Origin of the sequence: Kribbella sp. VKM Ac-2566 (assembly GCF_004366005.1) — a bacterium.
GTDB lineage: Bacteria > Actinomycetota > Actinomycetes > Propionibacteriales > Kribbellaceae > Kribbella > Kribbella pratensis.
Map to the genome: position 1 here is coordinate 57,672 of NZ_SODT01000003.1, position 57,671 is coordinate 115,342.

51 protein-coding genes and 3 pseudogenes (1 of these 54 only partly in view) are annotated in these 57,671 nt (G+C 63.7%); 23 read left to right on the plus strand and 31 right to left on the minus strand.

Annotation, left to right across the window (positions count from 1 at the left end; genetic code table 11):
- From EV647_RS02710 to EV647_RS02735, 6 genes are all read right to left on the minus strand, one after another.
- A protein-coding gene (locus EV647_RS02710) for an ABC transporter permease (protein WP_133997888.1) crosses the window boundary here: on the minus strand, nucleotides 1–262 show its start. The gene continues 740 nt to the left of window position 1, outside the view; the window shows 262 of its 1,002 coding nt (coding positions 1–262); its start codon is at nucleotides 260–262; the stop codon falls past the left edge of the window.
- A gap of 9 nt (nucleotides 263–271) precedes the next feature.
- On the minus strand, nucleotides 272–1,552 hold the full coding sequence (locus EV647_RS02715) for a substrate-binding domain-containing protein (protein WP_238177006.1): 1,281 nt from the start codon (nucleotides 1,550–1,552) through the stop codon (nucleotides 272–274).
- A 152-nt stretch (nucleotides 1,553–1,704) separates the two neighbouring features.
- Nucleotides 1,705–2,493, minus strand: coding sequence for an SDR family NAD(P)-dependent oxidoreductase (locus EV647_RS02720; RefSeq protein WP_133997894.1), 789 nt, complete (start codon nucleotides 2,491–2,493; stop codon nucleotides 1,705–1,707).
- A gap of 17 nt (nucleotides 2,494–2,510) precedes the next feature.
- Nucleotides 2,511–3,554 (minus strand): LLM class flavin-dependent oxidoreductase, encoded by a 1,044-nt coding sequence (locus tag EV647_RS02725; protein ID WP_166680200.1) that lies wholly within the window; start codon nucleotides 3,552–3,554, stop codon nucleotides 2,511–2,513.
- Nucleotides 3,555–3,587: 33 nt separating this feature from the next.
- Nucleotides 3,588–4,283 (minus strand): GntR family transcriptional regulator, encoded by a 696-nt coding sequence (locus EV647_RS02730; protein ID WP_133997899.1) that lies wholly within the window; start codon nucleotides 4,281–4,283, stop codon nucleotides 3,588–3,590.
- Nucleotides 4,284–4,368: 85 nt separating this feature from the next.
- On the minus strand, nucleotides 4,369–5,955 hold the full coding sequence (locus EV647_RS02735) for a CdaR family transcriptional regulator (RefSeq protein ID WP_166680201.1): 1,587 nt from the start codon (nucleotides 5,953–5,955) through the stop codon (nucleotides 4,369–4,371).
- 988 nt (nucleotides 5,956–6,943) lie between these two features.
- On the opposite strand from EV647_RS02735, the gene EV647_RS43330 reads away from it, so the two are divergent.
- Entirely contained in the window at nucleotides 6,944–7,177 is a 234-nt protein-coding gene (locus EV647_RS43330) for an epoxide hydrolase N-terminal domain-containing protein (RefSeq protein WP_133997907.1), read from the plus strand.
- Here the strand turns inward: EV647_RS43330 and EV647_RS02745 are convergent.
- On the minus strand, nucleotides 7,174–7,938 hold the full coding sequence (locus EV647_RS02745) for a TetR/AcrR family transcriptional regulator (protein ID WP_238176994.1): 765 nt from the start codon (nucleotides 7,936–7,938) through the stop codon (nucleotides 7,174–7,176). The two genes, EV647_RS43330 and EV647_RS02745, sit on opposite strands and share 4 nt — an antisense overlap.
- 87 nt (nucleotides 7,939–8,025) lie before the next feature.
- Here EV647_RS02745 and EV647_RS02750 point away from each other — a divergent pair, with 87 nt between their 5' ends.
- From EV647_RS02750 to EV647_RS43335, 5 genes are all read left to right on the plus strand, one after another.
- Nucleotides 8,026–9,420, plus strand: a complete 1,395-nt coding sequence (locus EV647_RS02750) for an MFS transporter (RefSeq protein ID WP_238176995.1) — start codon at nucleotides 8,026–8,028, stop codon at nucleotides 9,418–9,420.
- On the plus strand, nucleotides 9,417–9,749 hold the full coding sequence (locus EV647_RS02755) for a nuclear transport factor 2 family protein (RefSeq protein ID WP_166680203.1): 333 nt from the start codon (nucleotides 9,417–9,419) through the stop codon (nucleotides 9,747–9,749). Before EV647_RS02750 ends, EV647_RS02755 begins: the two co-directional genes overlap by 4 nt.
- Before the next feature lie 335 nt (nucleotides 9,750–10,084).
- The gene (locus tag EV647_RS02760) at nucleotides 10,085–10,411 is read left to right on the plus strand and encodes a hypothetical protein (protein WP_133997919.1); all 327 of its coding nucleotides are present in this window, start codon (nucleotides 10,085–10,087) and stop codon (nucleotides 10,409–10,411) included.
- 129 nt (nucleotides 10,412–10,540) lie between these two features.
- A complete protein-coding gene (locus EV647_RS41845; protein WP_166680204.1) occupies nucleotides 10,541–10,759 on the plus strand; it encodes a hypothetical protein in 219 nt (72 codons plus the stop codon).
- A 13-nt stretch (nucleotides 10,760–10,772) separates the two neighbouring features.
- On the plus strand, nucleotides 10,773–10,901 hold the full coding sequence (locus EV647_RS43335; protein ID WP_166680205.1) for a hypothetical protein: 129 nt from the start codon (nucleotides 10,773–10,775) through the stop codon (nucleotides 10,899–10,901).
- A gap of 281 nt (nucleotides 10,902–11,182) precedes the next feature.
- On the opposite strand, the gene EV647_RS02770 is transcribed toward EV647_RS43335, so the two are convergent.
- On the minus strand, nucleotides 11,183–11,704 hold the full coding sequence (locus EV647_RS02770) for an RDD family protein (RefSeq protein WP_166680206.1): 522 nt from the start codon (nucleotides 11,702–11,704) through the stop codon (nucleotides 11,183–11,185).
- Nucleotides 11,705–12,372: 668 nt separating this feature from the next.
- Between EV647_RS02770 and EV647_RS02775 the strand changes: the two genes are divergently transcribed.
- Together EV647_RS02775 and EV647_RS02780 are read left to right on the plus strand one after the other, a co-directional pair.
- The gene (locus EV647_RS02775; RefSeq protein ID WP_133997927.1) at nucleotides 12,373–13,164 is read left to right on the plus strand and encodes an alpha/beta fold hydrolase; all 792 of its coding nucleotides are present in this window, start codon (nucleotides 12,373–12,375) and stop codon (nucleotides 13,162–13,164) included.
- 21 nt (nucleotides 13,165–13,185) lie between these two features.
- Complete coding sequence (locus tag EV647_RS02780; RefSeq protein WP_133997930.1) at nucleotides 13,186–13,773, plus strand: dihydrofolate reductase family protein; 588 nt, start codon at nucleotides 13,186–13,188, stop codon at nucleotides 13,771–13,773.
- A gap of 42 nt (nucleotides 13,774–13,815) precedes the next feature.
- Here the strand turns inward: EV647_RS02780 and EV647_RS43610 are convergent.
- From EV647_RS43610 to EV647_RS02795, 3 genes and pseudogenes are all read right to left on the minus strand, one after another.
- Nucleotides 13,816–14,166: pseudogene (locus tag EV647_RS43610) on the minus strand (aldo/keto reductase); the annotation flags it as partial.
- Between the two features lie 387 nt (nucleotides 14,167–14,553).
- A complete protein-coding gene (locus tag EV647_RS02790; RefSeq protein ID WP_133997933.1) occupies nucleotides 14,554–15,399 on the minus strand; it encodes a LysR family transcriptional regulator in 846 nt (281 codons plus the stop codon).
- A 1,394-nt stretch (nucleotides 15,400–16,793) separates the two neighbouring features.
- The gene (locus EV647_RS02795) at nucleotides 16,794–17,561 is read right to left on the minus strand and encodes a hypothetical protein (RefSeq protein ID WP_133997936.1); all 768 of its coding nucleotides are present in this window, start codon (nucleotides 17,559–17,561) and stop codon (nucleotides 16,794–16,796) included.
- Between the two features lie 855 nt (nucleotides 17,562–18,416).
- Here EV647_RS02795 and EV647_RS02800 point away from each other — a divergent pair.
- Together EV647_RS02800 and EV647_RS02805 are read left to right on the plus strand one after the other, a co-directional pair.
- The gene (locus EV647_RS02800; RefSeq protein WP_133997939.1) at nucleotides 18,417–19,079 is read left to right on the plus strand and encodes a flavin reductase family protein; all 663 of its coding nucleotides are present in this window, start codon (nucleotides 18,417–18,419) and stop codon (nucleotides 19,077–19,079) included.
- The gene (locus EV647_RS02805) at nucleotides 19,076–19,831 is read left to right on the plus strand and encodes a carbon-nitrogen hydrolase family protein (RefSeq protein ID WP_133997942.1); all 756 of its coding nucleotides are present in this window, start codon (nucleotides 19,076–19,078) and stop codon (nucleotides 19,829–19,831) included. Before EV647_RS02800 ends, EV647_RS02805 begins: the two co-directional genes overlap by 4 nt.
- A 487-nt stretch (nucleotides 19,832–20,318) precedes the next feature.
- Here the strand turns inward: EV647_RS02805 and EV647_RS02810 are convergent, their stop codons facing one another.
- Nucleotides 20,319–20,885, minus strand: a complete 567-nt coding sequence (locus EV647_RS02810) for an ABATE domain-containing protein (protein ID WP_133997945.1) — start codon at nucleotides 20,883–20,885, stop codon at nucleotides 20,319–20,321.
- A gap of 310 nt (nucleotides 20,886–21,195) precedes the next feature.
- Nucleotides 21,196–22,638: an MFS transporter gene (locus tag EV647_RS02815; protein WP_133997948.1), complete on the minus strand. Its 1,443-nt coding sequence runs from the start codon at nucleotides 22,636–22,638 to the stop codon at nucleotides 21,196–21,198.
- Between the two features lie 179 nt (nucleotides 22,639–22,817).
- Here EV647_RS02815 and EV647_RS02820 point away from each other — a divergent pair, with 179 nt between their 5' ends.
- A complete protein-coding gene (locus tag EV647_RS02820) occupies nucleotides 22,818–23,375 on the plus strand; it encodes a TetR/AcrR family transcriptional regulator (RefSeq protein WP_166680208.1) in 558 nt (185 codons plus the stop codon).
- 31 nt (nucleotides 23,376–23,406) lie between these two features.
- Here the strand turns inward: EV647_RS02820 and EV647_RS02825 are convergent, their stop codons facing one another.
- Entirely contained in the window at nucleotides 23,407–24,363 is a 957-nt protein-coding gene (locus tag EV647_RS02825) for a DMT family transporter (protein ID WP_166680209.1), read from the minus strand.
- A 1,184-nt stretch (nucleotides 24,364–25,547) separates the two neighbouring features.
- On the opposite strand from EV647_RS02825, the gene EV647_RS02830 reads away from it, so the two are divergent.
- A complete protein-coding gene (locus EV647_RS02830) occupies nucleotides 25,548–26,831 on the plus strand; it encodes an alpha/beta hydrolase (RefSeq protein ID WP_202876023.1) in 1,284 nt (427 codons plus the stop codon).
- Between the two features lie 504 nt (nucleotides 26,832–27,335).
- On the opposite strand, the gene EV647_RS02835 is transcribed toward EV647_RS02830, so the two are convergent.
- The 11 genes and pseudogenes from EV647_RS02835 to EV647_RS02885 all read right to left on the minus strand — a co-directional run.
- Nucleotides 27,336–27,962 (minus strand): MOSC domain-containing protein, encoded by a 627-nt coding sequence (locus EV647_RS02835; protein WP_133997958.1) that lies wholly within the window; start codon nucleotides 27,960–27,962, stop codon nucleotides 27,336–27,338.
- Between the two features lie 430 nt (nucleotides 27,963–28,392).
- The gene (locus EV647_RS02840; protein WP_133997961.1) at nucleotides 28,393–28,611 is read right to left on the minus strand and encodes a hypothetical protein; all 219 of its coding nucleotides are present in this window, start codon (nucleotides 28,609–28,611) and stop codon (nucleotides 28,393–28,395) included.
- Between the two features lie 1,624 nt (nucleotides 28,612–30,235).
- Entirely contained in the window at nucleotides 30,236–30,871 is a 636-nt protein-coding gene (locus EV647_RS02845) for a maleylpyruvate isomerase N-terminal domain-containing protein (RefSeq protein WP_133997964.1), read from the minus strand.
- Between the two features lie 258 nt (nucleotides 30,872–31,129).
- On the minus strand, nucleotides 31,130–31,585 hold the full coding sequence (locus tag EV647_RS02850; RefSeq protein ID WP_133997967.1) for a GNAT family N-acetyltransferase: 456 nt from the start codon (nucleotides 31,583–31,585) through the stop codon (nucleotides 31,130–31,132).
- 412 nt (nucleotides 31,586–31,997) lie between these two features.
- A complete protein-coding gene (locus EV647_RS02855) occupies nucleotides 31,998–32,744 on the minus strand; it encodes a sensor domain-containing protein (RefSeq protein WP_133997970.1) in 747 nt (248 codons plus the stop codon).
- 742 nt (nucleotides 32,745–33,486) lie between these two features.
- Nucleotides 33,487–34,620 carry an amidohydrolase gene (locus tag EV647_RS02860; protein WP_238176996.1) on the minus strand — a complete coding sequence of 378 codons (1,134 nt, stop codon included), beginning with the start codon at nucleotides 34,618–34,620 and terminating at the stop codon, nucleotides 33,487–33,489.
- A gap of 106 nt (nucleotides 34,621–34,726) precedes the next feature.
- A complete protein-coding gene (locus tag EV647_RS02865; protein WP_133997973.1) occupies nucleotides 34,727–35,038 on the minus strand; it encodes an antibiotic biosynthesis monooxygenase in 312 nt (103 codons plus the stop codon).
- A complete protein-coding gene (locus EV647_RS02870; RefSeq protein WP_166680210.1) occupies nucleotides 35,035–36,027 on the minus strand; it encodes an ornithine cyclodeaminase family protein in 993 nt (330 codons plus the stop codon). Before EV647_RS02870 ends, EV647_RS02865 begins: the two co-directional genes overlap by 4 nt.
- Nucleotides 36,024–36,938 (minus strand): PhzF family phenazine biosynthesis protein, encoded by a 915-nt coding sequence (locus tag EV647_RS02875; protein WP_133997980.1) that lies wholly within the window; start codon nucleotides 36,936–36,938, stop codon nucleotides 36,024–36,026. Before EV647_RS02875 ends, EV647_RS02870 begins: the two co-directional genes overlap by 4 nt.
- Before the next feature lie 142 nt (nucleotides 36,939–37,080).
- Nucleotides 37,081–38,064 (minus strand): aldo/keto reductase, encoded by a 984-nt coding sequence (locus EV647_RS02880; protein WP_133997983.1) that lies wholly within the window; start codon nucleotides 38,062–38,064, stop codon nucleotides 37,081–37,083.
- Nucleotides 38,065–38,071: 7 nt separating this feature from the next.
- Nucleotides 38,072–38,374 (minus strand): annotated as a pseudogene (locus tag EV647_RS02885) (transposase); the annotation flags it as partial.
- Between the two features lie 811 nt (nucleotides 38,375–39,185).
- Between EV647_RS02885 and EV647_RS02895 the strand changes: the two are divergent.
- From EV647_RS02895 to EV647_RS02905, 3 genes are all read left to right on the plus strand, one after another.
- Nucleotides 39,186–40,061 carry a LysR family transcriptional regulator gene (locus tag EV647_RS02895; protein WP_133997986.1) on the plus strand — a complete coding sequence of 292 codons (876 nt, stop codon included), beginning with the start codon at nucleotides 39,186–39,188 and terminating at the stop codon, nucleotides 40,059–40,061.
- Between the two features lie 419 nt (nucleotides 40,062–40,480).
- The gene (locus EV647_RS02900) at nucleotides 40,481–40,972 is read left to right on the plus strand and encodes a hypothetical protein (RefSeq protein WP_133997989.1); all 492 of its coding nucleotides are present in this window, start codon (nucleotides 40,481–40,483) and stop codon (nucleotides 40,970–40,972) included.
- Nucleotides 40,973–41,247: 275 nt separating this feature from the next.
- Complete coding sequence (locus EV647_RS02905) at nucleotides 41,248–41,577, plus strand: nuclear transport factor 2 family protein (RefSeq protein WP_166680211.1); 330 nt, start codon at nucleotides 41,248–41,250, stop codon at nucleotides 41,575–41,577.
- A 245-nt stretch (nucleotides 41,578–41,822) separates the two neighbouring features.
- On the opposite strand, the gene EV647_RS02910 is transcribed toward EV647_RS02905, so the two are convergent.
- On the minus strand, nucleotides 41,823–42,422 hold the full coding sequence (locus tag EV647_RS02910) for a cysteine hydrolase family protein (RefSeq protein ID WP_133997995.1): 600 nt from the start codon (nucleotides 42,420–42,422) through the stop codon (nucleotides 41,823–41,825).
- A gap of 547 nt (nucleotides 42,423–42,969) precedes the next feature.
- On the opposite strand from EV647_RS02910, the pseudogene EV647_RS02915 reads away from it, so the two are divergent.
- Both EV647_RS02915 and EV647_RS42455 read left to right on the plus strand, forming a co-directional pair.
- Nucleotides 42,970–44,233: pseudogene (locus EV647_RS02915) on the plus strand (IS3 family transposase).
- Nucleotides 44,234–44,243: 10 nt separating this feature from the next.
- On the plus strand, nucleotides 44,244–44,801 hold the full coding sequence (locus EV647_RS42455; protein ID WP_202876024.1) for a hypothetical protein: 558 nt from the start codon (nucleotides 44,244–44,246) through the stop codon (nucleotides 44,799–44,801).
- Between the two features lie 749 nt (nucleotides 44,802–45,550).
- Here EV647_RS42455 and EV647_RS02925 read toward each other — a convergent pair.
- From EV647_RS02925 to EV647_RS02935, 3 genes are all read right to left on the minus strand, one after another.
- The gene (locus EV647_RS02925) at nucleotides 45,551–46,294 is read right to left on the minus strand and encodes a hypothetical protein (protein WP_133997998.1); all 744 of its coding nucleotides are present in this window, start codon (nucleotides 46,292–46,294) and stop codon (nucleotides 45,551–45,553) included.
- 20 nt (nucleotides 46,295–46,314) lie between these two features.
- Nucleotides 46,315–46,812: a SigE family RNA polymerase sigma factor gene (locus EV647_RS02930; RefSeq protein ID WP_133998001.1), complete on the minus strand. Its 498-nt coding sequence runs from the start codon at nucleotides 46,810–46,812 to the stop codon at nucleotides 46,315–46,317.
- Nucleotides 46,813–47,267: 455 nt separating this feature from the next.
- Entirely contained in the window at nucleotides 47,268–48,251 is a 984-nt protein-coding gene (locus tag EV647_RS02935; protein WP_133998004.1) for an aldo/keto reductase, read from the minus strand.
- 1,159 nt (nucleotides 48,252–49,410) lie between these two features.
- On the opposite strand from EV647_RS02935, the gene EV647_RS02945 reads away from it, so the two are divergent.
- The 3 genes from EV647_RS02945 (at nucleotide 49,411) to EV647_RS43615 (ending at nucleotide 52,185) form a co-directional block, all read left to right on the plus strand.
- Complete coding sequence (locus tag EV647_RS02945; RefSeq protein WP_133998007.1) at nucleotides 49,411–50,247, plus strand: SDR family NAD(P)-dependent oxidoreductase; 837 nt, start codon at nucleotides 49,411–49,413, stop codon at nucleotides 50,245–50,247.
- Between the two features lie 540 nt (nucleotides 50,248–50,787).
- A complete protein-coding gene (locus EV647_RS02950; protein WP_133998010.1) occupies nucleotides 50,788–51,384 on the plus strand; it encodes a GNAT family N-acetyltransferase in 597 nt (198 codons plus the stop codon).
- A gap of 576 nt (nucleotides 51,385–51,960) precedes the next feature.
- The gene (locus EV647_RS43615; RefSeq protein ID WP_370342213.1) at nucleotides 51,961–52,185 is read left to right on the plus strand and encodes a sigma factor; all 225 of its coding nucleotides are present in this window, start codon (nucleotides 51,961–51,963) and stop codon (nucleotides 52,183–52,185) included.
- On the opposite strand, the gene EV647_RS02960 is transcribed toward EV647_RS43615, so the two are convergent.
- Complete coding sequence (locus EV647_RS02960) at nucleotides 52,176–52,949, minus strand: SDR family NAD(P)-dependent oxidoreductase (protein ID WP_133998013.1); 774 nt, start codon at nucleotides 52,947–52,949, stop codon at nucleotides 52,176–52,178. The two genes, EV647_RS43615 and EV647_RS02960, sit on opposite strands and share 10 nt — an antisense overlap.
- Before the next feature lie 596 nt (nucleotides 52,950–53,545).
- Here EV647_RS02960 and EV647_RS42795 point away from each other — a divergent pair.
- The gene (locus tag EV647_RS42795) at nucleotides 53,546–53,971 is read left to right on the plus strand and encodes a hypothetical protein (protein ID WP_238176999.1); all 426 of its coding nucleotides are present in this window, start codon (nucleotides 53,546–53,548) and stop codon (nucleotides 53,969–53,971) included.
- 184 nt (nucleotides 53,972–54,155) lie between these two features.
- Here the strand turns inward: EV647_RS42795 and EV647_RS02970 are convergent, their stop codons facing one another.
- Nucleotides 54,156–54,950, minus strand: coding sequence for an aspartate/glutamate racemase family protein (locus EV647_RS02970; protein ID WP_133998019.1), 795 nt, complete (start codon nucleotides 54,948–54,950; stop codon nucleotides 54,156–54,158).
- Between the two features lie 197 nt (nucleotides 54,951–55,147).
- Here EV647_RS02970 and EV647_RS02975 point away from each other — a divergent pair, with 197 nt between their 5' ends.
- Complete coding sequence (locus tag EV647_RS02975; RefSeq protein ID WP_202876025.1) at nucleotides 55,148–56,077, plus strand: PLP-dependent cysteine synthase family protein; 930 nt, start codon at nucleotides 55,148–55,150, stop codon at nucleotides 56,075–56,077.
- Nucleotides 56,074–56,811, plus strand: a complete 738-nt coding sequence (locus tag EV647_RS02980) for a haloacid dehalogenase type II (RefSeq protein ID WP_133998023.1) — start codon at nucleotides 56,074–56,076, stop codon at nucleotides 56,809–56,811. The genes EV647_RS02975 and EV647_RS02980 overlap by 4 nt, the downstream gene beginning before the upstream one ends.
- Nucleotides 56,812–57,671 lie beyond the last annotated feature (860 nt).

Below are 57,671 nucleotides of genomic sequence, written 5' to 3' on the forward strand. Positions count from 1 at the left end.
CAATCGTCGCCGGCACCGACAGGTCGATTCCGCCCAGCAGGATCACCAGTGTCTGGCCTGCGCTGGCGACACCCAGCAGCGCGGCGAGAACCAGCAACGACCGCAGGCTCGGCCAGGTGGTGAGTCCGTCGATCGTCACGGCTGCGACGAGAAACGTCATGACCAGCATCAGATACGGCAGCGCCCGCCCACGGAGCGCGCGCCATGCCTCGACGAGACCCGACTGCGTGGGCCGAAGCACCTTCATCACCACTGTGCTCATGGCGATCGATCACGGCTGCTCGAAGAGAGGATCGAAATAGGTATCCGGATAGGGCCTGTTATCACCCGGTCGCTCCGCTTGGCAGGTGCTGTTGAGCGTGTACTCCGGCTTGTGCCAGGAATCGAGCGTCGACTGGGTGATCTGAATCGGCGGATACAGGACGAGGTTGCCTTTGAGCTTCTCGCCATTGAGGAGTCGCTGGGTGATGGCGTACAACTCCTCGCCGGCGCCACGACCGCCGAACACCATCGAAAAGCCGCTGCTGAGGTTCTGCTGCCTCCAATAGGACAGGTAGCCGCAGGTCGCACCAACCTCTCCTAGCAGCGGGCGCGGACGACCTGCCTGGTCGAAGGCCTGGGCGACGGCAAGTCCGACGCTGCCACCCTCGATCACAGCATCGATCTTCTGCGGATGCGTTGCCAGGAACTTCAGTACGTTCGACTTGGCGACCGACGGCGTGAAGTCACCACGCACCTCGCCGACGACCTTGATGCCGGGAGCCTGGGAAAAGACCTGCTTCGCCGCACGTAGGCGCTGGTCGGTCACTGCCAGACCCGGCAACCCGGTGACAGCCAGAACGTTGCCCTTACCCCGCAACATGTGCACGAGGTACGTCGCAGGCAACGAGCCCATCTCGGTCTCGGAGACGGACAGGTTGATCGCATCAGGACAGTCGACCGGCGTGACGACCGTAACGATCAGCACGCCGTGCTGACGCGCCTTTTCCATCGCGTTGCAGAGTCCCTTCGGCGCTACGTCGATCACCCAAATCACATGGCAGCCCTGGTCGACCAGCTGGTTGATGTGAGAGGCCTGCAACGGAATATTGAAGTTCGAGTTCGTGATGGTCAAGGCACCGGTGGCCTTGCCGCTGCTTTGCAGCGCAGACACGTTCTCCTGCAGCTTCGCGGAAACGCTTTGTGTGAAGTTGTTCGCAAGGAAGGCCGAACTCAGACAATAGTGCAGCGGAGGCTTCGGCGGAGTCCAGTTCGTCGCGTATGGATTCGGACCCAGATTGGCGTAATGCCAATAGCCTTCATAGGCCAGCTTGATCGACGAATCAGGAACGTACTTTTCCAGAGCCGCGGCCGCGCCCCGTGGCGCGGAGTCGTTGAGTGGCGGAGACGTGACCGTTCCGTCTCCGGCCATCTTGCCTGGCAACGACCCATTGCCAAGCGCGTTGCCGGTCGACGAACTGGAATGCGGGCCGGCGCACGAGACGACTACCAGCGTAGCAACGACCAACCACACGCTGAGCATCGTCCAGCGGCTCCGCACGGTATTCTTCATCGTCACAGCCCGCTCCTCACTGAAATGTTTCCGCCGAACGAGATCACTCAGTATCGACGTTGGCAACAGCTGCAGCGTAGGCGTGGTAGAGGCATACTTCCTTGTTGCTTCCAACAGACTTCAGGGCATTCTATTGGGAACTCCTAACAGGTCTATCGACCGCTCTCTCCACCGTCGACAACGAGTGCGAGACTATTGATCGAGCGCGCCTCGTCCGACGCGAGGAAGACGGCCGCATTGGCGATATCGAGCGACGTCGCGAGCCGGCCGAGCGGCGTTCGTGACCGCCAGTACTTGAGGCTGTCCTCCGGGTTTCCCCATTTGACGGAATCACGGCGCATCCCGGGCGTGTCCGACAGGCCCGGGCAGATCGCATTGACCCGAATGTTGTTCGGCCCCTCGTCGATGGCGAGGCTGCGCATCATGCCGACGATGCCGAACTTGCTGACCGTGTATGGAGATATCTTCGGGATCGCCATCAGTCCGAGCACTGAAGCCGTGAACAGCAACACCGCACCCTCTGCTCGCTCGGCACCGGTACGGCGCAACGCCGGCAGCGCAGCCTCGGACATCCGCCACGGGCCCAGCACGTTGACAGCCATCATATGTTCCAGAGTCGGATCGTCGATCGTCTCCATGCCTCCCGACCATCCCAAGGCAGCATTGTTGTAGACGATATCCAACCGGCCCCACCGTTGGACGACCTCCGCCACCGCAGCCTCATCTTGCGCTCGGTCGCTGACGTCGCAGCGGATGAAGATGGCGGCATCGCCGAGCTCTTTCGCCACCTCGCGTCCTAGCTCCTCGCTCCAGTCGACGACGGCAACCTTCGCGCCTTCCTCGACGAACCGCTCGGCCGTAGTCCGGCCGAAGCCGCTCGCCGCGCCGGTAATCAACGCTACGCGGTCGGCAAGTCGACCTCCATTGGACCGTCCAATCATCACATTCCTCCGATTCGTCACACGCGGTAGACGGCGTCCGCGATGTACCCGCCGAAACGCCCTTCCTCGGCATGGTTGTATTCGATCGTTCCGTTGATGAGGTGATGGGTCGGCGGGATCAGGGTGATGGAATCCGCGTATCGCGCGGCCTCGGCGACCTGCGCCCGGACCTCGGGCGGCGTACCCACGATGCCGAGATCGCGAACCATCGCGTCCGGCAGCAGGTCTAACAGTGCTTGCCCGTTCCCCACGCCCAGCTCGACCGCCGCGTTGGCGACATCACCCCAACCGCGTGCCTTCCAGTACGAACGGAAGTTCGGGTTGGACGCATAGAACGCGACAGTTCCCCGATGTCCGGCGAGCGCGACCTGGGGATCCTCATGAACGGTGGTGTACGAAAAGTAGTGGACGTCGAACTCGGAGCGTGTGCGATCTGCCAGCGGCAACTGAACATCCAGGGCCGGCAGAACCCTCTCCGGCAACGCGCGTGCCGGCCAGATCGGATGTCCGAGAACACCGTCACAGAAGGATGCGGCGAACTTGATCGCTCGGTCTCCCGCCGCGGCCGTCACGATCGGGATGCGCGGTCGCACAGGTGGGTTGATCGTGGCGAACCCGCGCAGGTCCAGGTCGTAATAGTCGCCCTTGAAGATGCCGAGTTCCCCCGTGTGGCCATGTTCGGTGACCATTCGCACGATCTCGATGACCTCCCGCAAGTGAGCGAGAGGGCGTCCATAGCGCACACCGAACCAGCTCTCGTTGCGCGGTCGATCGACCAGCCCGAGCCCGAGTACGGTGCGTCCGCCGCTGAGGATGTCGAGATCGAGCGCCGACAACGCGGTCTCCATCGGGCTGCGCGCGAACGCATACGCGATACCCGTCCCAAGCTGCAGACGTTCCGACGCCGCGGCGGCGACAGAGAGCAAGGGAAAGCCCGGTCCCCATACGACCTGCGTTGCCCAGGTCCCCTGGAATCCGAGCTCATCGAACTCCCGGACAGTGCGAGTCAGTTCGGAAGCAGGAGAGGGAAAAAGGTAACCCCAGTACGGCGTTTTGTGCACCAACGAATCCTTTCTCACACGGAGGACATACGCCTAGATCGTGCCTCCGGCAGCAGCCAGTGCGATCCGCGCGCGCGCCTTAGCATGCTCGCAGTGATCGAGCAACGCCGATCGTGTCTCCTGCATATCGCCGGAGATGATCGCATCGGCAATACGAACGTGATCATCGAGCATCGCGTTCGACGTGCGGTTGGTGGCGCGAAGCGTATGGGCCATGACGGCCCGCACCGCGAGCCTGCGGTATGCGATGAGAAGCGCCTCGTTGTCAGCGAGTCTGACGACCTGCTCGTGAAAGGCGTTGTTAGCGTCTAGATAACGCTCGAAGTCGACGAAGCGGTCCGCCCGGATCAGCGGCAGCATGCCGGTCAGTCGCCGCCGAAGCTCCTCAATCTGCGTGGTTGTCGTTCGTTGCCGCGAGATCTCCACGGCTCCTAGTTCGATTGCGCACCGGGCGTCGAAGGTCGCCTCGGCGGCTATGACGTCAATCGGGACAAGCTCATGTGTGTCGACTCCGACGCGGGATACGAGCGCTTCGCCAGCCAGCTTGGCGAGTGCGTAATAGATGGGGGCCGGCTCGGCCTGCAAATCGCCCGCCACTTCGGCAACACTCAGCGGCCGACCGGGTTGGTATCGGCGATCAAGGATACGCTGGCGTAGCTCTCGGTATATGACCTCGTCGATCCCCGCGTCGAACACGTCGCTGCGCTCGCCTGCACTCTTACGCACCACCTGTCCGACTATCCAAGACGCGTCTGCTGCGTTGTATGGCTGGCTGGCAAAAGTCAGTGCTGCGCCCTTTGTCCATGGTCACAACTCACTTGCCGCTGCCCGAGTCGTCGTCCGTCGGGCGCGCCGCAGCTGCGGCGTCGAGTAGGCGCAGCTGCAGCTCGATGAGGAGACGTTCGTCGGGGTCGTCGAAGCGGAGGCCGGTGATGCTTTCCGCACGGCGGATGCGATACCTCACGGTGTTGGCGTGCACGTCGAGCCTGGCGGCGGCCTCTTGGATGTCTCCGAACGTCGAAAGGTATGCCTGTACGCTCTTGACCATCTCGGAGTGATTCTCCGCGTCGTAGTCGATCAGCGCCTTGAGCTTGCCGGCCAACAGGTAGGGGCGAGAGTTCACGAGCTCGCGCAGCTCGAGCATGAGCATGTCGCTGCGCACATCGTCCATCGTGGCCACGACATTCCCCCCATCACGGTGCATCAGAACCTGCAGCACCTCGTCGGCTTCACGGCGAGAACGCCGGATGTCGCCCAGTGAAGCGACGCTGGAGCCGATTCCGACTCGCGCCGGCGCGCGAAGGGCTGACTTGACATGCCGGAGAACATCTTCGCCGAGCGCGGCGAGCTGCGCCGATGTAGTACGCGTGGTCGCGAGGACCATGTAAACGTGCGTGCCGCTTGTAGTCATAACAGCCTGATGACGAAACGCCGTCGCGTATGCCTCCAGCAGGCCGCTGAGCCGCGCGGCATCGGATCCGTTCTGGAGGTCGAAGGCGAGCACAGCGAATGCCTGCCCGGTTGTCGGACGCAGTACGTCCTTGAGTGTGTCCGCGGTCTCGCGGCCGTCGAGGACAGCGAGCAGGTGGTCCCTCGCTCCGCGTCCGGCGTAGTCATTCGTGACGCGGTCGCGTACGACATGGAGACTCGCAACTGACGCCGCCTGGCGGAGCAGGTCAAGCTCGGTGTCGCCAAGCGGACGGGGACGACTGATACCAATGGTTCCGAGATGCTCGGCTGTTGCGCAGCGGACGATAATCCGGGTCAGGTGATCATCTTGCGGTGCACCGTCGACGATTCCGACACCATTGTCGAAGATCGACGACATCACACCCATGTTCCGAAGACTGTGAATCCATTCCGACGGCCAGCGCCGCTGCAGAATCGCTCGGGCACGTAACTCGTCGGTTCCGGCATCGATGCCTGAGTACGCGACGATGTTGTACGCCGGATCGGTGACCGTCACCGGACCGCCGAGCTTGGCGGCGACCTCGTCGCACAGTGCGAACAAGTCCGCCGACTCAAGACTTTGGGGAAACCGTGCGTCGACCTCGTAGAGGCTTCGGATTGCGGTGTTCAGCAACAGTCCTACGCTGTCCCAACTCGCATCAGGGGCTACCAGCGCGATGGCAACGCCGGCGGTGCGGGCCATCTCCGCCAGCCGTTGGGGCAACTTCGCGTCCTCCGGGTGGCGGAACGCCAGCATGGCCACGCCTGCGGCGGACGCCTCTGAGAACAAGCGCGAAGCGTCCGCGACGTGCAGTGGAGTGCCCACCATGAGAGCAATATCGCCTTCGCTGAACCTCGACGGCCCGAGCGGATCGTGAATCGTCGCGCGCCGCACCACCGGATTGCGGTCATCCGGCAGACTTGCAAGTCGCATCTGCGACGGGCTGATCATGCGCGCAAGGTCACTGAGAGTGGCCACTGGCACTGTGGCTGCATTGTGTTCGTCCACGCAACTCATCCCTTCCGCCGCATACTTGTCGGCGTCACCGCTCCGACACGCACTGTCGTGTCATGCACGGCGCGCTGCGTCATCCCTACGGTCGCGCCCGCTCCTGTCCGACCATCAGAATGGTTACTCAAGGTATAGTCATTAGCAAGATGTTGACCTGCCTGGGCTTTGCAGAGACTGGCAGACTGGCGTGAAAGCCGCACACACCTCGACCCGCAGTGTCTGCGGCACCGCCGCCTATGAGGGTGCTGGTTCACACCACATTCCAAATGCCCTCAGCCGGATGTCCCGACCAAGCTCTTCACGAACGTCGCCCTCGAGGCGCAGGGAAACTCGGGTCACGAACATGAGTGAGGGGCGCACCCGCGACGCTGTCATCGAACTGATCACCGTAGAGGGCTGGACAATCACGACACGTGAGCGACGCGTCGACTTCCAGTACGGCCTGCGAGACGTTGTTTGTCCTTGCCACGGGCAAAATCGCACCATCCCCCGCACACGGTCGACAACTCGAGTCGCGAGTCGATGAACCACTCCAACGTTGCTCCAGCAAGATCCCCCTTGCCCGCGCGCCGGGCGTACCGAGCAACCAGTACCAGGAGGTCACGACAGGTATCCATCGTCTAATGGATTGCTACATCTTGTGCGTTGTATGTCTGTTCGGGGCCGCTGTGGTTCAATCGTCAGAGCTCGAACAGTCGCGTTGAGCAACCAAACACCGGAGCGCCGCCATGGTCCTCGTTCGCGAGCCGCAGCGCTTGCCCGGCAGTTCGCGGTGTTCGATACAGCGTCGACGGCGTAGCCGTTGCCCATGAGAGCCGCTCTGCGCGCATCCGATCACTAAGGATGGGCACAGAGCCCTCGAGATGTGGAGAGACTTCTGTGTCTGTTCGGCCGTGCCGCATCAACATGTTCCGAGCGACCCTGGACGATGTGCGTACTCGTCTGCTCAGCACGCGGTGTACCACAGCCTCCAGCGACGGCTACTGGGCTGGCGGCACGGACCCCGGGCTACCTGCGTGACTTGGTTGGATACTGGGGCGAGCTCACCGACTGGCGCGCGGCGGAGGAGCGACTGAATGCCTATCCGGAGTTCATCGCCGAGGTCGAGGGCCGCGACATACGCTTTGTCCACGTCAAGAGCCGAGCCGCCGGCAACGCCTAGCGTCTCGTCGGCAAATCCGTTGAGCCGGGATTTCTGGCATCGATCTGGTCCACTGCGCGTAGGCCCAGGGATCTTATGAGGTCCCCGATTTCGTCTTGGTAGATGGTGGAGGGATCGGTGGTCAAGGGGCGCAGGTGGCCGTAGATCTCCAGGGCAACGAGGCCGTGCATGCGGCCCCAGGTGCGGAGGGTCACGGCGATGCCGGCCGGCGGGAGGTCCGGGAAGTCGGCACGGACGTGCGCGACCAGGCCGGGATCGAAGTCTGACCAGGCGTAGGGATGGCCGGCAGTCTCGACGGCCTGGGCAGCGGGCCATGCCGCGGCCACCAGTCCGACCAGGCCGGTACAGGCGCGAAGCTCGGCATCCTTGCCGGGGCCGTCGTCGGGTGGGCGGTAGCCGGGAACCGGATCGCCGTAGATCAGGCGGAAGCCGGCGGGGTCGGCGACAGCCCAATCGCGGATGGCTTGCGCCCAAGCCATGATTCGGCCGCCGGGGTTGTCCTCCGGTACGGCGTCCCGGGCAGCCTCGGCCGCGATCACCACCGCCGAGTAGATATCGCCGATCAGCGCTGTGATCAGGTCGTCGCGAGTGGCGAAGTAGCTGTAGATCGCGCCTGCCGTCATGCCCATCTCGCGAGCAATGGCGCGCAACGAAATCGCATCCGGACCGCCGTCGGCCAGGAGCTTCATTGCAGTCACCTTGATCTCGGCGCTGGTCGCCGCGCGAAGCCGGTCGCGGCGGCTGATCGTCTGCTCGCTCACAGTTGACACCATACAGCGTTGGCCTAGTATGCGACGTACAAATATTGAACACCGTGTAGGAATTGCACGGCATGCATAGGTGGGTTCGTGACAAGAGACAGACTTCGCCTCGGGTTGCTGGCATTGACCCAGCTCATCGTGGCTCTCGACTACAACATCGTTTATGTGGCGCTGCCCGACATCGGGGTCGCGCTGGGCTTCGGTCCGCGATCCGTGCAGTGGGTGGTCAGTGCGTACGCCGTCGGACTCGGTGGATTGCTCCTGTTCGGAGGCCGAGCCGTGGATCGGCTCGGACCGCGCAAGTTGTTCATGACCGGGCTGGCGCTGTACGGCGTCGCGTCGCTGGCCGGTGGTCTCGCGTCCAGCGCCGGGCTGCTGATCGCGGCGCGGGCCGTGCAGGGCGCCGGCGGAGCACTTTTGACGCCCGCGACCCTCGCGCTCATCTATCGAGGTTTCGCCGAAGGCCCGGCGCGCAACCGAGCGTTGGGTGCGTGGGGATTGGCCGGCAGTGCGGGGCTGGCCGCCGGATCCCTTCTGGGTGGTCTGCTGACCAACTATCTGGGCTGGGCGTGGGTGTTCTTCGTCAACGTGCCGCTGGCGCTCATGTGTGTGCTCACCGCACCGCGCCTGCTACCCACCGATCCAGGCCGCACACCTGGCGGTTTCGACGTACCAGGCGCCGTGCTTGCCACTGCGAGCTCGGCGCTGCTGGTGCTCGGCCTCGCGGCGGGGCCGGACGCGGGATGGGTGTCGCTGCGCAGCACAGGCGCGTTGGTCGCAGGGATCGCCCTGCTCGCCGTGCTGCTGATCGTGGAGGCACGTACACACGATCCGCTCATCCCGCTGCGGCTCGTGCGCGGCCGCAATCTCGCAACGACGATGATCGTGATCGCGATCTTCCAGGGCACGCTCGGCGGTGGCTACTACGTCCTTACCTCCTACCTGCAGCCGGTTCTCGGCTACAGCTCGTTGGAGGCAGGGTTGACGTTCCTGCCGCTCACCCTTGTCTGCATGTTCGCGGCAGTCAAGGTCACTCCACCGTTGCTCGATCGCTGGGGTGTTCGCACCACTCTCTCGGTCTCGGCGGTCGGGACCGGACTTGGCATCGCCGCGATGGTCGCGGGAACCACGCCGGGCGGAGGGTTCTGGACGCTCCTGCCCGGGAGCATTGTCTGGGGCCTGTTCGGCGGAGTGGCGTTCGTGACGTTGTTCGCCTCCGCCGGCGCGGGTGTCGCGGTTGCTGAGCAGGGCGTCGCGGCCGGAGTGGCCAGCACCGCCAAGGAGGTCGGTGGCGCGCTGGGCCTCGCGGTTTTCGTCGGGATCGTCACCGGCGGGACCGATCTGCTCCATGGCCTGCATGTGGCCGGATGGGCCGCTGCCGCGCTCACTGCCGTCGGCGGCGTGATCGCCCTCGCTCTCGATCCCTCCCGGATCGCATCCGGAAGCCCGCAATCCATCACTCCCGAAGGAGTCAGCAAGTGAGCACGACCGACTTGATCGATGCTTACCTCGACATCTGGAACGAACGAGACGCCACTGCCAGGAAAGAGCTGATGCGGTCCGTTCTGACCGAAGACTCGGTCTATGCAGACCCTGACTACGCCGGGCTCCGCGGGCACGCCGAACTGTCGGAGGCGATCGGCCGCGCCCAGGAATCGTTCGGCGACCTCCAGTTCACGCTGGACACCGTGATCGGCACGCACCACGACCGGGTCTTGTTCAGCTGGCGGCTCGGCACGGCTGCTTCGGGGTATGACGTCGTGGATGTCGCGGGGGAGCGCATCCGCAGTGTCCTGGGATTCTTCGGATGAGCGGCTGGACTGCAGCGTGGACGACCTCGCCGCAGCGGCAGGGCGTCGGCTTTGCCCGAACTGGTCCGACGAGGGGTTCGCCGGCCAGACCATCCGCCAGAGCCTGCGGCTCGGCATCGGAGGTGAAACGCTGCGGGTGCGGCTGTCGAACCGTTACGGTACGACGCCTCTGCGCATCGGACGTCTCACGGTTGCTCCGACTGCCGCCGCATCCGCGGTCAAACCGGAAACTCTGCGCCAGTTGACGATCGACGGGACGTCGTCCTTCACTGCGCCGGCCGGAGCTGACGTGGCTATCGACGCGGCGCACCCTCGCCACGGACCCGCTCAGCGAGATGACCGTCACCCTCTACGTGGCCGAGACGTTCGGCCCCGCGACATACGTCGCCCAAGCCCTGGCGACGACATACCGGAGTGCGGGCGACCACCGCGCGGACACCGACGGCACGGCCTTCGCCGAAACGTCGCAGACCTGGTACTACCTCAGTGGCGTCGACGTGACCGGAGCGCCGACCGGCGGCATCGTGGCGCTCGGTGACTCGCTGACCGACGGAACCGGCAGTACAGCGGACACCGACAACCGGTTCCCCCGATCGGCTCGTCCGGCGGCTGGCGGCCGGCGGCAGTCCGCGCGCAGTCCTGAACCAGGGCATCGGCGGTAACCGCGTCACGCTCAACTCACGGTGGCTCGGAGACCGCATGACCGCTCGGTTCGCACTCGACGTACTGACCCAGCCCGGTGTGAGCACAGTCCTGATCCTCGCCGAATCAACGACACCTGGATCAGCGAGGTGGCGGGCGAGTCCCCGTTCCCGATCCTCGCGCCGTACACCGACGTGGCCGTGGACGCCATGATCGCTGGGCATCGCGAGATGCTCCGGCAAGCTCGCGCAGCCGGCCTGCGGGTCGTCGGCGCGAGCTTGCTGCCGATCCGTGGATCGGGATTCTCCACGCCGCGCAGCGAGGCCAAGCGGTCGAGCATCAATACCTGGATCCGGGAACTCGGGTGAGTACGACGCGGTCGTGGTCGTGGACCTGGCTGATGCGATGGGCGAAGTACTCGATCCCGCGCACGATTCCGGCGACCAACTGCATCCCAACGATGCCGGGTACCAGGCAATGGCCGACGCTGTCGACGTCACGCTGCTCTGACGACGTCACGTCCCGGCTGCGTGCCTGAGGCAATGACCTGCCTCAGGCACGCAGCCGCGTTCGTCGCCTCGGACCGCCTGAGCCCAGGCCGGGCGCCCTTACCACCGCACATCACGGCATCGTCCGTCGGCATCGGCCGAGGTCGCGCGAGTCTGCAAACACTCCGGTTCTTCTTGCGCCTGGGGGCTGCTCGGTTGCGGAGCGAGACAGTACCGAAAACGGTCGAGCGCGGAGGACGCAGCTTCGGCTGGCCATGGCCTCCGGTCGTCGTCAGCTCGGTGTCAGAGCTTGATCACGTAAGTGTTGTTGGCCTTGTCCGCAAATGTCTGCCGCTTCTCGTCCCACAGCGGCCACAGGTACCCGATGCAGCAGGCCATGCCGTCGAGAATGTGGCTCAGTTGGCGGACGAACGCTTTACCCGCACCGATTGGCCTGCCGGTGTCGGCGCCGACCAGCTTCAGGCCGAGGACTGACTTGCCCACCGTCTGGCCACTGCCGCCCTGGCGGACCACGACGTTCCAGATCCCCACGCCGAGGCTGACGATGTAGAGGAGCATCGCCACGATGGCCATAGGCGCGGTTTGGCGGCTGAGGAACACCGTGCCGATTCCGTACGGCACGGCGACAACTAGGCCGTCGATAAGCGTGCCACCGGCCCGACTCGGCCAGGCCGCCAGGTTGCCCAGAATTGAGCCGCCGGGCGAACTATATGGCTGGCCGTTGTCGTACTGGCCGTACGGCTGCTGCCCGTACTGCTTTGGGTCCTGCCAGCCGTAACCTGGCGGTGGCGTCGGAGTGCTCACGACGATCCTTTCGAAATGAATAGCGCCGGAGGAGCTACCATAGGCTAATGCATTGGCGTCTCAGAACCATAACACGCCTCACCTGGTGGGTCTTGTAGCTAGCCCCTTAGGCTCACCCCGCCGGCATGGCCGGCGACCGATTCCTTGAACGTTCTTTCTCCTCCCAGCGGCGGCTCGAGGAACTCGATGTGCGGACCGTCGGAGAACACTCGCGAGACCTGCGGACGGACTCCCGATGGGTGGCGCTGTGCAGATGCGTTCCCAGCGGCTCTCACGACTCCAGTGTTCGACGAACAAGAGCTGCGTCGGGCCGTCAGATTGTGTGGAACGCATCGGTATCGGTCTGCGATTCGCTGCTCACCGACGGCCTCAACGGCTCACCGAAGCATTGTTCGTCACCGTCCTGCCCGACCATGAGCCCCATGGTTCAGACGTTGACGTCGCACAACTTCGCGACGAACGCTGGATCGCCCCAGCCGCGGGACGCGATTACCTCGCCACATGGGCAACTCTAGTTGTCCCGTTAAAGAAAATATGAATTTTCAGATCTGGGGTGTCGAATCTGGCCTGCCCGGCTCGACGCGAGGGTGAACGCGTGATCCGCAGACCGCGAGGGCCTGCGAACACATGTTCGATAGTTGTTCCATCTGCGAGGTTAGGAGATTGAAGTGGACACCGTTGTTTCGAAGGATGGCACGGTCATCGCTTACGACAAGTCGGGAAATGGGCCGGCCTTGATCACAGTCATCGGCGCGCTGAACCAGCGCAGCGACGACTTCAACGTCGCGCTCGCTGCGCTGCTGGCAGAGCGCTTCACCGTGTACAACTACGACAGGCGTGGCCGGGGCGACAGCACTGACACCCCGCCCTACGCGGTACAGCGCGAAGTGGAAGACATCGCCGCGCTCGTCGAGGCAGCCGGCGGTAGCGCCTGCATCTACGGAACCTCCTCCGGCGGGATCCTTGCCCTCGAAGCAAGTCGGCAGCTGGACTCGCTAACCAAGGTCGCGATGTACGAACCCCCCTGCATCATCGACGACACCCGCCCGGCCCGGCCCGCGGACTACGTGCGGCAGCTCAACACCATGGTCGCCGACAACCGGCGCGGCGACGCCGTGGCCTACTTCATGACCGTCGCGGCCGGCGTTCCAGCCGAGTACGTCAGCGGAATGCGCACCCAGCCGTTCTGGGCCCGCCTGGAATCCCTGGCACACACCATCGCCTACGACGGCCTGGTCATGGGCAACACGATGTCCGGCAACCCGCTCCCGACCGAATGGGCCAACGTGAAAACACCGACACTGATCGCCGACGGCGGACAGACTCTCGCCTTCCAGACCGCTGCGATGGCACTCGCCGACCTCCTACCGAACGGCGAGCACCGCACCCTGCCCGATCAACCCCACAACGTCGACCCCGAAGCCATCACCCCCGTTTTGATCGACTACTTCACCGCTTGAGACCAGCCAGGAGGCAACGCGATGGCCCGAATCGTCGCAACCGAATTCATCGCACTCGACGGCGTCATCGAAGCACCCGGCGGAGGCGAGGGCTTCAAACATGAGGCATGGGTCTTCGACCACGACCGCGGTATCGAAGGCGACGACTTCAAACTTCACGAGACCCTCAACTCCGACGCTCTGCTATTGGGAAGGATCACGTACGAACGCTTCGCCGAGGCTTGGCCCACCAGGGACGGCGAGTTCGCGGACAAGTTCAACAGGATGCCGAAATACGTCGTATCGTCCACACTCCGCGACCCGGAATGGAACAACACGACCGTGATCGGCGACGACCCACTCGCGGCCGCTGCCGAACTCGACAAGACCTACGACGGTGACGTTGTCATCCATGGCAGCGCACGTCTCACTCAAACCCTGCTCGACCACGATCTCATCGACGAACTCCGCCTGATGCTGTTTCCGGTCGTCCTCGGCACCGGCCGGCGCCTCTTCGGCGAAACCAGCGACAAGAAGACGCTGAAACTAAGCCAAGCGAAGGCAGTCGGCGACGGCATCATGATCCTCACGTACCAGTCAACCCGAAACACAGAAACAACCACCAAGTAGCCCACCAAACAGGAGGCCTCAGACGCAGTCTGGGGCCTCCTGCTAGGAAGGCCTTGGCCGGGTCACTTCGTGAGCGGCGCTCAACCCTGGAACGACACCAGGACAGCGTCGTCCGAGGACTAACACGCCCCGCATGATGCACTCGGTGTCCAGCCGGCGTAGGAAGCCTCGCAGGCGCGCAGTACGCAACCGGGTCAGGTGGGCTACCGGCGAGCGTACGACGGGACTCGTCGTAGACATGCCGACCTTCGTCGCGATGAGCACTGCTCCCGCCGAGAGGCAAAGGCACGCCCGGAGAAGACGCTCGCTGTGCCCGGCGCCGTAGGTGTCCGCGATGTCGAAGAACGTCACAGCCAGCTCGACGGCGCGATGAATGGCGCGGATCAACTCCTCGTCGTCGACCTTGCCTCACGAGACCGACATCCCATCTTTCATGACCGGCCCACTGATACCGAGCTCCCAGGTCGAGAGCGCTGACACAAATTCCAGAACGTCCCATAGATCTCGTAGTCATGCGACCGGACCTTAGGGGCTGGAGCCCGTTCGAGGTGGGCGGCGTCGTCGCGCGCAGGATCCCAGGAGTCGAATGCTCGAGCAGGACGCTCTGCCCCAGCGCGGCTGGGACCGACTCCGCCCAGGAGTCGCCGCTCGCTGGAGCGACCACAAGGCACGCGCCGAGGTCCGATGGGATGCAGCGGATCCGCATCCACGTATCGGGCCGACTGTGTACCAACAGTTGTAGTGCGACGGGATCGCTCTGCTGCTCTCTTCCAGCAGAGCTCAGACCAGCCTGCGGAGGGCGTCGTCGATGGCGTCGACGAGAGGATCTCCCTCGGTGCCGGAGCGGCGAATTAGCCCGATCTCGACCGTCGGAAGCGGCGGCAGGCCAGGATGGTTATATGGCGCGCGAAGCTCAGGGACCACGTTCACGGGTAGCATCGGCGCGGCTCCGAGGCCGGCCTGCACTGCAGCCTTCACCCCGGCCAAGCTGGTGCTCTCGAAAGCGAGCTTCCAGGAGCGGCCGGCACCATCGATCGATTCCAGGATCGCGGAGCGCCACAAGCATGGTCGGGAGAAGAGCACCAACGGAAGCGTGTCTGCGGACAGGTCGACACTTGGATCAACGGCCCAGACCAGCGGGAACGGCAGGGACCACCGAGGTGGCTCCTGCATGTATCTGACGTCGCACAGAGCGATCTGGATACGGCCCCTTTTGAGCGCCTGACGCAAAGCCGGACCACTGCCGACCATCACTTCCAATTTCGCATGCGGGTGAACTTTCGCAAACCGCACAAGGAACTGGGGCAGATGCGCAGCGGCGATGTCCTCGGCGAGTCCGACGCCGCACTGGCCCGAGATGCTCTGACCAAGATCGGATAGGGCCTCAGCTGACAGCGCCAGGATGCGTTCCGCGTATGGCAGGAGCGCCTCACCGGCGTTCGTCAGCGAGACACCCGAGGTTGCGCGAAGCAACAAAGGCTGACCGAGTGTACGTTCCAGCCGACGCAGCTTCTGACTAACGGCAGGCTGAGTCTGCCCAACCGCGGCAGCCGCTCGACTGATGCTGCCCGCCCGCGCCGATGCGACAAAGGCTCGGAGCAGGGCGATCTCAAGATCGGGGGGCATAAGGCTTGATTATGCCCCCTCGTGGCCCAGGCCCTGTTCCGCTGACACGGAGCGACGAATAGTGTTTGATCCGTGCGAATCACCCCTCCGGACGTCCGTGTACCTATGCCCGGGACGGCATCATCAACGATGCACGTGCGTGCACTTTCCGGTGATGCTGACATAAAGCCTATGATGCTGACATAAAGCCTATATAGAGAGACGACACGGTGATCTGAATGTGCAGACGGAGCGACGACTTGCACAGATGCGACTAGGAGCCGTGGGGTCTGGCCGTGAGCTCGTGGTGGTACAGGAATGATCCCAGTGCGGAAGCCCGAGTTCGCCGATGTCGAGTCGGTACGGGCGATCGGGCTGAAGACTTGGCTGATGGAGTACTGCGGGCAGGCGTCAGACAAGTCCGTCGCGGACCGAGTGCTCGGCTGGACTCGCCGTTGCTCCGACCTACACGCAGATGCCGAGGTCGACCTCCCACGATCTCGGCATCTGCGTGTAGGTCGGAGCAACGCCAGCGGATTGGTTGCAGAGCAAGATGTTCAGACCCTTCACAGCCCCCTCACGGCCGCGGTCGCACTCTCTGGCCATCAGGACCTCTCGGGATGTACTCGCGTATGTCGGCGCTGGTGGGTGCCGAGCAACTCGCCAGCAGCGCCAGGTCGATGACACGGTCGCAGTGTGCATGAAACAAGCCGACCTCAAGTACTAGCTGTCTAGCCGGAAGCAGGACCCATCGAAGGGTCCAGCCAGTTTGCGGCCCAGCACGGTACTGCATCGGTGCGAACCCCGATCGGCCACAGCTGACCTGCTGTTGTGGCCCGGGGCAACGTCCGGCTACCAACGCAGCGATCGCGACGAGCGGGCCGCATGCCGAGGCCGACAATGGCCGACCGTGATGAACCTGACCCACGGCGCCGTCTCCGTCGCGGTCGTGACAGCGACTCTGAGTACGGGCATCGCGTGGCCGGCGTGGACGGACTGCTTGTCCCGGAAGGTGGAGTTGGGATCTTGTTGATCACTGCGGCGCCCTGTCGTAGTCGCGCCGACCGGGCAAGTGCCTCCCTCGCGCCCGGGAGGAGGAGGCTGGATCGCCTGGCGGAGACGCGGTCCATCTGGACCATCCCACTAGGCGCCGCAACGAGCACTCGGCCGATTCTGGGAGCAACCCCCTGCTGAAGCGAATGAGGATCGGTATCGCCGGCCTCGGCACCTCGGTCTGTATGCCGAGTTCATCGGATTACGGGAGGCGCTGGCCAGCCCGTCAAGAATCAGATCAACCGCTTATGCGATCACCAGGCTGCCTGTCTGGGGTCGGACATTCCAGCTTGAGCTTATCCGAGAGTTTCCGGATGTAGGTAACTCGCCTGGTCCTGTCGCGTCACAGCAACTCGTGGTGCTCAGTTCACCACGTTGTTCCGAGAAGGAGCCTTGATGTTAACGACCCCGGCGTACCTGCTCGTGCTCAACAGTGCATCGACGCCCGCGAAGTTGAAGGTGACCTTGCGCATCAACCTAGTGCTATCGAGCCAAACATTGTAAGCAATTGTCTGCGGCAACCCATCGACCATCTGCTGTCCCTGAGCGGCCATGATCGATTTCGTGTCGACCAGCAGCTTGTAGTGAACGAGCGTCTCGCCAGACTTTCGTTCGCTGCCGACGTACGTCACGGCGCGCAGACCAGCTCCCAACGCAGCGAACGTCTTCTTCGGGTCCATGCTATCAAGGGTCTGCCGGAAGCTGTTGGCCATTGGGCTGGTATCTCCGGCCTTGATCTTTAGATACTTGCCGACCGGTACGTGTCCAGGAACGGACACATAAAGAACGCCGTTCACCAGGATCAATCGAGCTGTGCCGTGGAAGGCCGGTCCCTTCATCTCGACCGACATCGCCGGACGGTCGCCAAACCTTGCCAGCCCGCTCGTCGTCACCGTCTGTCCCCCGACGTGCAGAAGCAGCGTTGTGCGCACTGCACCTGTTGTCGACATCGCCTTCGTTACTGCCTGCACGAAGGTGGCTGTCGTCAGACGGACCTCAGCGGTTGGACTAGTCGATGCCGATGCGGCACGGGCGGCCGTGGTTTGCGTTGCTTGCGGCAACTTGTCGATACTGCCGCTGCAGCCAACAAGTCCGAGCGCAACGGAACAGGCGGAGACCATGAGCGCCACACGACAGGCCATCCTCACTGCCAGACCCCTCTTCGCATCATACGACAAGGCCTCCCGATCGGGAGACTGTCGATCAACGTTCTTGATAGTGAGATATGAGCGCCCGGGATCGGCAGTCACGACCTTGGCATGGCGTGCATCAACCACGCGGGACAAGGGCCCACAAACTTCGCCGTCTCCTCCAACGCCGGGTTGCAGACTGCGACGCACACCCGCCTCGGACGCCACGGCCATCCAAAACGAGACAACTACGCCTCTCCGACTAATGCATGCTGTTTCATATCGCGTTAGATCATGCCAGATTGGATCGGCTCCTGGCAAGCTTCCGGTCACTTCGACCACTGCTCGACCGCGGATGCTGCAGGGTGCAGACGGCCGCTGTGACGATCGAGGAAGCCTAGACGGCGGGCGCGTTGGCTAATGGTATCGCGCAGACGCTACATTACCATTGTCGGCGCTTCCTGGGCGGACACTACTCGCAGCTGACGCCCTTGCGGCATGCAAGGAGCTCAGCCGCGGCCTGTCGAATTGCGACTCTTGGAGAAGACATGTTGCGGCGCACAACTGTCGTCATCGTTCAGTTGGCGCTGGTGGCGGTGTTCGCAGCCTCCAGCTCATACGGCTCAGCTGTAGACGAGTTGGCGCCTGTCAGGCTCGTTCTGGACTCGTCGGGATCGATGACGGCGCGAGACGTTGGCGCAGGCGGAACCAGATTGGATGCCGCAAGGCGGTCTGTCGCTTTCGGGACCCAGTCAGTGCTGTTTGGCGGAAATATCGTGTCCGATTTCTGCGAAGGGATCTGCCGAGGCGATCCTGCGAGAATGTGACTGATCGGCCAGAGAATGAGGAGTTGGAGTGACCCTTGTCATTGATCCGAAAGTCTTCTATTTCGGGACACCGGTAGTTTTGGTGAGTTCGATCAACGAAGACGGCTCGCCCAACCTGGCTCCAATGTCGTCGGCTTGGTGGCTGGGGCGGTCGTGCATGTTGGGACTCGACGCGACCTCGAAGACCACCGAGAACCTCGAGCGCGGAAGCGACTGCGTCCTGAACCTAGCAGACTCCGAAATGGTTGACGCCGTCGACCGACTTGCGCTTATGACTGGTAGCCGGGTGCTGCCGGAACACAAGGCACAGAAGGGATTCGAGTTCGAGCCCGACAAATTCGGGCGAGCTGGGCTGACACCGTTGGCTTCCGATCTCGTCTCGGCTCCACGCGTCGCGCAGTGTCGTGTGCAACTCGAAGCGAGGGTCACCGCGATCCAGCCCTTTGGCGCTCCTCATGCAGACGCGCGCGCGGTGGAGGTCGAGATCATACGCACCCACGTCGACCCGGATCTGGTGGTTCCCGGAACGGTAGACCACATAGACCCTGTGCAATGGGATCCCCTCATCATGAAGTTCACCGAATTCTTTGGTAGCGCTGTCAACCTGCGGCCATCGACACTGGCTCGCGGATTTGGCATGATGCATGGGGCCGTCCTCTCACCCACCGACTCGAGCGCGAGTCGACGATGAGTCGAACTCTACGTATTGGAATCGCCCAGATTCCGCTGGTGGTCGGGAAGAAGTCTGAGAATATCCGCACAATCCTGGACGCTGTCGATGCTGCCGCGTCCGAGCACTGCGACATCGTCCTTATGCCGGAATGTTCACTCAGCGGTTGGCTGTCACAGAACGCGGCGACGGACGCCGAGAGCGTGCCCGGGCCATCTACATCATTGATCGGTGATCGTTGTCGTCAGCATGATTTGGCCGTCGTGCTCGGCATGGAAGAGCGCCTAGATCGGAAGGTCTACAACAGCGCAGTCTTCCTGGATAGGCGGGGTGTGGTGCGGAACGTGCACCGCAAGATCAACGAACTGGAAATCGGCCGGGCCCTGTACAGCGTCGGCGATCGGCTCTCCGTGATTGAGTTCGAAGGATGGTTGGTCGGACTCGACATTTGTGCGGACAGCTGGACCGCGCCCATTGTCGACACCCTGTACCTCATGGGTGCGAATGTCATCCTCTCGCCCTGTGCGTGGGCCATCGATCCCGGTGGGGAGGATACGAACACTGCTTGGATCGGTGAGAACTATCGAGCGCATACGGTTGACAAGGACCTGTACATCCTGGCCGCCAACAGCGTCGGAGAGCTGCCGACTCCGCACCCGTGGGCGGGAAGGATCCTCCACGGCGACAGTCTCGCCTATGGCCCGGGAGGTCACCGGATTGCACATGCCCCGCGTTCGCGTCCGGCCATACTGACCGTCGATCTGGCGATCTAGCAGTAATCTCCGAGAGGTTCGTTAGGCAGGTGATGAGCTGCCGCGGCGGCAGCAACCTGGAAGGTCGACGACGTCGAGGCGCGGCCCGGTCCGCCATTCGGTGGGCCATCTCCTGCCTTGTCCGCGCTGGCAGGTCCAGCAAGTCAGTCCAAACCCAGCCAGGAGGACGACTATGTCCGCATACGTCCATGAGTTCGTGTCGTGGACGAGATACCCGGCACTGCGCCGTCCGCGTGAAACGGCCCGGGTAGCAGCCCACTGCGCCGGCATATCGACATGCCATCGCCTTCGGATCCATTCGCCTGCGGGCGTCCCTGGAGTTTGTGGTTGCGGCGGGACCGTAGCGAGACGGCACGGCGGACGAGTCAACGCGCTTCGTGCATCTCCGGGGCCACGAGTCGTTAATACGGGCTGGCCCAGTCCCGTTAGATCGATTTCCAGACCGCTGCGATCCTGAGACGGCGGTTGGCGGCGAACTGCGAGGCACTCAGGATCGCGAGTGTCGGGAGTGATGCCGAGCGACCCGCGCCCGGTTGCCACACCCCGGCGAGCACCACTGTTGCTTCGGATGATGCTTGAGGAAGAAGAGGATGCATCCCGGTGCACGACACAACCCCAATTGGTCACGATCGGGAGCCGCGAGCAATGAGAGGGCCGAGCGCGCCAACTGCGCCAACACGCTGTCGCTGGCAGTTGACTTGCTTGTCGCCTGAACCTCGACTTCGCCGTCGCGCATGACCCGCGCCACAAGCGTGACCGGTGCTCTAGCTGCCACCTCGTTGACAGTAGCAATCACGGCCGGCGAGAGAGCCACACCGTCGACGACCTCGGTCAGAAGATTCCGCAAGAGCTCACGTAGCGCAACGAGATCGCGACGAGCTACAGCACCACGACGTCGATCAGCTAGCACCTCGTCGAGCCAGCGCGTCACCGAGTCCCTGTCCGCAAGCTCATCGACCAGTTCGCCGTCGCGGAGGCGGAGAGTACTGAGAAGCGCGACCGCGAGTTGTGGATCCGCCAACGTCCAACTCTTACCCAGTTCTATGTCACTCACGCTAATGCTACCTCTCCCAAAACCGTGTCAACATACCGAGTGTAGGCCCCTGCCCTGCTCGGCCCATGCTGAAGGCGCTGGCGAGCGTCTTGGTGCGGCGGCCCCTGTCACACATGTGCCATTCTCAGAGTCTCAAAGACGGTGTCGGGTGGTTGCCTCCCACCCATGCGGCTGAGAGGTAACCGAAACTGGCCGGCAGATCTCCGGCGACCTCAGGACTGCGGCCGTATTCCGTCGGCTCGCCCCTTCCCAACCCTCACTACAACTTGCTCCGCTGTCAGCTCCGGCGATAGGTCCGACTCAATCTCACTCATTCTGTCCTGCGCCGGTGCTTGATCGCGGTTTCTGTCCTGCGCCGGTGCTTGATCGCGGTGGTCGCCGCAAGCAAACTGACTGCTGCGGTGACGCCGATGACGAACCACAGGCCGGCCCTGTAGCCTGCGAGGCCAGCGCTGCTCGCGTAGCTCAGCACAGTTGCTGTGACACCGACGACGAGACCGGTGCCGATCTGCGAAGCGGCGATGAAAATTCCGGAAGCAAGGCCCTGTTCATCCGCGGCCGCGGAGGCGACCGCAGTGATGTTCATAGCCGGATAGGCAGCAGCGAAGCCAATTCCGCCGAGCAACTGCTGAACGACGAGCAGCGCGTAGATCGCGACGTGTCCGAGACCGAGGGCAAACCAGATGTAGCTAACGGCCTGCAGTGCCAGGCCAAAGCTCGCCAAAGGCCAAGCGCCGCGACGGCCGACCACACCGGCGAACCAGCGAGCAGCGACACCGACAATGAGTCCGCCGATCACGAACGCTGCACCGGCCTGCCAGGGCGACCAGCCAAGACGTTGCTGGTAGTACAGAGTGGACACGAACTGAAACGCAACGTAACAGCCCTGGAACAGCATGCAAGTATTAGCTGCCGCGAACTGTGGACGGGAGAAGATGCCGAGCGGGATCAGCGGGGCTCGGGCTGTCTTCTCGATCATGATGAACGCTGAGATCAGCAGGACACCAGCGACAGCCGCACTGATCGTCAGCGGCGCAAGCCAGCCCGAGTCTGCGGCGCGGCTGACGGCGAAGACAATCGCCAGCAAGCCAAGCGTCACGCTGACAGCGCCGAGCAGATCGGGCCGCTGCAGCCTCTCACCGTGTCGTCCGGGCAATATGACCGCTTGGGCCATGATCGCGACGACGATTGCGATGACGGCAGGCATGAACAGGGTGATCCGCCACGATGCGGTCGCCAAGAAACCTCCGACAACGAGGCCGAGCACGAAACCGACTGATGCGATCGCCAAATAGTGGCCGAGGGCACGATTGCGCTCGTCTTCATCCCGGTACGTGTCCAACAGAATCGCCAACGCCGTAGGCGCCGTGAAAGCCGCACTCACTCCCTTCAACAGTCGCGCGCCCACGAGCGGCGCTCCTGCCGTGACGAGTCCGCCGGCGATGCTTGCGATCGCGAAGATCACCAGCCATGTCACCAAGAGCCTGCGCCGCTCCAGAAGGTCGGCGAGCCGACCACCGAGGAGTAGAAAGCCGCCGAACCCGAGGACGTACGCGCTCACGACCCATTGCAGCGCTGACGGCGACATACCTAGGTCGGTCTGGATCTTCGGCAACGCCGGACCCATACTCGCGATGTCCATCGCGTCCAAGAACTGAACCGCACAGACGATAAACAATATGAGGCTCGCACGCGCCGCGATCCCAGACCGCGCAGCCGTGCCGCTGACTTCATTCCGATGTCGATCTGTCATAGAGCATCCTTGAACGAAACCGTAACGGACCGATCAGTCCGGGACTGATCGGTCCCGAATCTAGACACACTCGAGCTCTATGTCAAACTTGTGAGGAGGTGCCCCGCGCCTCATGAGATGCGGAAGGAGCAGAAGTGGCACGAAGACCAGCCCCCGGCACGAGGGAGCGGATCCTGAAGGTGGCCACCGATCTCTTCAACAAGCACGGCGTGCGTGCCGTCGGCATGCAGCAACTCGTCGACGAGACCGGTGTCGGAAAGAGCCTCGTCTATCGAGAGTTTGCCGGCAAGGACGACCTGGTCGTGGCATGGTTGCATCAGATGCGCGCGGCGTGGTGGGACATGTCCGCCAACGTCACCTTGCACTATCCCGACGATCCCGCCCGACAGCTTCTCGGCATAGTTGAGATGGTCTATGAACAGGTTGCTGCAGAGGGCTACTTCGGCTGCGTTTACCACACGACCAGCAGTGAGTTTCGGGATCCGCAGCATCCCGGGCATCAAGAGTCGGTCCGGCATGCTCGCGAAATCCGTGAACAACTGCGGGGCCTTGCTGCCGCGGCTGGAGTTGTCGACCCGCACCGGCTCGCAGACGAGCTGCTGCTCATCATCGATGGCATCTATGCAAGCGGGTCAGTCCTTGGCCCATCTGGTCCCTCCCGGACGGGCGTTGAACTGGCCACGCGGCTCATTCAGCAACACTGTCCCGGCGGCCTAACTGCGACTACGCGCCACTGACACCCGACTCGCCCGCGACGCCGCTGAATGCTTAGGCATTGCTTCGCTTCGAGGCTGGCTCGTCGCCCGTCCGCCGACGCCGGTTGGCGATGCCAACACCACTGATCGCCAGCGCTCCCCCGATCAACTCGACCGGTCGTGGCATGTCGCCGATCCACAGAGCCGACAGGGGCAGCGCCAAGGCAGGAGTGAGATACAGACTCGTCGTCGCAGCGCTGACACCAAGCCTGTGGATGGCATAGGCCCAACAGACAAAAGCTATCGCCGATGGCCCGATGCCAAGAAAGATTGCTGCTGAGATGGCACTGGTTCCTGCCTGCGCAACCGCTGCAGGAGCGCGGGCCAGGAGAGGAATCGTCACTATCGTCGCTGACCAGGTCGCATAGCATGCCACTGCCGGCGCCGAATAACGGCTGAGCAATGGCTTGTGAGCCACGTGATAACTGCCATAGGCCAGCGCGGCCCCGAGTAAGACCACGGTTCCTGAACGCAGTTCCACCCGGCCACCGCCGCCGACCGCTATGAGTATGCTGCCGACCACTGCGACGCCTATGCCCAGGCAACGCCGACGTGCCAGTGGCTCTTTCAGCACAAGTGCCGCAAGCAGAACGCTGTATGCCGGAGACGCCGCTATCAGCAATGCTGCGGTCGCCGCGGTCACGCTTTGCTCTCCCAGGTTGAGCAGCAATTGATATCCAGCCATGCCGAGCAGGCCAGACAGAACGATGAGCGGCAGATCGCGCATGCGGGGGACAGTCAGCCGGAAAAGTGGTGCCGATACTGCCAGCGCGATCGACGCGACCATCAGCCTGAGGCCGGTCAGTGTCATGGGATCCAAGTCCGTGACGCTAATGCGAATTGCTGGAAAGGCCATAGCCCACAGCACGATACTGACGGCGGCCGCTCCCCACGCGGCGCGACCTGCCAACGCGGTCGACGAGCCCTGAACAAGCGAGCCGGTCACCGCCTTCGAAGCAGCTGATCCCATACCCGCCTCCTTGGGTCGATCAATCCTCAGACATTCGCCAAGACCCCCGACCCGCATCATCCGGTGTCGTCCAGCCTCCAGTAGACGGCCGACCGATGTCGTCGCAGTCAATCTGTCGACGGGTCCGGGGCCGATCCATGGACGCCTGCATAATAGCATCGGAACTAATGGAGTACCACAGTATCTCCGTTACGACCTCCGGAGCCCTCTGATGGTCATCCACGTGGCTGGTCTCGCGACAAGAGCTCCAGACAACTAGTGTTGTATATCCCAACGGTACGGATGGGATCCGCCGACCTACCCAATGTCGTCCGTCTGCGGACCACTCGGCGATGTGTCCGCGATGGCACTGACCGCCTTTCAGACCGAACAGAGAATCGCAGCGCAACCTGGTAAGAGTCGCCCACGGGGCATGCGACGCATCACAACCGGCATACGACGGATCACAACCACGCACACCTCGGGTTCGGCGAGAAGCCAAGCCTGCACCGGCCCTCTCCTCGGCTGGTCAAGGTCGCGATCTCAACAGCGGCCGGCAAAGCGTTCGCCGGAGTTGCTCATTCGCCGGCGCACGACCACATCCTGCCACCGCAACCACATCTCAACGTCGGCCGATGGAGCAACGCACGGCAGACCTACTCCGCCGACTGCTTGCCGCGGCAGCTGCGGTGGCTCCGGGCGTCATCACACAGGACTCCGGACCCTTCAAGCCGAGCCCTCCTTCGGTGGCCCCGGCCCAGCCACAGTCTGCAGCGTCGCCGTCCAGACCGGCGACTGGCGCAAGCGGAACGCGGCCGCCCGGACACGTCATCGCTGCACCTCGTGTATCGGCCCAAGAGCTGACCTTGCATCATGGCGATGGCTCCAACATATTTCCGGCGGGCGTGTCGATTCCGCCCCGCATCCTTCGACGCACTGATACGGGGACATGGTCGACTAACGAGAAGGGATGCCTCACCATGCGTTCACTCATCGAGCGCTCGCAGGTTCAAAGACGACGTTTGGTAGCCACAGGCGTCACAACCGTCCTAATCGCGACTGCACTCGTCATCGGGACTCAGCACGAATCTTCGGCTGCGGCAACCGGCGGATCGACCGCTGCACAAGTGGGCAGGTCTCTGTCGTGGGCCCCATGTCCTCGTGTGCCAGAGCCTACGTTGGGGCTTGAATGCACCTCGGTCACCGTGCCACTGGACTACGAAGAGCCGGCCGGCGCGACCATCGAGATCGCGGTGTCGCGGCTGCCGAGCACCAATCCGGCTCGCCGGCGAGGCGTGCTGCTGCTCGACATCGGCGGTCAGGGTGACTCGCAGACACAGCTGCCGCTCACACTCGTGAGCCTTGGGCTTCCTGCCAGCCTGCGGGAGCGCTACGACCTGATCGAGTTCGATCCGCGCGGCATCGGCGGGAGTACGCCGCTGACCTGCGACCTGCGACCCGACCAAGCAGCCACGCTGATCCCGCCGCCGTACGCACGGACAACGGTCGATGTCGAACGACGTGCGGCCGACGCGCACCAGATCGCGGAGCAGTGTGCGCGCTCGAGCACTGCTCGTCTGTTGCCCTACATCACCAACACCAACGTCGCGAGGGACATGGACCGGATCCGCCAGGCCCTCGGTGAGCAACGGATCTCCTACCTCGGATACTCCCACGGAACGTACTTCGGCACGCTCTACGCTGCCCTCTTCCCTGACCACACTGACCGTATGGTCTTCGACAGCGTGAGCGGTCTTGGAGGACTCGACGCGATCGGTGCTCGACGATGGGGTGTGGGATTTGAGCTGCGGTTCCCGGACTTCGCAAAATGGGCCGCGTCGCAGAACGCGACGTACGGTCTTGGTGCTACAGGGGCGCAGGTACGGCAGCGATACCTGCAGGTCGTCGACCAACTCGACCAGCGGCCCGTCGCTGGGTTCAATGGAGCCTCTCTGCGGGCACTCACGTACGGCCTGCTGTTCAACGACTCGATCTTTCCGGCCCTTGCGGCGGCCCTCACGGCACTCGCCGCCGGCCAACCACCCCAGCTCCCGCCGCCGCCCGCGGGCGGCGACTTCTCCGGCATGCTGGCGCTCGTCTGCAACGCCCCCGGCTGGCCGCGGGACATCAAGACCTACCAGCGCCACGTCGCCCAAGATCGGGAGCAGTACCCACTCTTTGGCGCGGCGGCGGCCAACGTCTGGCCCTGTGCATTCTGGCCGGTCAAGCCTGAACCGCGAGTCGACATCAGCAAGGCCAGGTCGTCGAACATCCTGCTGGTGAACAACCTGCGCGATCCCGGCACGCCCTACGTCGGCGCCATTGAACTGCACCACACCCTCGGCGCACGATCCCGCCTCGTCACCGTCGACGAAGGAGGCCACATGTCCTACCTGTACGGCAACAACACCTGCGCCGACACCATAGAAACCGCGTTCCTCGTCGACGGCAAACGCCCACCACGAGACACCTTCTGCCCCAAGAACTAGCAAGCGATCGTCAAGCCAGCGGTGCGGACGCAACGATCCGTGCCGCTGGCCGACCGCCAGCCTGTCGAGGCCGAGTGGGAGCAGGGCGAGGACTGTGGGTGCGACCATGGTGCTGATCGACATGCTGGTGTTGCATACGCCCTGGTACTGCCCCTGGGCGTGACCCGGAGCCAGATCGAAGGTGAGCAGGAACGAGCCCGAGGACTGCAGCAGTTCGGCGAGCACCTGGACCAGGACGCCGGCGGCGAGCAGACCGACCGCGATCGCGGCGTTGCCCCAGGTCGCGCCGACCAGCAGGACCATCGATGCCAGCAGCAACAAACCCGGCGGTACGGGTGGCGCGCGCGGACGGTGGCCGGATCGGCGATGCCGCGCGACGAGCGCACCTGGAACAACGAGACCACCACGGTGCCGATGATTGGCGGCAGCGCGACCGTCCAGCGCGGCCGGGTGGCAGCGGGTGAACCGGGCCGGGCGTGGGTGGGGGTGGGTGCGAGGTGCGACTCATCCGCGGGAGAGGACGCGGTGGGCGGTGTTGCGGAGTTCTTCCATCAGGTCTACGCCGGAGTCGAGCATGCGCCGGAACTTCGCGGGATCCTGCGGGCCGAACATCTCCGCGATGGTGACCTCGTGGTCCGGACGGCTGAGGATCTCGATCGGGTCGCCGGCGCCGATCGTGCCTTCGCGGAGCACCTTCAGGTACGCGCCTGGGCAGCCCGCCTGGTGGAACCGTTTGACCCAGTGCGGTTCCTGCATGCGGTGCTGGAACGTGATGCACGGGATGCGCGGCGCGCGGACCATCACCTCGACCTCGTCGCCGATCCGCCACACCTCACCAAGCAGCGCGCCGCTGATGTCGAGCCCCTCGGTCCGCAGGTTCTCGCCGAACAGACCGGTCGGGATGTCACGGCCGAGTTCGGCGGCCCACCAGTTGGCGTCCTCCTCGGCGTACGCGTAGAGCGCGAGATCCGGGCCGCCGTGGTTCTTGGTGTCGCAGACACGGTCGCCGGCCAGCCCGAGCTCACCGACCCGGACCCGGCCGGACTGCGGGCGCTTGTCGATCGCGGTGAATCCCGTCTCCTTCGGACCCGGGATCAGCTTCTCCACCACATTCACCGTCAACAACCGCATACCGGCATCCTCCCCCGGCAACCGCTAAGGATCCACAGGTTTAAGCCCGCTTGAGCGGGAGTACGGCGATGATCAACAACGTCCCCGCCGTCGCAGCAATCCCGATCCAGGCTGCGGCGCCGTACCAGGATCCGAAACTGCGCGTCTCGACGACCGGTGATTTGGGCCCTGAGTCCTGCGTTCATGTCAACGGGCTCTTCTCCAACTGGACGATCGTGGATCGGCGATACAGGCGGCAACCACGGCGGAGCCCCGACCACTCGACCGGTCTCGATATCTCGCCGATCCACAGCGGGCCACTGACAGATCGCGTCGCTTGGCGGCTCGAACTTCAGCGATGGTAACGCCGTGTCGATGCCAACGGTAGGAGCAGCGCAGCGAGGCGTCTGACGACGCCCGTCGGGGTCCACTACGGCAGCTGCCAGCACGGTCAGTCGCCATCTCCGCCAGCTGGCTGCGTCAGGTCGGCGCGGCCGATCCACTCGCGGACCGCCGGATCCGTTCGCCTCATGTCGCGGGCAAGCTGGGCGTACGCGCCCTTCCGCTGTTTCTGGCTGTCGCCGACGGCACGGCGCGTCTGACGGCGCATGACTCCCTCAGAACGACTGGCAGCGCCGCGGCTGGTGGACTCGGCGGAGGGCTCGCTCATCAAAGGGCTCCCTGGTCGATTTAGATGAGTGTAATGGCGTATGATTCGTAACACATTAGATACTGCAATGGTTTCACCGCCTGGGCAAGCCCTTGGTCGCAGCGGTCCGATCCGCTGCGTTGACACGAGTCGAGGCCGGCCGCGCGAGGGATGAAGGTCCCGGAGGCCCGACAGGCCGCCGTCCATGGTCGGCCCTTCTGAAGAGCTGCCTCGCGCCGCTCGTGACTGGTTGTTACCAGCAGACATCGAGACTGTCCGCCAGGTCCGTATCTGCTAATGGCCTGGCAGGTTAATGAACGTTACGGCCAGCTATCGTTCAGTAGCGTCCGTGTTCGGCGTGATGGTGATCAAGAGCGTGGGTTATGTGGTTAGCGTCGTCGCCCATCAGCGTGCTCATCAAACTCCGTATGGCGACCTGACTCGGACCGAAGATGGTTGGGCACGAGCCCCCAAAGGAGGAGGTCCGGCAGGACGGCGATCGGCTACTACGCGCGGCTGATCAGGAAAGAAGAAGGTCACGCCGAGCCGAATGCCGCCACAATCCCTGGCTGGCGCGAGAAGCACCAACCCTGGATGCGGCACGCGCCAAGAGCTCAGGCTGCCCGAAACGCGTCCGAGCCGACGCCGACAACTCGTCGGCGTCGACGACGAAGACACCGCGAACTAGGTCCCGAAGAGGACGTGCGATGACAAGAACGACGACGACGGTGACGTGAGTGACGAGGAAGACGCCAGGTCGCACAGACCGCGAGCGGCTCGATGCCCAGCGACTTGGACTGGTGCATACTCGACGCGGTGATGGGCCGACGGATCTTCCGCGATCCGCATCGTCCCTGATCAACTCACCGGCGCCCCACTGACGACCTGCAGGCCCTTGTCTACGTAGCGCCAACCTGGCGATGCCAAGTCACGGTCACCGCGCTGGTCAAAGTGGCACTCCGCCGCCGGTCCGGCGCGTCATGCTGCCGAAGGTTGATCACATGCGTCAAGACCGAGCGGTCTTCGGATATGACCAGCAAGGGTAACCTGATCGGCCGCGCCCCGTCCGCCAAAGAAGGGCCTGCCACCGGCCCGCTTCACCCTTAACGCACTCGTATCCGGCTCGGCTCGTCCTAGCCACGGGCCGAGTCGCGACAGCGCCCGGGTAAGCCCGGTGGTCGGGAAGACCTTGTCCCACCGACCTCGATCGTTGTCAGCGATCATGCAGCGGAGCCCGGCGTGGCACGCCGTTGCCGACGGGTCCGCACCGCACAGCGCGATATCTGATCGTATCGTCGGCCAACTGATGGACACCATCTCAGGATCGGCACCGTCTCCACCGGGTACCTAAGATTCGCTGTTGCAGTCAATCCGCATCACTCTCAGATCGATGGACACAGATGCGTGATGCGCCTCGCTTCTGCACAGGAAACATAGCTGTCAGCCCGGTCCTGGGATATCTGAGCTGACTCGACGAGCTGCAAGCAGCCCTGGCTGCGTGCAGAGCGAAGCATCAACTCGCCTGAACCTACTCTCAAGCGGAAGCTCTAGCGTTCCGAGAGCGCCGGAGATCCCCAGCAGCTTCCCTCCCCCGACGGGCTGGTGTCACCGCCCCTAGCTATGGAGCCCATCGCTGTGACTGAACTCAGAAGGCAGCGATTGACGCCGGGGCGCGCTCGGCCCGGCTGAGCGCGCGGATCATCGCCGTTGAGCCGTGGCGACCTACAGCAAGCCGCGACAGCAAGTGGATCACTGCATAAGTGACGTCCTCTGGCAGCTCGGGTGTGGGGACATCGACACTCACGGCTAGGTCATCCGAATGCACAACAAGCTCCATCATGCGGCTGAGGACGAAGTCCTCCAGCCGCAAGGACCATGTTCCCCATGATGGGAGGCGCACAAGCCGACCTGCCGGCTGTCCGGGAAGCAACTCCCGCAGTTCCGCTACTGCCGTTGCTGCTTGCGTGGCCAACTCGCGCGCACCGACGGTCGCAGTCGCGATACTGCCGCTACGGATGCGCACGTGCTCCTCGTGATCGTGCCCAACATTCATCCATCTCACCCGCTGGTAGTACTCGAGAATCGAGATGGACTCCTCTGATGGCTCGGCCATAGCCAGCACTCGCGGAATGAAGAAGATCTGTCCAGCCAAATGCCCAGCCAACCCTGACACCGGGTACAGGGCAAGCACACTCGGCGTATCCCAGGCGGCCTCAATTGCTTCGTGTGCGAGCAGACCGGCCGCCGACGCCGCCGCATCCAAGTAGCAGTCCCAGATCATCGATGGTTCCTCCGACTGAAGGCGCGGTCCGCGGCGCGACTCGACGCCACCAAATTCTGGACGATGCAGGAGTACATCACACGTCTTCCTGGTGAGCGCAGGGAACACGAGACCACGATCCGGCGAACGCCTAGCGGATAATCGTCGAAGCACATACTCCCATTAGAGTAGTCCGCCACGAACCACGCAACGTTGCTTCGCCGCCACCTCGGAGTGCTTACCGCGGTTTGCCGCCTCGACGTCGGACTCGACGGAGAGCTACCCAAGATCGCGTTGGTAGTGCAGGAGTTCCGGGTATGGCGGAAACGAACTGTTGGTTCGGTCTCCCGTCGAACGCCAGCCCAGCCTCTCGTAGAACCGTCGAGCACGCCCGTTCCCGGTGAAGACCCGTAGCCACGCCCGACGAACGCCACCAGCTCGCATCCTGGCGACCACCGCGTCGTGCGCGATCCGGCCAATCCCGGTGCCCCAGTGTTCGACGGCGATTCCGAAGTGGAAGAACTCATCGTCGCGGATGGCAGCGAAACCGATGAGCACACCGTCGAGCTGCACCACGAGGCAATCGATGCCGGGCGTTGCGATCTCCTGTCTCCAGCGCTCTGCCAGGTCTTCGCGAGGAAATGGGTACCTGTCTTGCGGAAAAACGTCCGCAAGTCCGAGCACCGCCCCAGGTTCCTGAACGTCGACGACGGCTGCTACATCCGCGACGGTCATCGCTCGCAGCACGCGCGGGTAAGGGATCCTGGACACTCTCGAACCCTCCAAATCGGGTAAGCCGCTCGACCTGAGCCCGCGCTCTGGGTTCCTGGGTCATTATCCGACCCTGGAACCCCACAGCCACAACGTCTCGTGAGCGCGGCAGACGGATGGATCCTATTGGGACCGTAGTTGTAGATCATCTTCCCCTGGCTGTTGGTGATGACGTACACCAGCCCTTCCATGTTGACTTGCCGCCTCTTGGCACTGCAGCAGAACGGTCTTTTTCTGCCGGCGGATGAAGCTGCGCGACAGCGGCCCGCCGACGCAACGGCCATCGCTGCGCGCCGGCGCGTCAGCGACCTTTGCGACGCGGTTCAACACAAGCCCACGACCACGCAGTCTGGCTAACCTGCGACGCCGGTGGAACTCAGCGATCTGCCTTGGCCGCGTCGAGGACTTCGGTCGCCTTGCGCGCAGCGACGGAGACGGTGCCATCGATGTGAGTCGGATTGTCGAACGCCATGCTGAGGACGACGTCACCGAGCGCGGCCATCACAAAGGTGACCTGGAACCCGTCCAGATCGCCGCCATCCGCGACAATCCGGACTCCGATACGGGCGTTTCCCACCTTGGGGATGGAGACCTGGCTGATCGTGACCTGTGACGAGCCGTCACCAGGCAAGGTCAACTTGGCCTGCTTGCAGGATCGAATCGCGGCCGCAGTCTGCTCCACCAAGGCGCGGGCCGCTGGTGCCGAGGGCAGCGCGTCTAGATCCTCCTCGACGAACGGGCCGGACTGTCCACCAGTGAAGATCCGGCTGACGGTTGCGGTGGAGCCTGGTGCGCTCTTCGTATTCAGAAGCTTCGCAAACTGTTTGCACCGACTGTTGGTCAAGGAGATGCCATCTTGCTCGTCAGGCTCGGAGGAGTCGATCACAAACCCGGTCGGCATGTCGGACTGTGCGAGCAACGCCTTCGTGAGCGTCGCCTTGGTCAGCGGCTTCCGGGCCGCGGGAGTTGTGGCAGTCACAGTCGGCGTGGCTTTCGACGTCGTCGAAGTGGAAGTCGGCGAGCCCGAGGTGGACGACCCGTTCGAACCAGAGCCACAGGCAGGGAGGGTCAACACGAGACCAGCCACGAGTATGGCGGGGACGGGGATTCGCTTCAGCAACACGAGATGCGCTCCAGGGTGCAGACCAGACGATTGCACGGGCCTGCGCTTCGATCTGCTTGTAGCGCCCCGTGGTAATGGAGTAGAACGGAAATCACGTTAGATGATGCCAAGCTTCTCAAGCCTGCGCAAGCCACGCTCACAGATGGGCGGCGCCCATCAGAAGTCCAGCAGAGCTGCACGCGCTGACCACCACGCTCTGCCCTGCCCCAAGCGCCCGGCGCTCGGCGCCAGCTGACGCTTGAGTGATTAGAGCCGATCTCGCTGTGACCCCGAGCGCCACGGTGAGGGATGGCGGGACCTCGCGTTTCTCTGATATGACAATCATTATCGTTCGTCCGTGCCGTATTGGTTCCCTGCGCGTGGTGGCCACGTGAAGGTAGGAGAACTCCGACGGGGCATTCGACGCCGCGGATGACTACGCGGGAGTCCAGGCCGGCCCGCCGAAGATGGACTGCCAGTCGTTGGGCGGGCGCGCACCATCCGGCCCGCGGCCGGGCCGGAACCAGGAACGACCGCGTTCGGGCCGCCTCGGTCTGCCTTGGCCAAACCCCGAGGTTCACAACGAGTGTGAGGACATCCTATGGCTTGGTTCGACCGTGATGTCGATGGCTTCCGGACCGACGTCGCGCACGGGCTCGCCAAGCACCCGGCATTGCCCGATGGGCTGGACGAGCCGGGACTGCTCGCGGTGCCTGACACCAGTTCGCGGTCACCTGCGGATCGGGCACCTCACGCAGACTTTTCACAACCTCAGGCGATGTGGGTCAGCCATGATCGCGGTCCTGCTTTCTGCGTCGTAGCGGTAGACCTCGCGACCGTCGATGAAGACGCGCAGTGCCCTGCTCATGACGTCTAAGGGATCTCCGGACCAGACGACAAGGTCTGCGTCGAGGCCGGGCTTTATTGCGCCTACCCGATGCTCCAGGCCGAGGATTCTGGCCGGATTGACGGTGATCGACCGCAGCGCTTCCGCTCGGTCGAGTCCTTCCTTTACGGCAAGCGTGGCCTGATGGGCCAGGAAGTGCACGGGGACAGTGGAGTGGTCAGTTGTCAGCGCGAGTCGCACGCCGGCGCGCGCCAGTATCGCGGGGTTGCGCATGCTCAGGTGCCGCAATTCCACCTTCGAGCGGGACATCATCAGCGGACCGCTGACGACCGGGATGTCGCGCTGCCTGATCAGATCCGCGAGAAGGTGCGCCTCGGTTCCGTGATGGATGACAAGCCGGTAGCCGAACTCGTCGGCCAACCGGATCGCAGTGGCGATGTCGTCGGCTCGATGGGCATGCTGAAGCCACGGGAGTTCGCCGTCGAGCACTCGGAGCAGTACGTCCAAGGTGGGATCTCGGTCGAAGGGGACATGTGCATCGAATGCACTGTCGCGGTGCCCCCGATAGTTCTGTGCCTTGATGAACGCGTCCCTGATCACGGCCGCCGAACCGAACCGGGTGGAGGGCAGCCGGTCCCGGCGACCGTATGACCCGAGCGGGTTCTCGCCGAGTGCGCTTTTCACGCCGGCGGGCTCGAGCACCACCATCTCGTCTGTAGTGCGTCCCCAGCATTTGACCACCGCTACCTGGCCGCCGATCGGGTTCGCAGATCCTGGCATGATCGCTGCGGTCGTGATCCCGCCGGACAGTGCATCTGTGAAGCCGGTGTCGGTAGGGTTGATCCCGTCGAGCGCACGCAACCTTGCCCCGTTGGGGTCGGTCGCCTCGTTGATCAGGTCGACGGCTTCTCCCTCCTCACCGACACCGAGATGGGTGTGGGCTTCGACGAAGCCAGGCAGAACCCATGTCCCGGTTATGTCGATGGCCGGTGTGTGCGGTGGTACCTCGACTTGGGTGCCTGGTCCGATTGCTGCGATCTTGCCGTCCATGATGAGAACCGTCCCGCCAGCGACTGCGTCGCCTTCGACGGGTACGACGTACGCGCCTCGAAGCACCACCGATTTTGTGTCGGAGAGTAGCGCTGGCATGTGGTTCCTAGGGTTGTGAGGCGAAGACGACCTGATGGTGATCGACGGTTTTTGACGGGATGAGTTCGAAGTTCTCGTCACCCGGGTAGAGCACGGCCACGCTGACGTCCACACCGGCGAACCGTTGTACCGCTTCCCAGGACGTCCAATACGTGATGAGGACGAACTCGACCTCATCACCCGTCTCCTTGCGTAGGATATGGGCACCGGCATGGCCGGGGAGTCCGGCGCTTTGCGCGACGCCGGTCGTCATGAGGTGTTCTTCGAAGCCGTCGGCATGTCGACGTGGGACACGGCCCCTCCACGTGCGCGCAATCATCGGCTCGCCCTGTCGCCCGTCTGACCCGGTCCTGTTCGCGAAAGGTTCTGCATGGCGACCGCAGCTGCCGCGAGATCCTGTACGCCGAGCCCAACAAGCTTGGCAACCGTGATCTGGTTCGTGCCGGAGCGCCAGTGCCTAGCGCCGGTCACGAGCTCGCCTACCTCCGCGTGGATGTCTTCAGTGGTCACGGCTCTGGCACGAATTGCCTGGTAAAGATCCCCCGCAAAGCGAGGAGTGTCGCGGCGGCTGTCGACGACGAGGAGGTCCGCCCGGCTGAAACAACGTGGGTCGAGTTCGGTCTTTGTCAGATCATCAGCACCTACGGCGGTGATGTGTTGCCCCGGCTCGAGCCACGAACCCAGCAGCACTGGTTCTCGGCTGCTAGTTGCCGTGACGACAACGGTGGCCGACTGCACAGCCTGTTGTGCTGACGGAGCGACTGAGATGGACAGGTCTGATCTCACGGCTAGCAATGCCGACCGGAGCGCGTCTGCGGCATTAGCTCTCCGGCCCCAGATCACGACTGTGTCGATCGGCCTCACATGACAGGCTGCCAGCACCTGCAGGTACGCCTGAACCCCTGTCCCGAGTACCGCGAGAATTCGCGCGTCGTCACGTGCCAGAAGACGCGTGACGACAGCGGCCGCTGCTGCCGTCCGGAGGTCGGTCAGGTGGTGCTCGTCCTGGAGTATCGCCAGCACATCTCCGGTCGAAGCATCATGGACGGCAACGTATCCGGTCGAGGCGGACCTTCCGTCGGCGGCCCGTGCCGAGAACCAGCTGGCGACCTTGACAGTGAACACCGGATAGTCGGTCATCCACGCTGACTTGACATGCACATCGCCGTCCGAGCCCGCCGGTGCGAACACCACGATCGGTGCCTCACCGAGACCCTGGCTATACGCTGCGAATGCCTTCTCGACGGGTTGGATGAGGTCGACCCAGCTGACAACATTTCGGATAGCTGACGGTGGGTAGACTTTCATGGCATCTCCGAGAGCGGTGCTTTGAGCAACCATCCGCCGCCCACAATCGCAACGTCTCCTCCGACAGTCACTCGCTCGACGTCATCTGCTGTTCCGTGGGCTGTGACAGCGATTTCGCTGGGCCTGCCCACGAACCTGCCCTGCTTCAAGCGGATCTCCGCGCCGTCGCGAGCGAGTCCATGACGTCGCAGGTACGCACCAACGCATCCCGCCGCGCTGCCTGTGGCGACGTCCTCAATCACCCCGTCGTTGTTCCAATGCCGTCCTTCAAGCGCATGTGCGTCGAGTACGTAGACGAACTGCGCGCCAAACTCACGAAGGAACTCGCCGAAATTCGGATGCTGGATGCGAGCTTGCTCCAGTGCGTCGCTACTGTTCACCGGCACGATCAGGTAGCGCAGCCCCGTCGACACGATCTCTAGCGGCAACGTGGGATCGAGGTCGTCCGTCATGAGGCCGAGTGCCTCAGCGACTGTTGGCCTTTCAGCCATTAGGATTCTGACGATTTCCGGTCGCCCCTGGTCCAGCAGCGCGGACAGGTGGCCGTCGCGGGACCGGGACGTGCGGACACGCACGGTCCGTGCGGGCAGGCGAAAGGTCCACCACGTCTCCGCCTGAGCGGCATCATCCGAGCAGGCGTGGAGTACCGCCGCGGCGCCGAGGACCGGGTGCCCAGCGAAGTCCAGCTCGCCCTCCAAGTCGAACACCCTGGCGTTGTACTCGGCCTGCGCTGTCCGGGTGATAAAAATCGACTCGAAGTGTCGCAGCTCCTGGGTGATCCGCGAGAGTTGTGTCGCTGCCAGGGCAGGTGGGTCAACGAAGACTGCGAGGCTGTTGCCCGCGTATGCGGTCCGCGAGAAGACGTCAACGTGGTGGTAACTGAGCCCGGACGCTGTGGGATCTGCCGACATGAGATGAGCGTATGGGCGACCGTCTTCAGTTCATATGGGAATATCACTATGCCTGCCATAAGGGTCGCCTATGGCGGCTGACCACGATCGACCGACCAGCCCGAACGGCAGTGGCCTGTCGGGTGATGGGCACGAGTGGTGGTCAGTCTGGGACCCAGGAGTACGGATAGGGGGCCGGTCGGGCGCTCGCCTTGTCCAGCCGCGCTCGAAGTTCCGGATCCAGGGACCAGCCGGCTGCGCCGAGATTGTCGTCAAGTTGCTGGGGAGTGCGGGCGCCGATGATCGGTGACGTGATGCCAGGGGCGTCGAGTAGCCAGTTCAAAGCCACCTGCGCAGGAGTGTGCCCGGTCTCGGAAGCCACGCCGTGAAGGGCGTCCAGTACGGTCCAGGTGTGCTCGGTGCCAAACTCATCCCACCTCATCCTCCCGGCAGCCGAAGCGATACGGCTGTCGGCGGGTAGCTCGGTCGCTCCACGCCGGAAGCGTCCGGACAACCATCCCTTGGCCAATGGGCTGAACGGAATTACACCGAGCCCTTCCTTTCGGCACAGCGGAAGCAACTCCCACTCGATCTCACGGACAAGCAGGTTGTAGCACGGCTGGAGGGAAACGAAGGGCTCCCAGCCGTGATTGTCGGCAAGGCCAAGGGCCTTCTGCAGCTGGTAGCCCTTGACATTACAGGCCCCGACGTAGCGCACTTTGCCGGACCGGACCAACATGTCCATCGTCGAAAGCGTCTCGTCGAGTGGGGTGTCCGGATCCCAGTAATGGATCTGGTAGAGATCGACGTAGTCGGTCTGCAGCCTGCGGAGGCTTTCGTCGACGCTCTTCATGATGTGCTGTCGCGAAAGACCTTGGTCGGTGGGCGAATCGCTCATCCGTCCGCGCACCTTCGTGGCGATCACGAGGTCCTCGCGCTTCCCGCGGGTCAGCCAACGGCCGAGGATCTGCTCCGAGACACCCCGGGAGTAGTTGTTGGAGGTATCGATGAAAGTGCCACCCGCCTCGACGAACCGGTCCAGCAGCTCGTGGCTGGCTTTCTCATCGGTGAACTCGCCGAACAGCATCGCTCCGAAACACAACGCACTGACCCGGAGTCCGGTCCTGCCAAGGAATCGATAGTCCATAAGCAGCGACCGTCCGCGACACCGTCGGGTCCGAAGCAACCAGACCGAACACACCAGGCTCGCCACGCAGCACCGCGACATCGGCCAGGCAGTCCCCGCCCAGCCCGAGCATGATCGCCAGATTTGCGACGATCTTGGCCGGGTCGTGTCTGGCCAACGGCTTACGCCATGGCGCCAACACCCGCGACAACTCCGCAACTAGACCACTGGCCCGGACTGCCTCAGTGAGCAACAGCCCACCGGCCTGCGACACCACCCCCGAACCGGCCGCATCAACGCGAACAGACGGATACAACCCGGTAGTCTTCACCTCGAAGGTGCTCCTCGATTCGCGACGACATGGTCCTAGACAAACCACATCGTCGCTGGTCAGGAGCACCTTTCAGTTCACCAACACGACCTCACGCCCGTCCACCGTGAAAGCTCCGGGCTAGCCGCTCTCGCCCGTAGACGTAGGTGCCACCCGACATCGGCTATGCCGCGGCCAGTTGGGCTGAAGGCATTGCGTTGCAGTAGGCAACGACCGCGGCGATGATCAGTCCGACCAACAGGCCAGGTCCTGGGGCTCGCGCAACCGGCGTCCAGACGGCGAAGACGCCGACCATCGAGCCGAGCCCGATGACAACGGCGTCGACGGTCCCCGAGCCGCCGCGCTAGCGCGGCGGCAGAGGGGACGTAACGGTGACGTGACGAGCCTTCTGAGCACCGGCTAGTTTCACGTGCTTGTCAGAGCTCAATGCTCTAGCGGCATCTCACTGCTAAGGAGTAGTACTGCCACGCTGTCAACTCGCCATACTCGCGATCGAGGCGTCGGCTGAAGTCGAATCGGATCGGTGTTGTCAGGTGGGCGGACCGGGTGCGCTGCGAGTCGAGTTCACCTTCTCGGTCGGACACACAGGCGTCGTATCGCGGCTCCCCGATGGTGCTGGCGCGCTGCGTCGCGGTCAACTCAGGCGTCATTCGAGTCCGCGACGCCGTTGCCCGACTATCCGGCATACGAGAACCAGTCGACCGGTGGTATCCGGACTGGACGTCGAGGGACTTGTCGAGATGAGGTGAGCGTTTGGCAATGACCTGCATTGCATCTGGAAATAGTCTTACGAGGATCATAAGCTTCAGCTATGGCGAAGGATCTGGATCTTGCTGACCTGCGCTCGTTTGTGGCGGCGGTGCGTGCGGGCAGTATCACCCGTGGGGCCGTCGCGTTGGGCGTGAGCCAGCCTGTCGTCAGCCAGCGAATCCAGCGGCTGGAGCGGGCTGTGGGGCAGCGGATCCTGCTGCGTGGGCAGCGTGGAGCACGAGCGACGGCACCCGGCGAGACACTCCTCGCGTATGCCGAGCGGATGCTCGCATTGCATGAGGAGGCCCAAGTCGCGGTGAGTGGGAACGTGAATGACTCGACGGGACAGCGTACGGTCGGTCTGCTCGAGGATCTTGCCGTCACATCCTTGCCTGAGGCGCTCGCTGACTTCGCGACGTTGCACCCACAAGTCAGCCTCGAGGTCATCGTGAGCTCTGCGGCCGCCCTGCGCAGGCTGGCCGACCGCGGCCGACTGGATCTGGTGTTCGGCGATCCGACTGTGATGCCGGCCGCCTCTGTGCGTTGGCAGCGTCAGGTCCCAATGGATTGGGCCTTTGCGCCGTCCTTCGACACAACGGCGGATCCCCTGCCCCTGGTGCTGTTTTCGCATCCTTGCCGATGGCGGCAGCCGGTGATGGACGCGGTTAGCCGGCACGGACGGCAATGGCGGATTGCGTTCCAGAGCACCAGTGTGCACGCCGTACAGACTGCGATCGCCGCCGGCATCGGCATCGGTGCATTGCTGAGGAGCAACATCCCGCCAGGAGGTCGGGCTAGCGAGAACATCGATCTGCCGCCCGCACCACCCGTTGAGATTGCGATCGCGCGGCGAGCAGGCACCGATGCAGATGGCGCTCTTAACAGCCTCGAACGACTACTTGTCCGATCGGTTGATAGCGCGAGCTCGCACAGCTGAGTGTGCGGCGCCGGCGGAGGCGGAAGTGCTGCTGTTCCGCAATCGGCAAGCCCAATGCCGAAGTCAAGTCGGCCATCGTCGTGCTGTACAGCTTCGCCGGGTCGGGAACCTGCGCGCTCAGGCCCGGATTCCTCGGGTGCGACGAGCCAGTGCATGCGGCCTCAGATCCGAAAGGCCAGGCGATGGAGTCGCGCTCTCTGCCCAGCAATACACAGACGCCGTAGTCGAGTCGGCGAATCGGCAAGGCGCTGGTGCTCGCCTAGAACTCGCGATGAGCACCTCGCCTCAGCCTTCGCCGCCTGGCATTGAACCCTATGAGGGACAAATGCGTATCTAAGTAGCGGCAGCCTCGAACCAGCATGCCCCCCTGCCAGTTCGAGGCTGCCGCCTGTGTCCCATTAGTGAGGAGCCGCATGAACATGAAGCTACGCATCACGCGAGTCATGGCGCCGCTGTTGTTTGCGTTGGGCGCCGCGCTGGCTGTAACGCCCCCAGCCAACGCAAGCAGCGCATTGCCGACCCCGCACGCACCTCAACTGCTCAGTGCCATTGTCACAGGTTGTCAAGCGCCTTGTGCGCCCGGAAAATCAGGTGAGGTAACGCTGACCTGGACGAATCCCAGTCCTCCGAATGGCGCGATTGTCCTGAACACGGCGTACGCTAACGGTTTCAACATAGGCTCACCGACGACGATCAGCCGCAGCACTGACACTGTGCGGGCCAGCTACCCGATCTGCGCCGCTGTCAACAACCCCACTCCGGATTGCTATCCGGCGCGCATAAACGCTCTACGTGGCACCGAAGTAGTGACGGTGACTGCCCGGTTCGCCTCCGGGAACCCAGACAATGGCACCTTCCAGATGAGCGCGGAATCGCCCCAGAGCAACCGGCTGGTTCCAACGCAGGGGTGACGCTCAAAGACCCAGTACAGCTCGGCCGAGATTCCGCGCCGACCACGCGGGGATGACTGCATCGACAGGGCGATGGCGCGCATGGCCTTGCACTGCCCGATGAAACCTACGTGGGGCCGTACGTCCTCGGTGGTCTGGAGCCCAGCGAGGAAGCGAACCTCTGCGGTCACCGCACAGCATCGCGAGACTTGACGGTCGCCGGTGTGAACGGTGTGCGGATTAGATTGGCGGGATGATGGTTGAGGATGAGGTTCGAGCGATGGTGGCCGAGTCGGATGCGATCTTGGTGGGAAACGACGCCGGCGTTGATCGCTGGGTGCTGGACGGATGACTGGGTGGCCGTGGATGCGAATGGGATCACGCCCAAGGCCGACATCATCGGCTGGATCGCGTCCGGGCGGCTGCACCATCACGCCATGGCGGTCGTCGGTGGCGAGCGGATCGCTCGGGTCGGTGATGCCGTCGTCGTCACGGCTCGCAAGGCCAGTGCGGGTGCCTGGGACGGGACGCCGTACACAACCGAGGAATGGATCAGCCAGGTCTACGTCCGCTCGCACAACCGTTGGCTCCAAGCCTTCTGCCACAAGGCGACTATCAAGCCATAACCGAGGGAGCCTCTGTCGGGCCGCGGGGATCGGCGTTGGGGGTGTCTCAGTTCGCGGGCTCGGTGGGCCAGCCAGATGCGGCCGCAGATCGAGGAGCGCACCCGGAATCCACTCGGCAAGTGAGGGTAATGAGGGCGCATGGATGTCCCTCTCACGAAGGTCTCTGTCGTACCCTCGCGGCTTCGCTTGCAACTCTGGACCGTCGCTGCGGTGCAGCAGAAGCCCCGCCCGGTTACTGCGGCTGGTCATGTCATTATGGATGCGAGCAGTCCCGCCGGATGGAGTGGCTCGCCAGACTCCGAAGCCTTCAACCACTCGTCGGTGCTGACGACGGCGGCGAACCGGCTGTGGAGGACGATCATCGTTGTTTCATACAGTTGCTTCGCGCCGACTTTTCCGCGCTCATGGGACAGCGTGACGGTTCCCGTCGCGTCGGCGAGGACCTCCGCGGCATAGCCGACATGCATCGCCTGCCGCGCGCTGGTGTCCACACAGTGGTGCGCCATAAAGCCAACGATGGCGACGGTGTCAACATGGTGGGTCCGCAGCCAAGAGTCGAGGTCGTTCCCCGTAAACGCGCCGGGTGTCACCTTCCGCACCAAGTGCTGACGCGGGCGGTCTGAAACCACTTCGTGCAGCTTCCAACCCGCGCTTCCCTCGGCGAACACTGGATCGTCAGGACTGCCTGTGTCCTGCACAACGACAACCGGAATATCATTCGCCTGCGCGGCATCCATCGCCCGACCGATGTTCCGCAAGCTGAGATCCAACGATGGATACTCGATGGGCAGGCGCCCGGTCTCGTATTCGTTCTGCACATCGATCACGACCAGCGCACGACGCATGCCGCCTCCTACCCGCATCACCTCTAATGGATGAATTCGTATGTGACATTAGACCATCATCCTCGATCGCGCCACATATCGAACGTGACGCCAGGAGAGCTGCGCCGACGTCGGCGCACGCTCGGAAGCTGAAGCGCTCACAGCCATTGAATCGCCCCGGTTTGGCGGAGGCTCGATTACGCGGTTCCGGTCTAGATTGCAGAGCGGGTTGGCCTCCAACTCGGCTGGTGGGCCGAGCGCGATCTCGCCGTGAAGCGTCGCTGGTTGAACCAGTCGACGCACTCGGCAACGGCGTTCCAGATGTCCTTCGGTCATGAGGTTGGTGACGGTGCGGTTGGTGGGTTGACGTGGGAAGACCTCCGGAGCGCGGTGGAGTAGTAGCCGTCTTCACCAGTCCGGACCCTCTTCGTGTCCCACCGTAATCGGCGGTTGACAGTGCATGCTCGTCCGTCGTTGGTTCAGCGGGTCTGTCATGACCCGGCCCTGACCCTGGTTCTTGGACACGCTGAATCCAGCCATGTGCTGGGGTAGCGAGATGATCAGGACCATGGCCCGTAGGAACTATTCCGAGGAGATTCCGCCGGCAGGCCGTCGACTTGTACGAGTCCACTCCGGGGCGCCGCTGCGTGGTATCGCGGCCGATCTCGGGAATCGAGCGGGCGACCCTGGCCCGTTGGGTCGAGGTGCATGGATCGGGCAGGAAGACGACCGGCGACGGCACCACGATCAGCAGCCCTTCCGGGCCGGTCGGCGTGAGCCGCGCCCGGATGCTGGCCCGGGGTCGGGAACGGAGTCGCCGAAGGCGAGGATCGGTCGACGCGAGGCCGAGAACGCGCAACTGCGGTCGGAGAAGATCACGCTCACGACTGAGCGGCAGATCCTGCGCCAGGTGGCCAAGTATTTCGCCGGGGAGACGAGCTGGTGAACCGCTTCCAGTTCGTCGCCGACCACTCCACCACCTCTGGCGCCGGGCCACGGCGTGGCTGGAGTGTGAAGCGGCTGTGTGAGCTCGTCGAGATCGAGCGTTCGACGTACTACGCGTGGCTGAAGGCCGCTCCCGCCCGCCGGGAGAGGTCTGAGGCGGACGCGGCGCTGGCGGAGCGGTCAGGGCCGTCCACGACACCGACAAGCTCAGGGTGCTCCCCGGATCACCGCCGAGCTCAACTACGGTGCTGACTCCGGTGCGCCGGTGAATCACAAGCGGTCGCTCGGGTAATGCGCACCCACGGCGTCACCGATTACCGGCCCCGACGCAAGGTCCGCACCACGATCCCCGAACCCGCGGACCGCAAGGTGCCCGACCTGCTGGATCGCGACTTCACCGCTGAGGCGCCGAACCAGCTCTACGTCGGCGATCACCGACCTGCCGCTTGCTGACGGCAACAACCTCTATCTGGCCACGGTGATCGACTGCTACTCCTGCCCTGGCCGTCTAGGTCCATCGCCGGCCACATGCGCACCGACCTCGTCGAAGACGCCCGCGGCCGTGCCGGAGCGATCTTCCACGGCGACCACGGGTCGGTCTACACCTCCAAGGACTACACCCGACTCCGCACAAGCCTGGGCGCCAACCGGTCTATGGGCACTGTCGGGACCAGCGCCAACAACAGCCTCGCCGACGCGTTCAACGCCACCCTCAAGAGGGAGGTCCTCCACGACAACAACTCCTGGCCCGACCAGGCCACCTGCCGCCGCGAAGTGTTCCGGTGGCTCGCCAGATAGAACACCCGCCGACGCCATTCCTGGTGCCGCCACCTGTCCCGAACACCTACGACGCCCTCTACCTCGCTACGCTCCCGTCAGCGGCGTAATCCACCATGCGTGTCCAAGAACCGGGGTAAGGCCCACCGGCGGCCGATGGCTCATGTCGCCAAGGATCTGGGCGTTTACCTGTTGACCGATGAGTTTGATTGGGCCGGTAAGACCACCCCGGTCCGCTACGAACGCGCCCGGCCCAGTGAGCTGGTCCACATGTATGTGAAGAAGGTCGGCCGGATCCACGACGGCGGCGGCTGGAAGGCCCACGGCCAGACCGGCGCGCAGAAACGGGCCCGGATCGGGTTCGCCTACGCCCACTTCCTCGTCGACGATCACCCCCGGCTGGCCTACTCCGCGATCTTGTCCGACGAAGGCGCCACCTGTGCAGGGTTCCTGCTCCGCGCAGCCGGCTACTTTCACCCCTCACACCTTGCAAACCGAATGGGCCTACGGTTGCATCTTCCTCACCAACGCCGCACTGGCACCCGGCTGGACTTCTACAACAATCAACGCCGCCACACCGTACTCGGCGGATTCCCGCAATCAGCCGACCGTCGCCAACCTCGACCAACCACAGCTAGTCGCGCCCCTTTCCTGACTTCTTGGTCCCCCTCTTGTTGATGGGGAGGTTCCTCCCGCCGCCTTTCTCGCTGGCCGCGATCCTGGCCTGGCGTGCCGATAGCTGGCCACCGGATTCCACCGCTTCGCGGCGTTCTTCCTTTTTGCTGCCCCATGCCATGACTCTTCACCTTCTTTCGTGTCGCGACTGACTTCGCCTGAACTCTAGGACAGGTTGGGGAACCTGGCAACGATTCTCGGGTAATGGGATATTGGTCGTGCTGCATTAGAGAATCATGGTATCGTGACCCCGCCAGTGGCGCTGTCAGTGAGGCGCATCGGGAACGGCCATGTCGCCTTCCGGCAGCAAATCGTTGTGGTTGCCGTAGCACCGCCGCATCGCCACGGTTCCGGTCGCGGACGCCGTGGATGAGACTGCAGCATCGACATCTTCGAGGCAGGTGAATGAGTCCAGGGACGGATTCCATTAGACCGGCCGATGCAGCGATGTCTGCAATATGCCGCCTTTGGTCTGCGTCCCGGGTGCCGGACTGGTGACCCCGTCGTCTCACCGTCAGGCCGCGATCGACAGGATCCGCAAGGCCCAGCTCCCACGCCCCATCTGACCACCGTCCGACAACCGATCATTCAATTGGGCAATCGGGCTGTCGACCTCATCCAGACACAGACCGCCAGCCGCACTACGCCCGTCAGGGTTCTGCCCTTGACCGTGGTCGTCGAACGGCTGGCGGCTAACGGCGGACGAGAGGAGCGCCGTCACCCACCGGCGGGTGACGGTGCTCGTCCGACTGCTAGCGGCCGAGGTCCTTGCCGGAGCCGACGGGCGGAAACCCCAGGCTTTGCTGTCCGCGAGTGCGGTGAGTTGTGGGACTGTGAGCAGTGGCTGGGCGCGAGTGATGGGGGCCTTTTTCCATGCTGTCGAGTTGGCATTGCTGACAACGATGATCCGGCCATCGGGGTAGCGCAACTGGACTGCGTTCACAGCAGCAACCTGCTTGCCCTGCACCGATCGGCCCGGCTGATGCTCGGCCAAGGCGATCGTCCCATCCGGTCGAGTGGTGCAGTTCTCCGGATGAGCCTCGTTCGCGCAAGAGATCCGTCATGACCTGAACTTCGAGGAGCGACGCGCCCTTGCCATCGTCGACGACGTACGAGGCACCGATGGAGTTGTCGCCCCAGGTGCGCGGCTGCGACACCTTCAGTCCCACCGGCACCAGACTCCTCAGAGTCTGCTGCGTGTCGTTCGGGGTCACCTGCCGCATCGGCTTTGCGGCCGCCGAAGGCGCACTGGACGTCGCGACGATCGGCATGCCCGCGACTGGCGTGCCAGCAGAACGGTCGCCGCCGATCATCTGGCTACCAGCGAAGATCACGCCGGCCGCGGCCAGCACAGCGCCCGCCGAGGTGAAGCCAACCAGTACGCTACGGCGCCGGCGGAGGATGACACCGCGGCGGACCGCACGATTCACCAGATCAGTGCACTCCGGCTCCAAATACTCCGTAGCACGTCGCATCAGGTCGGTTACGTCGTTCATGGGAATTTCTTCTATTCGGGTCAGAGGGATGCCAGGTGGACGGCGTCATCGCCGTGGACAACCCGGAGGCGGTCGAGCGCCCGGGATGTGCGTGTCCTGATCGCACCAGGCTTCTTGTCAAGATCGAGCGCGACTTGTTCGACGCTGCGATCTTCGAAGAACCGCAGCACCAACACCGCTCGATCCAGCGGAGCCAGCTCGTACAGGGCCTTCTGGAGCGCAACGCGAAGTTCGGTATCACCTTGACGTTGCGCGATCTCCGGAACCTCGGCGTACGGATGCTCGACCAGGCGCCGCCGCCACTGGGACACGAATGTCCGTGCCAACACGGTCTGCGCATACGCCGCCGGATTGTCGATCCGCGAGATCCCGCGCCAAGCCCGGAACATCTTCGCCAGCGTCTCCTGCACCAGGTCTTCAGCCTGGCGCCGATCGCCGACGAGCAGCCAAGCCGTCCGGTACAGATGAGGCGTCCGAACGTGCGCGAATTCCTCGAAGTCCTCCGCTGCCTGTCTCATCCACTCTCCTCTGTTGTGCCTACACGCTGTACGACGCTCAGACCGGCGGCAGCGTTACACCCCCTTGACGACCCCAACGAGGTCAACAGGCTGACGCCTCCATCGAACGCCCGGAGTCGCGCCGAGGCCGGGGGCTGTCTGTACGGCCGCTCGTGGCCTTGGTGCTGCCGTACTGAGGGGCCGCTGGAGATACGAGAGAATGTCTCTCATACCCCTGCCGTCGCCCATAGCCCTGCTGTGGCTCGTCGGAGTGCTCACGACGGTCCTTCGACTGATAGCAATCGAGGATGAAGCTGCGTGCTGCGCGGGCGTGGGCCGTCAAGGCGCCCCTGGCGTTCAACACCATGAGCCAGCGCACGTGTCCCGGCGGGCACCTATCGAGCGCGCACTACTGGCCGGTGATGGACGACAAGTTGCGACTCCACCGTGCAGTGAATGGGTTTCTGCAACATCAGTCAGCTCGCCGGGCTCAGCAGGGCTTTGATCTCGGTCATCTGGTCGGGTCTGAGCGGGCCGTACGCCATGGCGCCGGCGTTGTCTTCGACCTGTGCCACGGTCTTGAAGCCCGGAATCGGGACGGTGCAGTCACTGCGCGCCCAAAGCCAGGCCAGCGCACCCTGTGCGAGCGATCGGCCGTCGCTGCGGAGGATCTCCCGTACGGCGTCGAGTTTCGCGAGCGAGTCGGGCTTCGGCCTGCCGTCGACGAAGTGCCGCATCCAGTCGAAGTTCCGTGAGCGCAGGTCGTCGTCAGGCAAGCGCGAGTCCGCCGTGAACTTCCCCGTCAGCAGACCTCGCGCCAGCGGGCCACGGTTGACACTGGCCAGGCCGTGCTTCTCACAGCTGGCAATCATGTCAGGGGAGTCCTGCAGCAAGTTCAGGTCGTGCTGGATCGCGGTGCAATGGTCCCCGCCCGAGAACAGCTCGGCCTGCGCAACGTCGTCCGTGCTCCATCCGTACGCGCGGATCTTGCCCACCTCGACCAGCTCCTCGAGCACGTCACGGACCGCCAGGCTCTCTGCATCGGAGTCCGTGCCGCAGTGCAGCTGGTAGAGGTCTATGTAGTCGGTGTCCAGGCGCCGTAGGGAGGCCTCGCAGGCCCGACGTACGTAGTCGGGTGAGGTGTCGGTGCCCGCGACTGTGCGCTGGGATTCGTTATAGAGGTGGCCGAACTTCGTCGCGATGACCACCCGATCGCGCTGCCCGCTCAAGGCGCGCCCGAGAACGCGCTCACTGTGCCCGGCGCCGTAGGTATCGGCGGTGTCGAAAAACGTCACACCCAGCTCCAGGGCGCGATGAATGGCGCGGATCGACTCGTCGTCGTCGACCTCGCCCCACGAGACCGGCTTCCCACTCCTCGTGATCGGCCCACCGATAGACCAGGCTCCCAGGCCGAGGGCGCTGACCTGAATTCCAGAACGTCCAAGAGATGTCGTCGTCATGCCACCGGACCTTAGAATCTAGAGCACACTCTAAGTCAAGCCTTCTGCCGCGCGTATGCTAACTCGAAACAAGATGAGTTCCATTAGGCTTGTCGCGGATGCACGCACCGTCCGACTCAGCGAGCATCTGTAGAGCTCCGGGCACCACTCGATCACAACCACGCAATCAAACATTCATCGGCCACACGACAGACGACAGTGGCGCAGATCCATGAGGTCCGGCCCACAAGGGGCTAAAATCATCTATGTTCAATGCAGAATGACCTGCTTCCCATTAGTGCAGCGTTGCGATGATGCAAGACTAAGGTGTCGAGTGATCGTGATAGGCCAGGATTCGCTCGATGTCCCACGCATGATGGACGGCGTCATGGGTGTTGTTCCGGGCAACGTCATGAGCGCGCTGGATCACGTGAGCCAAATGCTCAAGCACAACGCCCTGCTCCAGCGGGGCAGACAAGTGCGGACGGATGCGTCATCCCTGACTAGCGGTACGCCAGTGTCGCGCTTAGCAATGACTCGACCGCCCTGACGACTGTCGCCAAGGCGCTGAGCGACCGCTTCGATGACAACCGCTGGTGTACCGGCCAGCGCTTCGCGGCGTATCAAAAGCTCCTCGTCGACGCCATCGATGGCCGTGTTCTCCTGGGCAGTTCGGCCAACGCCAACCCACCCCCATTCTTCCGCGATGTCGTCGCGTCTCCCCACAGTGTGGCCACGCGCATCTCGTCGACCGCGAAGGACATCCCACGCTGAGGGCGAGGGACGAGATTCTCGCCTTCCTGACCGAGCGCTTGGGTCCTCTCGGACACGCCAAAGGCAAACACCAGGCCGTATAAGGCCGCGTGACGTTGCCTAGATCAACAAGCATGAGAGACGGGTCCCAGTCCTGAGCGAATCCTAGGTCGAACTCGCTCGACGTATTCCGGGAGGTCTTCGCTGTCGACGGGCCGCGACCGGTAGCGGTTGTCCGTCGTTAGAAGCACCGCCGCCGAACACCGCTCGACCTCACCGGAATCGACCCCCGCGTGAGCGCCAACACCGACCGCGGCTTACCCCACGACGGACCCAGGAGCGCCGTGCGCAGGACTCCGCATGGGCGTGACACTATCTGCAGCGCTCTCCCGCCCTGTTGATCCCAACACCCCTTCAGGAGGACGACATGGAACCGACAGATGCCATCGACACCCATGACCAGCGCGGTGATGTGAGCGCCGATCCGACGCCGAGGGCGGTGCTCGTCACCGGCGGCGGCCGAGGTATCGGCAAGTCGATCGCCGCCCGGTTCGCCACATCGGGCTCAAAGGTCGCCATCGCTGATCTGGACGCTGAGTTGGCCCGATCGGCAGCCGCCGAGATCGGCCTGGGCAGCATCGGGATCGGCTGCGACGTCACCGATCGCGATTCGGTCACGCATACATTCGATCGCATCGATGCCGAGTTCGGTCGGCTCGACGTCATCGTTCACAACGTGGGGGTGGCCCGCAATGTCAGCTTCGAGGATATGACCGACGACGACTGGAACTTCCAGGTCGATGTCACCCTCAGGTCTGCATTCGTCGTCGCCCAGATCGGGCTTCCGCGTCTCACCACACCCGGCGGCAACATCGTCTTCATAGGCTCGGTGAACGGCTTCTCGGCCTTCGGCCACGAGGCGTACAGCGCCGCCAAGGCCGGCATCGTCTCGTTGTCCCAGAACCTCGCGGTCCGCAACGGCCCTCGAGGGATCCGTTCCAATGTCGTTGTGCCGGGCACCATCCAGACAGAGGTATGGATCCCGCGTCTCCGGCAGGACCCGGAGGTCCTGACAAGGATGTCCCGCCACTACCCGTTGAGGCGCATCGGCACGCCCGGGGACGTTGCCGCTGCTGTCTCCTTCCTCGCCTCGGTGGAGGCGTCGTGGATCAGCGGCATCGCCCTGCCGGTCGACGGTGGCCTCCTAGCCGGCAGCCTTGCCATGGCAGAGGACACCGACCTTCGCCCCAGCCCAGGTGCGTGACCGAGCCGTCGTTGTTCTGCACCTCGGAGGACCTCATCGAGGCAACGCCGGGATGCAGGCCCTCGATGCCAGCGGTGTCGGCCTGGCTACCGTCTATCACTCCAGGCGCGACTTCACTCCGCACTGCCCGCGGACCGCAACCGGTTCCTCGGTGGCGGCCGGGTTTGCTGCTATCGCGAGTGTGGCCTCCTGCCGGGGGACGCCGCGCACAACCTTGCCGATCCCTCTCCTCTGCGCGGCGTGCCACACGTGCGAGGCGTGCGCGTACGAGATTCCGTCCTGGCCGAGCGCCTACGCCAAGCACGTGAGGTGCCGGACGAACATCCTGTGCGGTCGTGCCAAGCACACATGTGTCAAGGACCACCGGCCGTCCACAGCGATAGACACGGGTGGCCTGGGCGTTGTCGAGGTCGATCTTGCTGATGGCAACCGACAGTCCCGAGTTAACGGTAATGCAGAACCTAACGCTTCCCGTTAGGACGATGATATTGTTCGTGTGGTTGTTACCTGTGGTGGACTGTTGGGAGATCAACCGTCGAGATGCCGATTCTGACTGTTCCGACTGTCGCCGTTCACCGCTCGTTCCTCGCCGCCTGGGACGAGTTCGGAGCGGAGGACGGGCGCCGGATGGGCGTGCATGTGTACGGGGACGGCGAGCAGGAGTGGAGTCGCGAACAGGCCGACGATCCGGCCGAGTTCGCGCGGCTCGTCGAGGGACTGCAGGCTGACGCATGGCCCCAGACCGTGCTGCCGCCGGGCATCGTGCACCAGACCGTCCTCTGGTTCGTCGAGGCCGGCGAGTGGTTCGGCCGTTTGTCGATACGCCACCGTCTCACTCCGGCCCTAACCGAGGTCGGCGGCCACATCGGGTACGTCGTACGCCCGTCGGCCCGGCGCCGTGGATACGCGACCCGGATGCTGGCCGAATCTCTTCCGATCGCGGCCGGATTCGGCATCAACCCAGCCCTACTCACCTGCGACGTCGACAACGTGGCCTCGCGCAAGGTGATCCACGCGGTCGGCGGTCAACTGCTAGACGCACGGTCCGGAAGACTGCGGTTCTGCGTACCGACACACATCCGAGGATTGACCGACCCAACAAGGCACGCATCGGACCAGCTGCCCCGAAGACGATGAATGCTCACCTGAGAAGGGTCTCCGGATCCGCGGCGTTCGCCTGGGCCTCGGCGCCTTTGTCGTTGACGTGCATGCTGTCACCACGCGCCGCACAAGCTGGCGTGCGTAAGGTACCTCGACGATAGTGACGCGCATGTGAACGGACGGATCGACAGAGTCCCCCGCCTGTCGCTCTCCGTTCCTCCACCATCCGTCTGCACGGCGATCATCGTGTCAGTGGCGCGCTGACGTGTGTGGACTGGGAGCTAGTCCGACGGCGCGCAGTCGGCGCAGTTCGGTGGCGGTACGGATCGCGCCGTGTCGCTCGATGACGGGTCGGATGGCTGTGAGACCTCGCGCTAGTAGCTTGCCGGCCAAGCCGGGCTCGCTGGCTGAGAACCCGATCGAGTCAGCTCATGTCTCAGAACCATGACTGCGACCACGAGAATCCGAACGCGGGCCTATTACCGCCCGTCGGGCTCTTGCAGCCCCTGGTTCGCGGGTGATGCAACCGGGTGATCGCCCCACCCAGTGACTAATGGTTGAGGAAGCGCCAACCAACCCCGGAGGATACGTGGCCACAGCGACGAGGAATTCATCGACTATGTCACTGCGCATCGTGGGCGGATGATGCGCATCGCGCGTCTGCTGACCACGGGTGACGCGCACTGGGCCGAGGACCTGGTGCAAACAGCTTTGGCCAAGCTCTACGTGCCGCTGTATAGAAATCGTATCGCTCTCCCGGCCCGGTCACGTCGTACCCCATGGCGGAACACGCCGACCAAGATCAACAGAGGTTCAGGAACAGGCTCTCAGACCTGATAACCACCACTGGCGTCGATGTACTGGCCGGTGAGCCAGGCGCCGTCATCAGACGCGAACGCTGCGACGACAGCTGCGATGTCGGCGGGCTCTCCGAACCGATTGAGCGCCGTGTCGGCTTCGACCTGCTTGACGAGGGCGGGGTCGGAGCGAGGACCGGCGGTGCCGTCGGTGATGGTCCAGCCGGGCGCGACGGTGTTGATGGTGATCCTGCGCTCACCAAGCGGAGCAGCAAGGGCTTGCGCCAGCGCGTTGGTTCCCGCCTTGGCCATTGAGTAGACCGGAGCCATGGCTGACGGACGCTTCGACCATCCCGAGGACATGTTGATGATGCGTCCTCCGTCGCGGAGCCGCTTAACCGCCGCTTGTGTCACGAAGAACGGCGCCCGGAGATGGATCGCGATGATCTTGTCGAAGGTGTCAGGTACTGAGGTTTCGAGGGTGTCCCACCCGCCGCTACCGGCGTTGTTGACGACGATGTCCAGGCCGGCGTTGCCGAGTCGCTCCGTCAGCTGCTTGTCGAGAGTGCTGAACAATGACGTGATCTCGTCGGGTTCCTCAAGGCGGGCCTGGATCGGGATTGGGATCGCACCTGCCTGCTGGATGGCTGCGGCGCAGCTCTCGGCGCTCGCACGGTCGGAGTGGTAGGTGATTGCGACGGCCCGTGCGCCGTCCTCGGCGAGCCGGAGTGCGATGCCGCGGCCTATTCCCCGCGACGCTCCGGTGACGAGCGCAACCTTGCCGTTGAGACGATTCGATGTCATGCCTTGTCTTCCTTTGTTCTCGTGCTGGTCGTTAGCAGCTGAATTGTCTGCGGCTTGCCTTGCTATGGGCTCGCTGTGCGCGTCACCTGATGTGGCGGGTCAGGAATGCCTCCTGTCTGTGCTTTAGATGAGCACCGGTGGCGACTCCACGTCGTGAACCCGAGATCGCCTTCGATGCGGGCAGTGCCGGACCCATGCCGCGATGTCCATGGCGTCGAGAAACTGCACAGCACAGACCACAGACAACGCCACTGTGGCCCGTCGGTGTGACCAGGCGCTTACTGTCGTACCTGTCGCGACTGATTCGATCGTGTGTCTTGCCTTCAGCGGGAAACTTAGCGGACCGATCAGTCCGGGACCGATCGGTCCGTAGCCTATTTGGCAAGCTGACATGTGTCAAACTTTGGAGTGCAAGCGAGAGAGGCAGACTGTGGCAAGGCAACCGGCGCCCGGTACTGGGGAGCGGATCCTGAAGGTTGCGTCGAACTCTTCAGCCAGCGTGGAGTGCGTGCCGTCGGCTTGCAGCAGGTGATCGACGAGTCCAATCTCGGCAATAACCTGCTCTACCGGGAGTTCCGAGCAAGGACGATCTTGTGGTGGCGTGGTTGCACGAGATGCGTGGTCTCTGGTGGAGGGAGACCGACAAGGTGTTCGACAGCTACCCCGGTCAGCCGGCTCGGCAGCTACTTGGGATCGTCGAGATGGTTCGTGATCACGTGGCAGCTGACGGGTACGTGGGATGCGTCTACCACAACACCGCCGCCGAGTTTCGCGATCCGCAACATCCAGGCCACCAGGAGTCGGTCCAGCACGCCGCGGAGATCCGCAAGCAACCCATCGACATAGCCCGGAAGGCCAACGCCATCGACCCCGAAGAACTCGGCGATGTGCTGCTCCTGGTCATCGACGGGATTTACGCCAACGGCGCGGTCCTAGGTCCGTCGGGCCCGATCGGACTTGGCGTGGCACTAGCCGAGCAGGTGATCGAGCGCTACTGTCCAGCGACCGAGCTGAGGCCGTGAAAGTTCCGGACATGTCAGGCAGGCAGACACTCCTGGCGCGGGAGATGGAACCGATTTATGCAATCGCGATCATGGGGCATCGCTCCGCCGGTGACCCGGCCCGCGCGCAAGTGCCCCACCCCACCGGACGGCGCACGTGTACGAGCTGCCGCGGTAAGACCCCGGGACACAGGGTCCTTACCCGCTAGACACTCGGTACTGGCCCGCCGCGCCACGAAGGCACTGCTCGCCGGCCGACAGCGATGTCGAAAGCAGCGACACCAAGCAGCCTGGTGGAGTCGAGCAGGGGAAGTAACGAGATGTCCTCGGTGATCAGCAGCGGGATCTCCGTGCAGGCCATTGCCACGACGTCGCAGCCCTCCTTCTCCAGCCCCTCGATCACCTGCCGGCATTCGTCACGGGATGCCTCGGAGATGACGCCGTTGACCAACTCCTCATAGATGATCCGATCGATTAGTTCGCGTTGCTGAAGCGGCGGGACGACGTGACGTAGTCCTCGGTCTGCAAGCGCCCGCCGATAGATCGGGCCGTCCATAGTCAGCTTTGTGCCCAGTACACCGACAACCTGCCGCCCGTCGCGCACTGCTCGATCGGCAACGACGTCCGCAATGTGCAGACCGGGCAAGGCCAATTCTGCACCGGGTTCTTCCAGCGCCAGGTGGGCCGTGTTGCACGGGCAGACGAAGAAATCCGCGCCTGCACTCACCAGCCGGTCAACGCTCTGCGCCAGCACCGGCCGGATCGAGGCGTAGTCGCCACGGTCCCAGGAGGGGAGGCTGCGTCCCATCGCGATACAGTCAAGGGTCACATCGGGATGCAGATGCGGGCCGATCACGCGGAAGCCTTCCTGACAGAACGTCAGGAAGCACAATGCAGCGCCTTCTGTGGTATGCGCAAGGATGCCCGCGTGAAGAGGCTCTCCAGAGCCGGACGACGCCTCTGTTGCTTGAGTCGTCGATGTCAGGCCTCCAGCTCTCATCGTCACTGATCCTCCCAACAATGCTCACCGCCTCGCTCGTCCCCTCGCTGCGGTCAGCCGATGTTGGCCTGCTGCGACACGACAGTTGATCCCGATGATCCCTAGGACGACGAACTGAACTGTACGTCCGCGCTGGCAAACCGCGTGATTCAAACTTTGAACTACAGGTTCCCTGTTCACAGGTCGAGACTCGCGGCATGGACATGTCAGATCCCGCGCCGCGTACCGTTCTGGATCAGATCGGCAAGACCGCGTTGCTACCACTGCGTCGGCTCGGACCGCGAAACGGATCTCGGATCCTGCTCAAGCTGGAGGACGGCAATCCGACCGGAAGTATCAAGGATCGGATGGCGCTGGCGATGATCGAGGCCGCGGAGGCAGACGGCAGGCTGCAGCCGGGTGGCAGGGTAGTCGAGTACACCGGTGGCAGCACGGGGGTCTCGCTGGCTTTGGTCTGTGCTGTCAAGGGATACCACCTCGACATCGTCAGCTCGGACGCATTCGCCGCCGAGAAGCTCGCCCACATGCGAGCGCTCGGTGCCGAGGTACACGTGATCGCCAGCGATGACGGCCGTATGACGGAGAAACTTACGCGCGACATGATCGAGGCGGCCCGGGTCATCACCGCGGAAAACGGCGGCTTCTGGACCGATCAGCTGAACAACACCGACCAGTTGCGGGCTTACCACTCGATGGCGGACGAGATCTTCGATCAGACCAATGGCGAGCTCGATGCGTTCGTGCAGATCGTAGGTACCGCCGCTTCGCTGCGGGGCATCGCCGAAAAGCTTCAGAAATATGACGACTCGATCACCGTGGTCGCGATCGAACCGGCCGAGTCCGCTGTCCTCTCCGGGCACCCGACTGGTGCGCACAAGATCGACGGCGTCGGCGCTGGCTTCGTCGTCCCGTTGTGGTACGACGATGTGGCTGACGTGATCGAGTTGGTGTCAACAGAGGAGGCGTCGGCGATGGCGGTGCGGCTGGCTCAGGAGGAAGGGCTATTCGCCGGCACGTCGACGGGAGCAAATGTCCTCGTCGCACTGCGCCTGGCCGAACGGCTTCCCCCGAACTCGACGATCGTTACAGTGATGTGTGACACCGGCATGAAGTATCTGAGCAAATGAGCGCCTCTGCCACGACGGCGGATCTAGCTGAGGTGTCGGTCATAGCCCTAGACATTTTCGGCACTGCTGTCGACTGGCGAACAAGTGTTTCCGAGCAGGTCGCGCAGATCGCCGGTCGGACAAACACCGAGCTGTCTCCGGGCCGCTTCACCGACGAGTGGAGAGACCGCTACCTGCCGGCCCTGGAGGCAGTCAACAGCGGTACACAGCCATGGCGGACCCTCGACGCCCTGCACCGGGAAGCTCTCGACGACCTCCTCGACGCCTACGACGTCGGCGACGACTTCGACGAGACAGCACGCCGGGACCTGGTTCTGGCCTGGCACCGCCTGACACCGTGGCCCGATGTGGCAGATGGCTTGGCCCGCCTCCGCCGCCGATACACCGTCGTTGCTCTGTCCAATGGTGGCGTGGCTCTACTGACACACTTACTCAAGGACGCCGGCCTACCGTTCGACTGTCTCCTGTCAGCCGAAATATGGCAGGCGTACAAGCCTCAAGGGCAGGCATACCGGGCAGCGGCTGAACTGCTCGCCATCCGCCCTGAACAGATGCTGATGGTCGCCGCACATACATGGGACATCGACGGGGCACGCCGAGCACGGCTACGCACGGCGTTCCTTGAGCGACCACAGGAAAAGGGCCCAAACCGCACCGCAGACCGCGCAGCCGACACAACTTGTGACCTCGCAGCGAGCAGCCTGACAGAGCTCGCGCACGTGCTCGGCTGCTGACCGGCGTCTGGACCTGCCCGATCAACGAAACCTGAAGGAGTCGACCTGGCAGCCCGATCGCTACGAAGAAGCCCGTTCCGGCGGCCATGAGGTTCAGGCGACCGGCGTGCCGGTGAGCCCAGAACTTACAGGCAATCTCGCAACATCGCCATCAGGATGTCGCGTACACGGCATAGGTGTAGACAGCAGCGCTGCAGTAGCTGGGCGACCGGGCCGCGCAACTCGGCCATCAGGCCACTTGTCGTTCAGGCGACTCTTTCTCCTCTCTTTGGGTCTATCTGATTGACGGGTGATCCATGGGGAAGGACGACAGGGGATGGAACTCGACCGCGCCTTCGAAGGTACGCTGGCCGTCCTGGGCAAGGTTCAGCGCGAGCAGTTCGAAACGCGTACGCCGTGCACATCGCGGGACATTCGCGCTGGTGAATCACTTCGTTGGTACGGCGCGCGGGCCGTTAGCATCGCTGAGAGCGGCGAGGTCAACGTGGCGGACTATGTGCCGGGGTTTCGTTGCCGGGTACAAGGAAAGCATCCGGATGGCGACCGCGGGGTTCGAAACCGACGGCGCTTTGGAGAAGGCAGTGCGCCTGCCCTTCGTCAACTTCCCGGGGTCCCCGCAAGGAATTCACGACCCGTCTCGGTCACCGAGACGTCCGACGACGCTGCGGCGAGCGCAGGTTACCGAGCGGTGCCACGATCGTTGTACCTGCCGCCAAGCATTCCGGCGCTGTCGCCGAGACTCTGGGCACCGGTGCCCCCGTCGCGGATCTCCGGCAAAACCTCGATCGTGTGTGCCACGCGTCCGGTCCTGGCTTGCCCTGCGGACTCGGCGCTCAGGTTTCTCGCGTCTCGGTGTCCAT

Excerpts from the sequence above, each read along its gene's own strand:
- EV647_RS02715 (WP_238177006.1), bottom strand. The coding sequence starts at position 1,552 with ATGAAGAATACCGTGCGGAGCCGCTGGACGATGCTCAGCGTGTGGTTG.
- EV647_RS02720 (WP_133997894.1), bottom strand. The coding sequence starts at position 2,493 with ATGATTGGACGGTCCAATGGAGGTCGACTTGCCGACCGCGTAGCGTTG.
- EV647_RS02735 (WP_166680201.1), bottom strand. The coding sequence starts at position 5,955 with ATGATCAGCCCGTCGCAGATGCGACTTGCAAGTCTGCCGGATGACCGC.
- EV647_RS43330 (WP_133997907.1), top strand. The coding sequence starts at position 6,944 with ATGTGCGTACTCGTCTGCTCAGCACGCGGTGTACCACAGCCTCCAGCG.
- EV647_RS02760 (WP_133997919.1), top strand. The coding sequence starts at position 10,085 with ATGACCGTCACCCTCTACGTGGCCGAGACGTTCGGCCCCGCGACATAC.
- EV647_RS02780 (WP_133997930.1), top strand. The coding sequence starts at position 13,186 with ATGGCCCGAATCGTCGCAACCGAATTCATCGCACTCGACGGCGTCATC.
- EV647_RS02790 (WP_133997933.1), bottom strand. The coding sequence starts at position 15,399 with ATGCCCCCCGATCTTGAGATCGCCCTGCTCCGAGCCTTTGTCGCATCG.
- EV647_RS02805 (WP_133997942.1), top strand. The coding sequence starts at position 19,076 with ATGAGTCGAACTCTACGTATTGGAATCGCCCAGATTCCGCTGGTGGTC.
- EV647_RS02815 (WP_133997948.1), bottom strand. The coding sequence starts at position 22,638 with ATGACAGATCGACATCGGAATGAAGTCAGCGGCACGGCTGCGCGGTCT.
- EV647_RS02825 (WP_166680209.1), bottom strand. The coding sequence starts at position 24,363 with ATGGGATCAGCTGCTTCGAAGGCGGTGACCGGCTCGCTTGTTCAGGGC.
- EV647_RS02835 (WP_133997958.1), bottom strand. The coding sequence starts at position 27,962 with ATGCGGTTGTTGACGGTGAATGTGGTGGAGAAGCTGATCCCGGGTCCG.
- EV647_RS02840 (WP_133997961.1), bottom strand. The coding sequence starts at position 28,611 with ATGAGCGAGCCCTCCGCCGAGTCCACCAGCCGCGGCGCTGCCAGTCGT.
- EV647_RS02845 (WP_133997964.1), bottom strand. The coding sequence starts at position 30,871 with ATGATCTGGGACTGCTACTTGGATGCGGCGGCGTCGGCGGCCGGTCTG.
- EV647_RS02850 (WP_133997967.1), bottom strand. The coding sequence starts at position 31,585 with ATGACCGTCGCGGATGTAGCAGCCGTCGTCGACGTTCAGGAACCTGGG.
- EV647_RS02860 (WP_238176996.1), bottom strand. The coding sequence starts at position 34,620 with ATGGACGGCAAGATCGCAGCAATCGGACCAGGCACCCAAGTCGAGGTA.
- EV647_RS02865 (WP_133997973.1), bottom strand. The coding sequence starts at position 35,038 with ATGATTGCGCGCACGTGGAGGGGCCGTGTCCCACGTCGACATGCCGAC.
- EV647_RS02870 (WP_166680210.1), bottom strand. The coding sequence starts at position 36,027 with ATGAAAGTCTACCCACCGTCAGCTATCCGAAATGTTGTCAGCTGGGTC.
- EV647_RS02875 (WP_133997980.1), bottom strand. The coding sequence starts at position 36,938 with ATGTCGGCAGATCCCACAGCGTCCGGGCTCAGTTACCACCACGTTGAC.
- EV647_RS02880 (WP_133997983.1), bottom strand. The coding sequence starts at position 38,064 with ATGGACTATCGATTCCTTGGCAGGACCGGACTCCGGGTCAGTGCGTTG.
- EV647_RS02895 (WP_133997986.1), top strand. The coding sequence starts at position 39,186 with ATGGCGAAGGATCTGGATCTTGCTGACCTGCGCTCGTTTGTGGCGGCG.
- EV647_RS02900 (WP_133997989.1), top strand. The coding sequence starts at position 40,481 with ATGAAGCTACGCATCACGCGAGTCATGGCGCCGCTGTTGTTTGCGTTG.
- EV647_RS02905 (WP_166680211.1), top strand. The coding sequence starts at position 41,248 with ATGCGATCTTGGTGGGAAACGACGCCGGCGTTGATCGCTGGGTGCTGG.
- EV647_RS02910 (WP_133997995.1), bottom strand. The coding sequence starts at position 42,422 with ATGCGTCGTGCGCTGGTCGTGATCGATGTGCAGAACGAATACGAGACC.
- EV647_RS02925 (WP_133997998.1), bottom strand. The coding sequence starts at position 46,294 with ATGAACGACGTAACCGACCTGATGCGACGTGCTACGGAGTATTTGGAG.
- EV647_RS02930 (WP_133998001.1), bottom strand. The coding sequence starts at position 46,812 with ATGAGACAGGCAGCGGAGGACTTCGAGGAATTCGCGCACGTTCGGACG.
- EV647_RS02935 (WP_133998004.1), bottom strand. The coding sequence starts at position 48,251 with ATGACGACGACATCTCTTGGACGTTCTGGAATTCAGGTCAGCGCCCTC.
- EV647_RS02945 (WP_133998007.1), top strand. The coding sequence starts at position 49,411 with ATGGAACCGACAGATGCCATCGACACCCATGACCAGCGCGGTGATGTG.
- EV647_RS02950 (WP_133998010.1), top strand. The coding sequence starts at position 50,788 with ATGCCGATTCTGACTGTTCCGACTGTCGCCGTTCACCGCTCGTTCCTC.
- EV647_RS02960 (WP_133998013.1), bottom strand. The coding sequence starts at position 52,949 with ATGACATCGAATCGTCTCAACGGCAAGGTTGCGCTCGTCACCGGAGCG.
- EV647_RS02970 (WP_133998019.1), bottom strand. The coding sequence starts at position 54,950 with ATGAGAGCTGGAGGCCTGACATCGACGACTCAAGCAACAGAGGCGTCG.
- EV647_RS02975 (WP_202876025.1), top strand. The coding sequence starts at position 55,148 with ATGGACATGTCAGATCCCGCGCCGCGTACCGTTCTGGATCAGATCGGC.
- EV647_RS02980 (WP_133998023.1), top strand. The coding sequence starts at position 56,074 with ATGAGCGCCTCTGCCACGACGGCGGATCTAGCTGAGGTGTCGGTCATA.